The following is a 57,671-nucleotide window of genomic DNA, read 5'->3' on the forward strand; positions in this document are numbered from 1 at the left end:
GGTCTTCTCCGGTGCTCGGGTTTCGGCGGCTGCGGTGCCGATCAGTTCGGTGCCGGCAAAGGAAAAGATCGCCATCTGGAAGCCGGCGAAAAAACCGAACAGGCCATTGGGAAACGCCGCCTGTTTGTCCAGCAAGTGGCTCACGGAGGCCGTGACCCCGGTGGGCGAGACAAACGAACTGGCAATCAGCACCACGCTGACACCGATCAGGGTCAGCACCGCGATGATCTTGATGATCGCGAACCAGAATTCCACTTCACCGAACAGCCTGACCGTCAGCACGTTCAACGCGAACAGCGTCAACAGCATGCCCACCGCCGGTATCCACGCCGGCACATGGGGGAACCAGTACTGGAAAAACCCGCCGACCACCACGGCGTCCCCCACCACCGCCACGCTCCAGCTCAGCCAGTACGACCAGCCGAGAAAGAATGCCGCACGCGGGCCCAGGTACGCGCCGGCAAAGTCGGCAAAGCTCTTGAAGTTGAGGTTGGACAGCAGCAGCTCACCCATGGCGCGCATCACGAAGTACACGAACAGCCCGATGATCATGTAGATCAGGATGATCGAGGTGCCGGACAACGCGATGATCTTGCCGGAGCCCATGAACAGGCCGGTGCCGATCGCACCGCCCATGGCCATCAGCTGGATGTGGCGGTTGTTCAGGGTGCGTTGCAACGCAGGCTTTTCACACAGCCCGGACGTGGTTGTTTTCATCACAAAACCTCTTGTTATGTTTTTGAGTTTTGGCAGAAAAAAGAATCGAGCGAGTGTTGTTATTAGGTCAGGCAGTCTTGTTTTCGAAGCCGTGCAGGACGTTGACGGCGTTGATGCCGATCTCGTCGACCATGTAGCCGCCCTCCATCACGAACAGCGTCGGTACGCCCACCCCGGCGATGATCTCGCCCATGCTGAGGAAGTCCTGGCTGTCGAGGAGGAAGTGGCTGATGGGGTCGTCCTTGAAGGTGTCGACGCCGAGGGAGATCACCAGCACCTCGGGGGCGAAGTGTTTGAGTTGCTGGCAGGCGTGGTTCAGCGCGGTTTTGTACTGGCCCCACGTGGTGTTTTTCGGCAAGGGGTAGTTCAGGTTGAAGCCCTCCCCGGCACCTGCGCCGCGTTCGCTGTCGGCGCCGGAAAAATACGGATAGGACACCGACGGGTCGCCGTGCAGGGAGATGAACAGCACATCCGCGCGGTCATAGAAAATATTCTGCGTACCGTTACCGTGGTGGAAATCCACATCCAGTACCGCCACGCGCTTGGCACCTTGGGTGATGGCCTGTTGCGCGGCAATCGCGGCGTTGTTGAGGTAGCAATAACCGCCCATGTATTCGCGGGCCGCGTGGTGCCCCGGTGGGCGGCACAGGGCGAAGGCGCTGTGATGGCCCTCGTCGATCAGCGCCAGACCGGTGAGGGCGATGTCCGCGCTGGTCTTGACCGCCTGCCAGGTGGTGGCGGTGATCGGCGAGCCGGCGTCCATGGCGAAGAAACCCAGCTTGCCGTCGATGAAGTCCGGCACCTGCTCATTGGCCAGGTCGCGTACCGGCCATACCAGCGGCAGCGCATCATGGCGGCGGCCGATGGCGGTCCATTCGGCCCAGGCGGTTTCGAGGAAGCTGACGTAGCGCTCGCTGTGGGCGTTGACGTAGCAGGCGCGCTCGAAGCTGCGCGGCACGATGATATCGCCCAGCCCGACGTGCCGGACGCGGTCACGCACGGTGTCGGCGCGGCTGGGTTGTTCGAACGAGGGCTTGAGCACGCCGTCCTTGAGTTCGGTGCCGTGGTGCAAACGGTGGTCATCACTAAAAACAGTCAGCATTTGGATACATCCGCCAGAAAAAGACAGGGTCTATTTTGTTCTGGCTGCGTAGGGCTTTCTTTGCTTTTACTTCTGGTACTGATAGCTTTATCGGGTGTTTTTACCCTGGTTACAGCCAAATATGAAAAATAAAACCAAGCAGGTCGTTCTGGACGACACCGATCTCGCCATCCTCGCCCTGCTGCAGGAAGACGCGAGTATTTCCAACGCCCAACTGAGCGAGCGCCTGGCCCTGAGCCTTACCCCCTGCTGGCGTCGGCGCAAACGCCTGGAGGAAGAAGGCGTGATCAAGGACTACCAGGCCAACCTCGATCGCAAGCTGCTCGGCCTGGACATCATGGCGTTTGTGCATGTGCGTTTTGCGATCCACACCGACCACGCGCCGGATGCGTTCGAGGCGGTGATGAAGGAGCTTCCTCAGGTCCTGGCGTGCCACAAGATCACCGGCGATGCGGATTACCTGTTGCAGGTGCTGGCGGAGGATCTGGACAGCTACAGCGAGTTTGTGGAAAGCGTGCTGCGGCGGCAGTTGGGGATTGCGTCGATCCAGTCGAGCCTGGCGCTGCGCGAGGTGAAGGCGACGAGTCGGATGGCGATTCCGAAGCGCGATTGAACACGCAAAAAAATCACTCGCCGACGGCAGGTAATGGCCAAACGCCTGCCCTGCAGATGTGAAAAATTCGTTAACCAATTCTCCCCAAAGGCTTTTTTCGGCAGGTTTAATCTGCCAAACTAATGCGAATAATTATCAACAGATTTATTATTCGCCACGGACGGCACTTAGGGGAGAGTCCGTTCCATGTCTGTGCAACAACACGGCGGTAAAGGTTTTACACCCAGTCTGATCGCTTTGGCGGTGTGCCTCGCCACCTCGCACGCGGCCTTCGCCGCCGACGCAGAAACGCCGGCAACCACCTTGGAACTGGGTGCGACCCGGATCTCTGGCGAGCAACAACTGGGCGAAACCACCGAGGGCACGCAGTCCTACACCACCGGCGCGATGAAAACCGCGACCAAACTGCCCCTCACCCTGCGTGAAACCCCGCAGGCCGTCACCGTCATCACACGCCAGCGCATGGATGACCAGGGGATGACCAGCATCAACGACGTGGTCAATGCCACGCCTGGGTTGTTCCTCAACTATTCCAGCGGCCCGGGCCGGCAGTCCTACACCTCACGCGGCTTCGACATCGACAACCTGATGTACGACGGCATCCCCAGCGGCTACAACGGCGTTTCCGTAGGCGCCCAGCCGAACCTGGCGATGTTCGACCGTGTCGAGGTCGTGCGTGGCGCCACCGGCCTGGTGACAGGTGCGGGCAACCCGTCGGCGGCCATCAACCTGGTCCGCAAGCGGCCGCTGGACGAACAGAAAGTCACCCTCACCGGCGCCGCCGGCAGCTGGGACGACTACCGTGGCGAGCTCGACGCCTCCAGCCCGCTCAATGACAGCGGCACCTGGCGCGGCCGGGTGGTCACCTCCTACCGCGACGCCAACAGCTTCATCGACAACGCCGAGTCCTATCACGGCCTGTTCTATGCCGTCACCGAGGCCGACCTGAGCGAAGACACCACACTGACCCTCGGCTTCTCGAACCAGAAGGACAAGACTAACTACTTCTGGGGCTCGTCGATGATCGGCCAGGACGGCCATCACCTGGACCTGCCACGCTCCTACAATCCCGGTACCGACTGGGAGAACAAGGACCAGGAAATCAACACGGTCTTCGCCGAACTGCGCCAGCGCCTGGCCAATGACTGGAAGCTTCAGGTCAACGCCAACTACGCCGAACAGAACGCGTTGTTTTCCGGTTCCTACCAGTCGCGCTGGGTCAACAACACCCTGGCGCGCACGGTCTACCAGGCCGCCTACGATGAAAACCAGGCCGGTGTCGACGCCTTTGCCAGCGGCCCGTTCCAGGCATTCGGGCGCACCCATGAACTGGTGGTGGGCGCCAGCCGACGCATCTACGACATGACCACCCACAACTACAGCCCCTACAACACCAACTGGCCCCTCACCGCGGGCAAACCGGACTTCGTCCACACCACCAACGACCGTGAAGTCACCACCCAGGACGGTGTCTACGTGACCACGCGCCTGAGCCTGGCGGACCCGTTGAAGCTGATACTCGGCGGGCGCCTGGACTGGTATGACTACGATGCCCACGGCAGCAACGACGGCGACTATCACGTCACCCGCAACCTCACCCGCTATGCGGGGCTGATCTATGAGCTGGACGATCATCACTCGGTGTACGTCAGCTACAGCGACATCTTTACGCCGCAGAGCGCCAAGGACACCTCCGGCACTCCGGTCAAGCCGATTGTCGGCAAGAACTACGAGGTCGGCATCAAGGGCGAATACCTGGGTGGCGCGCTGAATGCGAGCGTGGCGCTGTTCCGTGTCGACCAGGAAAACCGCGCCACCCAGGTGACCGTGCAAAACTGCCCACAGACGGAGTGCTATGAGGCCTCGGGCGAGATTCGCAGCCAGGGGATCGACTTCGAACTGCAAGGCGCGCTGACCGAGAACTGGCAGGTCGGCGGTGGCTACACCTACGCGCGTACCCACACCATCAAGGATGAAGCCAACCCGCAGAAGGTCAACAAGCAGTACGACACGGACGTTCCGGAGCACCTGTTCAAGCTGACCACTCGCTACAACTTCCAGGGCCCCCTGGAGAAACTGCGCGTGGGCGGCAACATCTCCTGGCAAAGCCGCCTGTACAACGACGTCAAGCTGGCTGACGGCAGCACCTACCGCCTCCAACAGGGGGCCTACGCCGTCACCGACCTGATGGCCGGCTACAAGGTCAACGACCACCTCGACCTGCAGCTCAACGCCAACAACATCTTCGACCGCCGCTATTACTCCAGCATCGCCAACTCCGTGAGCTATGGCGGCGACGCCTACGGCACCCCACGCAACATGATGCTGACGGCCAAGTACAGCTTCTGATCCACCTGGCAAAAGGGGATCCTAATGTGGGAGAAGGCTTGCCCCCTCCCACATTGACCCGCTTGCCACCAGGAATGTGTTCTGCCCCCTCCGAACGCGTTCGCGCTTAAAGTCCCCTCCCCCAATGCCGATAAGCTTTTTGCTTCCCTGCACCTGCAAAGTGCCTGATACCGGCTTTGCTCTGTACCCGCGGGCCGTAGTGGCACGCCGCATGCTTTGATCCTTGCCAGACCACATGGAGTAAGAGTGAATGCCCGCACGCGCACGTTTCCTGGAGCACTACCGCAAGGCCGACCGCATCATGCTGGCATTGATCTGGCTGATGACGCTGTTCTCCGTCGGGCTTGCGTTCTGGCACGACACCCTGACCCAGGCGATTGTCGTGGGAGGAGGCACCAGCACGGTGCTCACCGCGCTCTACCGCGCCATCGGCGGCACACGGGTGATGCGTTGCGCACTGGGCGCGGGCTTGATGGTCATGGCGGCGCTGCACATCAACCAGGCCCAGGGTGTGATCGAAGCACACTTCGGGATTTTCGCGCTGCTGGCGGTGCTGACGTTCTATCGAGACTGGCTGCCGATCCTGGTGGCCGCCCTGACGATTGCCGTGCACCACGTGGTGTTCCATGCGTTGCAGCATCAAGGCTTCCCGGTGTTCGTGATGGCGCATCACGGCGGTTGGACCATGGTGTTTGTCCACGCCTTCTACGTCGTGATGGAAACCATCGCCCTACTCTACCTCGCGGTGAACAGCCAGGCCGAGGCGGTGGAAAGCGGGGAAATGCTGGAAAAAATGCTCGCCGTCACCACCCAATTCACCGTGGAAAGCGCCAAAGGTGAAGGCAAGGTGCACGTCTCCCTTGCCAAGCGCTTTGACCATTTCCTGCAACAAATCACCCACCTCATCGACGGCGTCGCCCGCGACTCCCACGGACTCGGCCAACTCGGCCAGGAACTGGCCCACGCCAGCGGTACCCTGGAAAAAGGCGCTCGCCACCAACTGGCCGAAATCGCGCAAATGACCGACTCCATGCAGCGCATGGAAGACGCCATGGGCCACATTACGGTGCACGTCGAAGAAGCGGTTGAACACGCGGGCGTCGCCAGCCAACAAATCCTGCGTGGCCAGGAAAGCGTCGGCCGCGCCCAACACGAAATCACCCAACTGGCCACACGCCTGGAAGGCACCCACCACACGGTCCAAGGCCTGGCGGTCCAGGCCGAACAAATCGGCTCGGTACTCGAAGTCATCAGCAGCATCGCCAACCAGACCAACCTCCTCGCCCTCAACGCCGCCATCGAAGCCGCCCGCGCCGGCGAACAAGGCCGCGGCTTCGCCGTCGTCGCCGACGAAGTGCGCAGCCTGGCGCAACGCACCGCCGTCTCCACCCAGGAAATCAAAACCATCATCGAAGGCCTGCAGCAAGGCAGCCGCCAGGCCGTGGAAGCCATGCACGACAGCCGCCAGGGCGTGGAACGGTGTGTGGAGGACAGTCAGCTGGCAGTGGAAATGCTGCGAGCGGTGGGCAATGACATTACCCAGATCGATGCGCTGAATGGGCGGATTGTCTCCACCACACGCGAACAGACCTCGGCGAATCAGGCGATTGTCGGGCGCTTGCAATCGGTGCAGAGCATTGCGCAAAACACCGCTGACGACGTGGAGATGCTGGCCAGGAGCAGCGAGCAGCTGCCGCCGATTGCGGTGCGGTTGGATGCGTTGGGGAGGCGGTTTCATCAATAGGGTCGCAGCAAATTACCCAAGCGTTTTATATGTCCACATTGCCGCGTTCGTTCACTTGAACGCGGCAACCAACCTCAGGTGTTTTTTAGAAAATCCGGTAGCAGGCTAAGCAGACCGCTCAGCTCGTAGAGGGCAAATCCGGCCCTCAGATTTTTTACACGCATTACTTGCTGAATGCCCTGCTCACTCTACACTCTGGCTGCAATCAAACTCTTCGAATCCGCAGCAAAAAATAAAAAACAGGGAGCAGCGATGAACATAAAAATCATAACCTTGATGTGGTTTGCTTTGCTGGCAGGATGTTCGACACAAAACCCCTATTTGAACGTCAATGGTGCTTACTGGCGTACAACTGAGGCATTTTCTGCTCCCATTTACTCTGTTGGGGTAATAAACACTCAAAGCAAGAATAAATTCGACCCAAAATCTCGTTTAGTCATTACGGATTTCCCCTTGGTTTTATCAACGTCTCTGTACTCCGAAGAAGCAAGAAAAGCGGCGCTTAACGCTAAGGCCTCAGCAAAAAAAGCGGGAAAAACCGAAATAAAAATTGAAACTGACAACTACTTGACCGGCACTTATTTAATTTACAGAAATATTGACACTTACGGACTTATAAAAAAAATAAATAGCCCTGAGAATGCTGAAACACTGGCCTCTTTAAAAAACGAGCACGAAACACAAGTAATCATCACGGGCGTGGCAATTGTTTATAACAACGATAGAACAGCTAAAATCAAGGTCGACGCAGACATAGCCGGTACCATAACCATCCCTAAAGTGCCAGCCGAGGAGCAAGCAGAAGTTAAAGCGAGTGTTTCCTTGGACAAAACTTTACATACAACCCTTTCGGACGGAACTGTATTTGCATACGAATACTCAGTCATTTACTGGGATGAGGCGGCCAAAGATCTAAAAGTAAAAGCGCTTACGGTGGACAGACCCAACAAATTTGTAGTGTGGTGGTTTTCAATCTGAACACCTCATTCAGATGGTTTCATCGCCGTAGCTAGGCTTTTAACGCTTCACACACACAAACAACGCATTGCCGGTCACGCCCGCCCAGGGCGTGATCCGCTCATAGTCATGCTCGAACACCTGCACCTCAAAATACGGCTGTAACAGCCTCTGCAACTCCGTGAAACTCAGCGCCACCATGGTGTGCTCATCCTGCCAGGCCTGGGTCACCCCCGCCGTGGTCTTCTCGATACTCAGGCGCAGTGCCTGCTGCTCCCCTTCTCCGCGGTAATGCCAGCCGGAGCCGAAGGTGAAATGACTGCCTTCAAACTCCACGCTATGGCGTACCAGCAAGCGGTTGTCGATATGCAGTTTGTCCACCGCGTTGAAGCAGAACACGCCGTTGTCGGCGAGTGCGTCGTGCACGCTGGCGAGGCAGGCGCGCAGTTGGGCGAGCCCGGGGTTGTAGTGGGTCGAGTACAGGAAGCAGGTGATCAGGTCTTGCGGTTCGTCCACCTGGAAACCGGCCATGTCCTGGCGGCTGAACTGTGCCTCGGGGCAGCGCAGTTGGGCGAGGTCCAGCATCGGTTGGCTGATGTCCAGGCCGGTGCTGCGGTAGCCGAAGTCGAGGAAGTGGCGCACATGGGGCCCGGTGCCGCAGGCAAGGTCCAGATGGCGGCGCCCGTCATTGCCGAACAACTGGTGCAGGCGACGCACGCTGTGGCTCTGCGCGCGGTAGTCGATGTCGGCGCACATCAGGTCGTAGTAGATGGACAGGTCGGTGTACAGCGCGTTGGAGGACATAAGTGGCCAGAGGGTTCGGCGGGAATTTCGCGTCGGCATGGTAACCCAGTCCCGGGTGTAAACCGCTACACTCGCCCCTCAACCATCCGCCAAGGAGGCAACCATGAGCGTTCGCGGTCAAGACCGACAGATCGACAATATCGAGTTCAACGTGGGCGATATCGCCCGCAGCAAAGCCTTCTACGGCGCAGTGTTCGGCTGGACATTCGTCGACTACGGCCCCACCTACACCGAGTTCAGCGATGGCAGGCTGACCGGCGGGTTCACTACCGCAGAGCCCGTTCGACCGGGTGGCCCGCTGGTGATCCTGTACGCGGATGATCTTGAAGGCACGCAGCAGCGGCTCAAATCCGCAGGCGCCGTGATCAGCCGCGAGACCTTTTCGTTCCCCGGTGGCAGCAGGTTTCACTTCATTGACCCGGATGGTTATGAACTGGCGGTGTGGACCGCTCAACCGTAGGTTACCCTCTGCCGCCATGGATTGATGAGCAGCACTCATAAACCCTTGCCGATTTACCCGTCTAGTGCTCATGCCAGCGCACGCCTACTGTTTCCCCAGCGGTTTCGCACCCGGTCCACCTTGCTGGGTGCGGCCTGACCATCACACGGGGAGATCGACATGCATAAGCGCACACTCGGAAACAGCTCACTTGAAGTATCCGCCCTGGGCCTGGGCTGCATGGGCCTGAGCCACGGCTACGGCCCGGCAACAGACACCCGTCAGGCCATTTCGCTGATCCGTGCGGCGGTTGACCGTGGCGTGACTTTTTTCGACACCGCCGAGGTCTACGGCCCTTACCTTAATGAGCAGGTGGTCGGCGAAGCACTGGCACCGGTGCGCCATAAAGTGGTGATCGCCACCAAGTTCGGCTTCACCTTCGGATCGGACAACAAACAACAGATTCTCAACAGCCGTCCGGAGCACATCCGTATCGCCGTCGAAGGTTCGTTGCGCCGGTTGAAGACCGACTACATCGACTTGCTTTACCAGCACCGGGTTGATCCCGACGTACCCATCGAAGAGGTTGCCGGCGTGGTCAAGGAGTTGATTTGGGAAGGCAAGGTCAAGCACTTCGGCCTCTCGGAAGCCGGCGCACAAACCATTCGGCGGGCCCATGCAGTGCAGCCGGTAACGGCGCTGCAAAGTGAATATTCGCTGTGGTGGCGCGAGCCTGAGCACGAGATTCTGCCGACGCTCAAAGAGCTGGGCATCGGCTTCGTGCCCTTCAGTCCCTTGGGCAAGGGGTTCCTGACCGGTGCGATGGCGGCAGACACCACGTTCGGCAGCGACGACTTCCGCAGCATCGTGCCGCGCTTCAGCCAGCAAGCCCTGCACGCCAACCAAGGGCTGGTGGTGCTGATCCGCGAGATTGCACAGGGTAAAGAGGCCACACCGGCGCAGGTCGCCCTCGCCTGGCTGCTCGCGCAGGCACCGTGGATCGTGCCGATTCCCGGTACCACCAAACTGCATCGCCTGGAAGAGAACCTCGGTGGCGCCAGCATCACGCTTACACCCGCCGAACTCACGGCGATTGATGCGGCACTTGTGCAAATCCCCATAGAAGGTGACCGCTACCCCGAGGCCCTCCAGGCCCGCGTGGGCCGATAGGGAATGAGCAACGCTCACCCCTCACTGCGTCTTACGGAGGAGCACTTTCAATGAATCGACTGATCGCCCCACTGGTTGCCTTTTCCCTTATGGCCGGCGAAACCTGCGCCCGCGAAATCCGCACTACCCCAGCCGGCTCCCAACCTTCAATCCAGGGAGCTGAAGAAAACTTCACCGGCACGGTATGGGTCGACGGCCTGTTCAAGGGCGAGCTTCCCGCCCGTGCCGGCGGCGGTACCGTCACCTTCGAACCCGGTGCACGCACGGCCTGGCATACCCATCCGCTGGGGCAGACACTGATCGTCACCCAAGGCGTCGGCTATGTGCAGCAAGACGGCGGCGTACGCGAAGAAATCCGTGCCGGTGACAGTGTCTGGATCCCGCCGCACACCCGACACTGGCATGGGGCGACGGCCACCACGACGATGACCCATATCGCCATCGCCGAAGCCGAGGACGGCAAGGCGGTCACCTGGGCGGAACAAGTCTCGGACGCGCAATACCAAGGGCAATTGCCTGCGGTGACCAGCGCCCTTCCCGCCTCAGACACCCTGTCGGCCAGGCAACAGGCGATTCCACCGATCGCCGCCGCCATGGCAACCAGCGACATGCCCAGGCTCAACAACGCCCTGAGCCAAGGTTTGGACGCGGGACTGACCATCAGCGAGACCCAGGAAATCCTGGTGCAGCTCTACGCCTACGTCGGTTTCCCGCGCAGCCTCAATGCATTGAATGAGTTGATGGGGGTGTTGCAAGCGCGCAGACAGCGTGGCATCCACGATGCGCCAGGGCGCGCACCGAGCCGGGCCATTCCAAGCGGTGAAGCACTGCTCAAGGTGGGGACGGCCAATCAAACCCGCCTCTCCGGTGGCCCGGTCAAAGGCCCGGTGTTCGAGTTTGCCCCGGTCATCAACCAGTTCCTGCAAACCCACCTGTTCGGCGACATTTTCGAGCGTGACAACCTCGACTGGCAAAGCCGTGAGCTGGCCACCGTAGCGGCACTGGCCGCAACGCCAGGCGTGGAAGCGCAGTTGCGTTCGCACATGCTGGCAAGCCTGCGGGTGGGGCTGAGTGCGGCACAACTGCGCCAGGTCATCGAGGGGCTGGAACCGTATGACGATACCCACGCGGCGCAACGTGCAAATACTGCACTTACGCAAGCACTTGCGGCTAAGGAAGGCTGACATGGCACCTGGAAAACACTTGCTCAGCCTCACCCTGCTGAGTGTGCTGGCCGGTTGTAGTACCCAACCGGCAGGCAACGCCGCCTTGATGATCCAGGAACAAGGCAGCTTCGCCGCCGGCGGCACGATGGCCAGCGCCCCCGGCACCTTCAACCCACGTTCGCCCATGAGCCCTGACGGCCAGACCTACCATGGCGACCACGCCTACACCTTCTACCAAATCCCGGTGAATGCGCGGCCACTGCCTATCGTCATGTGGCACGGCGCCGGCCAATTTTCCAAGACCTGGGAAACTACCGCCGACGGTCGCGAAGGCTTCCAGAACCTCTTCCTGCGCCGCCAGTTCGGTGTGTACCTGATCGACCAGCCGCGCCGTGGCAATGCCGGTCGCAGCATGGTCGAGAGCACACTCAAACCGACGCCGGACGAACAGCTCTGGTTCAACCAATTCCGCATCGGCCTGTGGCCCAACTATTTCGAGGGTGTGCAGGTTGCCCGAGATGCGCAGACCCGTGAACAGTTCTTCCGCGCGATGACGCCCAATACCGGGCCGTTCGACATGGAGGTGGTGTCTGACGGTGTGTCGGCGGTGTTTGACAAAATCGGCCCCGGCCTCCTGTTCACCCACTCGCAAGGTGGCGGGCCTGGCTGGTTGACGGCGATCAAGAACGACAAGGTCAAGGCCATCGTTGCGTTCGAGCCGGGCAGCAGCTTCATCTTTCCTCAAGGTGAAGTGCCCGCGCCGATTCCCAGCGCCTTCGACACGGTGCAAGGCACAGCGATGCCGCTGGACCAATTCGTAGCGCTCACGCGGATCCCGATCCTGATCGTCTACGGCGACAACATCCCGGAACAGCCGGTTGACCTGCCGGCCCAGGACAGCTGGCGCGCGCGCCTGAAAATGGCACGGCTGTGGCGCGATGCCGTCAACCGACACGGCGGCGACGTAACGCTGATCCACTTGCCGGAAATCGGCATCAAGGGCAATACCCACTTCCCCATGTCGGACTTGAACAACGTGCAGATCGCCGACCTGGTGTCGCAGTTCCTCAAGACCAGGCACCTGGATTGACCCACGCGCTCAGCCCTTGCGAGCAGCCGCTTTTAATGACTCAGGAGCATCATGTGAACATACTGAAAAACACCTTCATGGCCGCACTGGTCGGGCTTTCAGCCGGTGAAGCCCCGGCCGCAGACTACAAAAAAAACCCGTTCACCCTGGCTTACGACGGGGCCATCAGCCAAAACCAGCCCGGCCAGGTCAACATTCATCCGGTCACCTACAAGCTCAACGGGCTGGACATCGCGGCCAACGTTTACACACCGGCCCACTACGATGCCGGGAAGGCCTATCCGACGGTGGTGGTCGCGCACCCCAACGGCGGGGTAAAAGAACAAGTCGCCGGTTTGTATGCCCAGCGCCTGGCGGCACAGGGCTACATCACCATCGCCGCCGATGCGGCCTACCAGGGCGCCAGTGGCGGGCAGCCGCGCAGTGTGGACAAGCCGGCGAACCGCATCGAGGACATCCACGGCATGGCGGATTTCATCGCTCAGTTCGCCGGCGTCGATAGCACGCGCCTGGGCCTGCTCGGTATCTGTGGCGGCGGTGGCTATTCGTTGGCGGCCGCTGCAACCGACAGACGCTTCAAATCGGTAGCGACCGTGAGCCTGTTCAACTCCGGCCGGGTCCGTCGCAATGGCTACAACGACTCGCAACTGGACAGCGTCGAGCAACGCCTGCAACAAGCTTCTGCCGCGCGCGCCCAGGAAGCGGCCGGTGGCGCAGTGCTCTATTCCGGTGATGCCAACCTTACCGACGAGCAGATCGCCAAGCTGCCCTTCGCCTTGTATCGCCAGGGCTATGCGTACTATTGGAAGACCCACGCGCATCCGAACTCGACCTTCAGATACACCACCAGCAGCCTGCTGGACCTGATGCGCTTTGACGCGACCGACCGGATCGAGCTGATCCATCAACCGTTGCTGATGATCGCCGGCAGCCAGGCCGACAGCCTTTATATGACCCAGGATGCGTTCCCCAAGGCTACCGGCACCACGGACAAGGAGATGTTCATCATCGACGGCGCCACCCACATCGAGACCTACTGGGTGCCCACGTACGTCGACGCAGCACTTGGCAAGTTAACCTCGTTCTATGGGAGAACCCTGTGATCGCGCGCATAATCATGCCCTCCGCATGAGAGGCACTCATTAATGTCCCGCGCCAATCTCAACGACCTGCAAGCCTTCGTGGTCATCGCCCGCGAAGGCAGTTTCACCCGCGCCGCCGCACAGTTGGGTGTTTCACAGTCGGCCCTCAGCCACACCATGCGCGCGCTGGAAGCACGCCTAGGCGTGCGCCTGCTGACCCGCACCACCCGCAGCGTATCGCCCACCGCGGCGGGCCAGCGGTTGTACCTGACCATGGCACCGCGCTTCGAGGAAATCGAGCTGGAATTGACGGCGGTCAGCGCGTTTCGCGACACCCCGGCGGGCACCGTGCGGATCTCCGCCTCCGAACATGCGGCGAACAATATCCTGTGGCCGAAGTTGCTGAAGGTGCTGCCCGACTATCCGGATGTCAACGTCGAAATCACCGTTGACTACGCGCTTTCCGACATCGTCGCGCAGCGCTACGACGCCGGCGTGCGCCTGGGCGATCAAGTGGCCAAGGACATGATTGCCGTACCGATCGGGCCCGCGTTACGCATGGCGGTCGTGGGCGCCGCGACGTATTTCAGGCAACGGCCCACGCCGACAGTGCCCCGCGACCTGGCCGAGCACAACTGCATCAACCTGCGCCTGCCCACCCACGGCAACCTGCTGCAATGGGACTTTGAAAAAGACGGTCATGAACTCAAGGCCCGGGTCGAAGGCCAATGGACCTTCAACAGCAGTTTGCCCATCCTGCGTGCCGCAATTGCAGGCTGCGGGTTGGCGTTCCTGCCGGAAGACATGGTGTTGAACGAGGTGGCCGACGGCAGCCTGGTGCGGGTGCTGGAGGACTGGTGCCAACCCTTTGCGGGTTACCACCTTTACTATCCTAACCGCCGTGAGCAATCGTCGGCGTTGGGGGTGGTGATCGATGCGCTGCGCTATACGGCTTGAGCCCCATGGCATCCGCCGCGATGCTTGGCGGCGGTAAAGCGCCGCTACTGCAACGGCACATAAATATCGGTCTGCCATTGATCCTGCGGTGTCTCGGGGAAAATGCTCAGGTATTCGAAAAACAACGGCTGGTCCCGAAGCTCCTCGCCGCTGCCAGGCAGCCAGTCGCGGTAGATCGGATAGATCGACTCTGCGATGTGATCCGGCGAACCCACGTGACGCACCACCACACAGCGCCCGCCGGGGATGACGCGTTCAGTGACGCCGAACTCATTCGCGGCCAGCGCCTGGTGAATCTCGCCGCAAATGGCAAACCGGAACTCGTCGGCCGGGGTCGTATCAGGGTTGTCGAAAGGAATACCGAAGCTGCGACTTGAAGCCACCGGCGACTGCCCGCTGTGCATGCGCCACGCAATGAATGTCTGCACGCTTTCATTCACGCGCCCTGGGGCCCCGCGGTGCTCGAATGCGGCCACCTTGACCGCAGGAAACTCCACAATTCGTACCTGCATAATGATGCTCCTGGAAAAGTAAGGGACGCTGAATACCCCGCGCCAGAGCTGCCAATCCGGTCGTTTCCGGAATGTGCTCGGCGCCATGCCGAACGCTCGCCTGAACGCCCTGGCAAAGGCTTCAGGACTTTCGAAGCCGGCCCCCAGCGCCGCCTCCAGCACCGAATAATCAGCGCGGGAAGACAAGTCATGTGCCGCGCGGCGCAGGCGCATCAGTTGCACATAGCGCGCAACCGGCATGCCCACGAACGCGGTGAATTGCCGATGGAAGTGAAACACCGAAAAATGCGCCACCTCGCTCAGCGTCTTCACCGACAAGTCACCTTCAAGATTCGCGTCGATATAAGCGAGTACGGCGTCGAAGCGCTGTGTGTAGGCGGCGTTTCCTGGCAAGTCAGACACGGGTTGCAAGCTCCGGGATAGGCGTTGGACGATAGGATCAACTATACCGACAGCCTGCGCCTAGCCGTGCTTGCTGAGGTGGATGTGCCAGCACGGATTCACAAAGGAAGCCTGGCAATCACCTTGATCTCGAACTGGTACCCATACAGCCACGTAACCCCCACGCCAGTCAGCGTCGGGTGCGGCGCCTCGCCCCAGAACTCCGGCACCACCTTCCAGATCGTCTCGAACCTGGATTCGGGATCGACGATAAACACCGTCACGTCGATCACATCGTCAAAGGTGCAGCCGGCAGACCCCAGGATCGCATTCAGGTTGTTGAACGCCAGGCGGACCTGATCCTCCAGATCGGGCTCGGGCGAGCCGTCTGCATGGCTGCCGACCTGCCCCGACACGAATAAAAAGCCATTGGACTTGATGGCCGGTGAATAGCGATTGCGCTCATACAGCGCCTGGCGTCCAGGCGGAAAAACCACATTACGCTGCGTCATGGAAACCTCCATCAAAGGGTCGAGATTGACCCGCAATTAACGATGGGCAGACTCTAGGGGCTTGTGCCAGGACGATAAACCAGCAACATTGGCCAGCACTGTTTGTGAAACCCAAACAATCGATCGCCGAGGCCGTCATGGACCGTTTTGATGCAATGCAGGCATTTGCTCGCGTGGTGGAAGCCGGCAGCTTCACCAAGGCCGCGGAGACCCTGCACATGAGCAAGACCACCGTGACGCAACTGGTGCAGCAGTTGGAGGCACGCCTGCGGGTCAAATTGCTTAACCGCACCACGCGCAAAGTCAACGTCACGGCCGACGGCGCCGTGTACTACGAACGCGTGCTGCAACTGCTGGCCGACATGGACGACGCCGAGACCAGCCTGTCCAGTGCGGCAACCCTGCCCAGGGGCCGCCTGCGCGTGGATGTGCCGAGCCCGCTGGCCAGCATGATCCTCGTCCCCGCGTTGCCTGGGTTTTACGCGCGCTACCCGGACATCCAGATCGACATGGGCGTCAGCGACCGTATCGTCGACATGATCGATGAGAACGTCGATTGCGTCGTGCGCGGCGGTGAACTCACCGACCAATCCCTGATGGCCCGGCGGGTAGGCGACCTGGCGCTCGGCGTGTTTGCCGCGCCGAGCTACCTGGCACGCGTAGGTACGCCCGCCCACCCACGGGAACTGGAAGACGCCAACCATCGTATCGTCGGTTTCCTGTGGGCACGCACCGGCAAACCCTTGCCCTATGCCATGCGCAAGCACCAGGAAAGTCTCCAGATCAAGGGCCGCTACGCCCTGGCGGTCGATGATGGCAATGCCTACCTCGCCGCCGGCCTGGCGGGCCTTGGCGTGCTGTGGTTGCCCAGCTACATGTCAAAAGCCTTCGAGGACCGGGGCGAATTAGTACCCTTGTTCAAGGACTGGCACCTTGATCCGATGCCGCTTTACGTGGCCTTTCCGCCAAACCGGCATATCAGCCTGAAGCTGCGCGTGTTTATCGAATGGGTGGCTGAGTTGCTGGCCGTGCATGCGCCTGTCAGTGGGCGACAGGATGGGTGCTGATGGACGCGTGTATGGGTTCGCTGATCGACCGGAACAAGCAACCTCTACTGCCTTTCAAGGCTTCTCTTCAATCGGCGCAGATGACTACTGACGATCACTTTATGGGCGAGCCCTACCGGTAACATGTAGATGCGTCCATAGAGGTTATGCGTGACGACCGATGATGTGATGGTGAGCACACGATCTGTTATCGAAAGGCAGATCATGACATCCAGATGCCTGTCACGCTCGGTAAGAACCAGGATATCGGAGGCGCTATGCTCCACTAGAAAGAAATCCAGGTGTTCGCCTGCGTGTACCGTTTTTCGCGCAACGCCGGAGAACCCGCCGATTCGCTTCACACCGAATAACGAAGAAATTGCGTCCCTTATTCGGAAAGCCAGCCGCATGGCCAGCCCCGGCTCAGCCGTTGTGATGTTCCACGCGTCAAGCATGGTGATTCCAACGGGGAGCTGAACCGACCTAATGTGGTAGTAATCGAGCTCCGACAGTGCACGCAACGTGTGAGCTGGTGATGTGATAGGCAATTTTCATCCCGTCCAGTGGGCCAATTTTCATTCCCGATAACATCCGAGGCTGAGTGCTATGCGGCTATGTTACGTCAATGTACAGCCGCCATGAACGTCCCCTCCCTGTCCCTTCCCCGTGTATCGCAAGTGGGCGAACATATCCCCGCCATAGTATGGTTGCTGCCTCCAACCCTCACAGGATCTGAAGGTTACCCATGCGTTTACTGTTTCCCCTGACCGTCAGCTTGACGCTGATCGGCTGCGCCACCACCAAGACCGACGTTCGCTCAGCACGTTCAAGGCCGGCTGCGTGATTACCGTCCGCCAGCTCTCCACCCAGGCCGACACCACCGTTGAAACACCGCTGAGACCGCAGGTGTGTGCCAAAACGCCGTCGGGCTGGTACACCGTGACTCCAGCGTCCTTGCCTTGATCGTCCCGGGACAGTTGTTGAACGGCAGTTTCACTTGACTCATGGTGTTGCTCAAAGGCCTGGAGAAAACAGCCCGTGCATCGTCCAGCCTCCCGCACCTCTGCCTCGGCACCACCGGCCCAAGAGGCATTCAGCGTGACGGTTCGAGTCAGTACCGGATACCCAGTCAAGGGTTGTTTTTCTCCGATGCAGAACGGGCTGATGCCCTCTGGCTTCGCCACTGCTTGACGAGCCCGCGACGGTTGCGCGAGTAGCAATCGCGCAAGACCTCTACCTTGACGATGCGGTCTATGCGGAATAAACGAAAATCTTCGCGCAGCTCACACCAGGCGGCGATAAAGCGTCGTGACTCCACGAAGCCCAACATGATTGGCCAAATCGTTCGTTCTGATGGCGCACCGGCCTCGGCTGCGTACAGGATGCGCATCTTGCGTTGTTCACCCATGGCTTGGCGAACAATGTGCAGGTCCAGTTCAACTGCATCCTTGTTTTGGTGCCCGATATAAAACGCATCATCGTCCAGTGCGTTTTGCATGGAGGGCGGCAGCACGGCGCCAATCTTGGCTAATGCGTTCTGGGCGGCACGCGCAAGGGCCTCGTCCGTCTGGCGGCTGACCCACTGGGCGCCTGCCGCGAGCGCATGAATTTCCTCCTCGGTGAAGGACATGGGCGGCAAGAGAAAACCGGGACGCAGGACATAACCCACTCCGGCTTCGCCCTCAATGTCAGCCCCCATCTCCTGGAGTGTCGCTATGTCACGGTAGATAGTGCGTAGAGAAACACCCGCTTCACGCGCAAGTTCTGAACCAGACACCACCCCACGGTGGCGACGAAGTACCTGCATAAGCTCAATCAATCGATGGCTGCGTGACATGTTCAATCCATAACAACGAGGCCTTTGCCGTTGAGCTTGAGGCCGGCTTCAAGCTCAGCGATCAAGCCGGCTGCGTCAGACAGTGAAACCACCCGTGCAACCGGCAGTCCAACTTTCCCCTCTTTCGCCGCCTGGGCAAGGCCTTCAAGGATGTCGGATCGTGGGGTGCACACAATGGGCTTCAGTCTTCGATTGAGGATAGAACGGATCAACTGACCTGGCGTCGGGTTGATATCCAGAAAAACGCCGTTTTTGCGCAATAGTGCAAGCCCGACTGCGGTCGACATGGTTCCGGCGGTATCGTAGACAACGTCGAAGCGCTGGTCGATCCTGGACAGGTCGGTTGCACGATAGTCGAATAAGGACTGCATGCCTGTCGCTCGCGCCCTCGCCATTGCCATTGAGCTGCAACTACCCGACACCACAGCACCCAGCATATGTGCGAGCTGCACGCTCAGCGCCCCCACGGCCCCTGTGCAGCCATTGATGAATACATGCGCGCCGGGCCCTACCCGCGCTTTGTCTACGAGACCATTCCAGGCGGTGACACCTGGCGTTCCGAGGCATGCGGCGTCCTCGAAGGGAATGGCGTCCGGCTTTTTGGCAAGGAAGGTTTCGTTGGTCACCACGGCACTGCCAAATGCGCCACTTTCCTTGAGCCTTGCAAGCCCGAACACCGCATCACCGGCCTTGAAACGCGTTACACCTGGGCCGACACCGATTACGGTGCCGGAGAAATCGCTTCCCATTGCGCGGGGGAAAGACTTCCCCGTCACCCACTTCAGGTGGCCGTTACGTACCTTCCAATCAATGGGGTTGATGGACGCACACTTGACCTTGACCGCGACCTGTCCTTTTCCGGGCGCCAGCAACTCGAAGTGTTCGAGTTGCATCGTTTCCGGGCCGCCATACGCGTGATACTGAATACGTTTCATAAAACACTCGCTTGAATGTGGCCCACCTGTTTCCTGTCAGCGTTGGCGCCGCCGCGCTGGAGGCACGGCAGCAATAGCCAGGAAGTATCAGTGAGGCCGCACCGTGGACATATAGCTGGCAAACGGCGTGGCGTCGTAAATCACATGGGTGCCTGCAAGCTTGCCGTCCTTGACCTTGATCAGCTCGGCAATCACCGAGTGCGGCACCGGATGAGTTTGCGCGTCATAGACCACGACGGCCTGGTCGTCATCACCATAGACGGCGAGCAGCGTAAAACCGGTGATCATGCGGGCAAAGCCGTCGTGGAATGCGCGAAACCGCTCAAGCCCTTTCGTCTGGCCGATCGGTGAGGTACAGACAACCTCTTCGGCCGAGATCGAAAGAATGGTCTCGACATCTTTCCTGGCGATTGCATCAACGTAAACACGCGCGATATCAAGGGCGTTACCGTTGGTGGTGTTCATGATTGGCTTCCTGTTGAGTGGGACGCCAATGTATCCCGCCGTAGTGACAGATTCTGTCAGCATTGTGTGGGTCAACCCGGCCGATACAGGAAGGCTCACCTCGACACCGATTTCGAATCCCGGTTGAGTGAATTCACGATAACGACCAGCCTGGGAGCGCTCTTACTCGATCAGGCTTTCCCTTTCCCGATCATTGCGGCCTTGGACCTCGAGCCCTGATCCCCCCGCGTACGTTCAGCCTGCTGTTTTTGCTCCTGCTTGAATTGCTGCTGCCAGCGCGCCAGCGCCTCAGCCCCGTCCGATGCCTGCACGGCCCATGGCGTCGACGCGATCATGCCGAAAAGCGTCCAGATAAGGAGTTGCTTCATTTCATCTCACCTTGGTTGTTTGAACTGGAATGGATGCGGATATCCGCGTTGGTAATGCTTGAATAGGTGTCGAGCAGCCCGGCTAACTCCTGGTAGCCCGCCGCCAGAGCGTGAGCCCCCAGCCGGGTCAATGATCTCGACGTCCGACGTGCCTGAGCCGCGCTGATCGCGGGAGTGGAGGCATACCGTGAAATACGCCGCTCGCCCCTTTGCGCACACGTGGCGATTGCCGAGTCAGGTTCCAGCTCCCGTGTCTGGCGTTGCAAAGTCAGCAGCCGGCGACTCAATTGAAGGGACACAGAGCCGGCCCGGGCCGCCGGTTGGTGACCTGCGCCCAAGAGGGTCTGCAAGGCGACCAAGCGGTGCTGTTGCCGGGCCTGCCACTTGAGCAGGTCCATGCGGCGTCCGTGCCGGAGTAAGCGCCGGGTGTCCCTGTGCAGCGCCTGGGTCAGGACGTGTACATGGCGGGCGGATTGCCCCGGCAGTAGCTGGAAGGCCAGCAGGCAGATGGCAAGCGCTACCAGCCAGGCGAGCGCTTGATTGGCGAAGTCCGTTAAGTCGTACTGGGCCGTGCCGCCGGTGCCGACGAGGGTGTTGAACGCGATCAGGTAGGCAATGCCCTGCAAGGCGTGGCGCGGCCGGGTGGTGGCATGAATGCCGACGGTCCAGAAGGCAATCAGCACGATGCTGAGCAACGCGAACCCGCTGATGTGCGGCAACACCAGGAACTTGCACGCCGCTGCCGTTACGATGCCGTAGAGCGTCCCCTCGAAGAAGCGGCCGATGCCTTGAGCGGGCGCCGGGCTGGTGGCCAGCAAGGTGCAGCACGGGCCCAACACTGCCAGCAAGGTTGGCCCCTGGTCCCAGGCGCTCAGGTACCAGACCGCAGCGGTTGCAAGCGTGGCCACCAGGGCGCGTAGACCGTTACGCAGCGCGGCGCCGTAATGGCGGTGGAAACCCACGGCGCGGGCCGGCGTCCGGGGCGCGCGCTCAAGGCAGGCAAAGCTCAGCAAGGCGCTGGACAGGTCTGCCAATTGTTCACTCAAGCACTGCTGGCTTTGACGGTTTTCATGGGCCTGGGCGAGGCGGTGCTGCATCTCCCGGACATGCTCGGCTGCCACGGAAAAACCCGGCTTTGCGTCGGCCAGCTGTTGCAGTTGCGCGCCCATTCGAACGAGGGAAGGCAAGCCACCGTGGTTGAGCGGTGACTCGTCCAGGATCACCCCGTGCACATACGCAAGCCCTGCCTGCAGGGTCGCGAGCCTGGAACGGATCAGGCGCGACTCGCCTCGGCCGATCCCGAGAAGCTCGTCCACCTTACCCACATCGATGGCGAGCTGGCCCTGCACACTAGCCAGTTGCGCGCCCTGCTCGCCCTCAATTCGCAAGGCCAGCAATCCCAAGGTACGGGCGGCGATGTCCTCAAGTGCCTTGTTCAGTTTGGACTCGACGGTCTTGCGGCTGAACAACGTCGCTACCAGACTCAGGCTCAACACCCCGAGAACCACGGCTGTGCCCCGCGCCACGATATGCTCGAAACCTTGCTGCGGGGCGACAATGGCCGGGCCCAGGGCAAGGCAAACCGTATAGCCTGCGACCACTGCCGCCGTGGCCTGGTAGTGCCGAAGCACGGTCATGGCTCCGACACAAAGGCCGAGCCACACCCCGACCCCGAGGATGAACAGCAGCATTTTTTGCGCGAACAGGCCGGTCAGGGCCAGGGCGGCGAGCAACCCCACCAAGGTTCCCAGTACGCGATTGAAGCCCTTGCCGACCACCGCGCCCTGCAGCGGATGGATCAGCAGCAACACGGTCGAAGCCGCCGAGAACGGCGCCTCCAGGTCCAATTGGAAGCCCAGCCACAGGGCCAATGTGGCCGCCGCAAGACTGCGCAGCACATACCCCGAGGTCTCGGGCGACCATGCCCCGAGCATTCGCAGTGCGCGGGCCATCACATGAAATCCTGCAGCCACTGGGTAAGCCGCCAATGGGGGTCGGCCCCCGCCTCGGCGACTTCGATACTCGCGGTCATTCCCGCCGCCAGCTCCACGCCCGGTGGCACCTTGTCCAGCTCAATCCGAACCGGCACACGCTGGGCCAGGCGTATCCAGCTGAACGTCGGAGCCACCTGGGGCAAGCCGCTGTTACTGCGCAACTCGTTGCCGTCGGCAATGCCTCTGCCGAGACTCGCCACATGCCCTTCAAGCAGCGGTGCAAAGCCCATGAGCTTGATGGACGCCGCGGCCCCCACGCGAACACCGGGCAGCTTGGTCTCCTCGAAGTAAGCGGTGACCCAGAAGCTATGGCTGTCGACCACAAAGATATTGGTATCGCCCGCCGCCGCGTAGTCACCCGGCTGCAAACGCAGCTGGGTCACATATCCGTCGACCGGTGAACGAACCGTCGTGCGCTGCAGATCCAGCTGCGCGTGGTCCAACTGGCTCTGGGCCGCGTCCACCCGCGCCCTGGCCACCGCCAGGTCCCGGGCCGCATTGTCGGTCTCCTCCCGCGCAATGGCATCGCCGAGTTGCTGGCGACGGCTGAGCTGTGAGCGGCGCTGTTCGAGCACGCTGCGCGCCTCGGCAAGCTCGGCCGTTCGCTGTTGCCGGGCCAGCAGATAGGCGCTGCGGTCGATCTGGTACAGCAACGCGCCCTTGGCGACCCACTGGTTGTCCTCGACCAGCAGTTGTTCAACCTGGCCGGACACTTCGGGGGCAATACGGATGACTTGCGCGCTGACCCGCCCGTCCCGTGTCCAGGGGGCCAACTCATAGGCGCGCCACAGCTGCGTACACAACAACAGCGCGGTCAAGCCGAGCATCAGGGTGACGAGGGTCTTGAGCAGGTGTTTGATCGTCATCGCCCGCGCCTCAAAACTTCAGCACAAGGATCGAGAGAACGATCAACGACATGCAGAAACGCGCCATGCTCGGGTGCCAGGCCCAGTCCAGCCAGGGCCGCACGATCCGTTCCAGCAGTGCGTAAACCACGGCGGTAACGCTCAGGTAGAGCAAGAAAGGCGGCAGGTAGAGGTGGGCAATCGTGATTTCGCTCAGCATCGTTGAATCTCGCAGTCGGCAAAGGCCTTGCTGACGATGGTAGGGACTGCAAGGCCGTGCCGATATTGAGTATGCTGCCAAGATATAATCAAATTCAGACAATCGAGGTGGCGCGACATGGACGAGACACGTCTCTACGGGGTTGATCAATTCGAACTGGACAGTTTCGACCAGCCCGCAGTGGCGTTGATGCTGGGGAGCCAGGGAAACGACACCGAGTTCCCCGTCCATACGCACCGCAAAGGCCAACTGGTAGTGGCGTATCACGGCGGCATCGTGTGCACCGTAGAGGATGGCGTGTGGATGGTGCCGTCGGGGTTCGGCGTATGGATTCCGGGCGGTATTGCCCACAGCAACCGGGTGACCGCCAACGGCATGATCGGCTATCTGTTCGTCGAGCCCGGTGCGGCCGCGCTACCGCACACATGCTGCACGCTGGTGCTGTCACCGCTGGTCCTGGAATTGATCCTGCACCTGAGCGCCCAAGCCCAGGACTATCCGCCGGCGTCTGCCAATGCACGCGTGGCGAGTGTGCTCCTCGAACAGTTGGAACTGGCCCCCTCGGAACAGCTGTACCTGCCGCTTCCGGCCACAACGCAGCTGCGTTTCATCGCACGGGGGTTGGCCCAGGACCCGTCAAATCGCTGCACCATGGCCCAATGGGCACGCCAGGTCGCCATGAGCGAGCGTTCCCTGGCGCGCTTGGTTAAAAGCGAAACTGGGCTAACCTTTGGCCAATGGCGCAAGCAATGGCAAATCATCGTGGCCTTGCAGAGCCTGGCCGAGGGCGAATCCGTGCAACGCACCGCCGAAGCCCTCGGGTACGAGTCGGTCAGTTCGTTCATCAGCATGTTTCGCAAGACACTGGGCTCGCCGCCGGCGCGGTACATGCGGCGGACCGCAACACATCAGCGGGGATCCCGGTTGGCTGATGAAGCTTTACCCGTCGAACGGTCTAAATTTGCAGAATGACGTGCCGATAGGCTGGATGTAACCCAAGGAGGCGGTTTCCCATGTTCAATACAAAAGCCAAGAACCAGCTTCACGCCCAGGCAGCCGAGCTGTTGGAACTGCGCCAACTGCGCGATGGCCTGAACCGTGAAATGCTGACGTTGAGCATCGACTCGACATTCAAGATCACCGCATGCAACGACAACTTTGCCAAGTCGTTGGGCTACACCCCGGAGCAACTTCGAGGCCGTGCCATGGCCGAGATCGTCCCGCAGTACGTCTCCAAGCTGCCCTGCTTTCATAATTTTCGAGCGGCGGTAGCCGCTGGCAAGTCCATTACCGACGATTACCGCTACCTGCATGCCGACGGCTCATTGATATGGCTGCATGCACATTGGCAGCCGATCACGGATGCGAGCGGCCAGTTGAGTCATGTCACCTGCTATGCAACGAACATTACCGCCCGGGTAGAAAAAGCCTCGGAAAACACCTCTTTCATCCAGGCGTTGCTGCGCTCGACGGCGGTGATCGAGTTCGACCTCTCCGGGCATGTCATCACCGCCAATGAACAGTTCCTGCACGCCATGGGCTACAGCCTGGAACAAGCCAAAGGCAGCCACCACCGGATTTTCTGCAGACCAGAGGAAACCTCGTCGCAGCACTACAAGGATTTCTGGGCAACCCTGAACAGGGGCGAGTTTGTAGCCGGCCGATTTGAACGCGTTGACAGTCGCGGCCAGACCGTGTGGCTGGAGGCAACCTACAACCCGGTGTATGACACTGAAGGCACACTGTGCAAGGTGGTCAAGTTCGCCACGGTGGTCTCCGACCAGGTTGCCCGGGAACAGGAAGTCAGTGGCGCGGCGCAAACCGCGTTTGAAATTTCCCGGCAGACCGATGTCAGTGCCGAGCGCGGAGCCGTGGTAGTCAACGATACGATGCATACCATGCATAAAATCGCCGCTGATATGCAGGCGGCGGCCGGCGGAGTCGAAGCCCTCGGAAAACAGTCACTGCTGATCAGTTCGATCATTCAGACCATCAGCAGCATTGCCCAGCAAACCAACCTGCTGGCATTGAATGCCGCGATTGAAGCCGCCCGTGCAGGCGAGCAAGGTCGCGGTTTTGCGGTGGTGGCTGATGAAGTGCGGCAACTGGCCGGGCGCACCAGCACGGCGACGGAGGAAATCGCCTCGGTGGTGCTGCAGAACCAGAAACTGGTGGATGAGACCGTCGCCGAAATGGCCAACAGCAAATCCCAGGCAGAGCAAGGTCTTGAACTCGCCACGCAGGCAGGCCAGGTCATTGTGGAAATTCAGGACGGCGCCAAGCGGGTGGTCGACGCGGTGGGCAGGTTTGCCAATCAGGTGGCTTAGCTCGCCCGCAGTGGCGCAGGCGAATTCGAGAGCGATGACATAGCAATCGACGGTAGCCACTGTGAAGCTGTCTTTTGAGGGTCGGATGCAAATGAACTATTTGCTGTACGCCTGCCCCAGATTCAACGCCTGGGATGCCTGCAAAAACCAGTGACTAAAGGGGTGGACTACCCCCGCCAGTCCTAAAATCGAGACGGCGGTTCATCTCCAGCTTTGATCTGTGAAAAGACATGGTCTGGATCTGCCTGGCACCAATATCTGAACAGAAGGCGAGGTTCGGTATCCCCAAAATACTGACTCAGGGAGCTCTCGGCGGGGATTAACAATTTAGTTTCTGGCCATTGCTGAGCTAAAACACCTATATGTTTGCCAGACGAACAAATAATCCACGTCGCCTTGCCTCCACTGATGCCAGGCAGGTAACCCATACCTTGGATCGCTTCGAACAAAGCGCGCAGTGTTACTGCTGGATCAAGCCTGATTGATGTCCTACGACTTTCCAGATCATCCCCTGCATGCACGCTATCCCGATCAATTTGAATGACCAACATGAATGTTCCTTTTTAGCGTTGTGTGATTACTAGAATGCCAGCGTAGGAATGCCAGCAGCTATCTGTCTACAGTCCGCTTTTGGCCGAAAGCGTTCCGTCCAAGCATAGAGGTATCAAGCCAGACTCAAGCAAATGGAAAACTACATCCCCCTGACCGGAATCGATCTGGTACCCGCTTCTCTTTAAATCCAACCTGCTCAACGCGCACTGGCATCTTTTCGCCGCCAACGCGCACATTGTCCAACCACCTCCACTCCCCTTATCCTCGACGCTCCCCGTCCGTCCAAAACCGGAGCCGCCATGGACCTCGCCACCCTCGCCCTGTTCCTCCCCGCCTGCTTCGCCCTGAACATGGCGCCCGGCCCGAACAACCTGCTGTCCGTCAGCAACGCCACGCGCTACGGCTACCGCACCTCGTGCCTGGCCGGTGTCGGCCGTCTGCTGGCGTTCGCCGGGATGATCGCCCTCGCCTCCGCAGGCTTGGCGGTGGTGCTGCAGACGTCGGAGTTGTTGTTCTACGCGATCAAGATCCTGGGCGCGGCGTATCTGTTGTATCTGGCGTTTCAACTGTGGCGCGCAAATCCCCAGGCGGAGGCGGAATCGGTAACCGCCAAGGTGAGCCTATGGGCACTGGCGCGACAGGAGTTTCTGGTGGCGGCAGGCAACCCCAAGGCGATCCTGATCTTCACCGCGTTCCTGCCGCAGTTCGTGGTGCCAGGCCAGCCGATCACGCCGCAATTCGCCGTGTTGGGCGCGCTGTTCCTGGTGTTGGAATGGATCGCCATCAGCCTCTACGCCTATATGGGCCTGCACATGCGCCGCTGGTTTGCCGAGCCGCGTGGCAAGCGGATATTCAATCGCTGCTGTGCGGGGTTGTTGTCGGCGGCGGCGACGGTGTTGTTGACCGCGCGCAGGGCTTGAGGAAAAAACATGACCCGCAACCAACTTGCCGACCTGTACCTCGGCTACATCGACTGCCTCAACCGGCAGGATTGGAACCGCCTGGGCGACTTCGTCCACCCTGAGGTGGCCTATAACGCCAAGGTGGTCGGCCTGGAGGGCTACCGCGCGATGCTGGAGCGCGACTTTCGCGAGATCCCCGACCTGGTGTTCCACATCCAGTTGCTGATCGCCGATCCGCCCACCGTCGCCAGCCGGCTGAACTTCAATGTCACTCCCCCGGGCGAGTTTTTCGGGCTGGCGATCAATGGTCGCCAGGTGGCGTTCTCGGAGAACGTTTTCTACACATTCGTCGACGGCAAAATCGCCCAGGTCTGGTCGGTGATCGACAAGGCGGCGATCGAACGCCAGTTGGCCGTCTAAACTCCATGAACCCATTGTCCGTGGAGACCGATCATGAAACCCAAGAACACCCTCTGCCTCTGGTACAACGGCACCGCCGAGGAGGCTGCGCGCTTCTACGCCAGCACCTTCCCCGACAGCACGGTCGACGCCGTGCACCTGGCCCCCGGTGACTACCCGTCCGGCAAACAGGGCGATGTGCTCACGGTGGAATTCACCGTGATGGGCATCCCGTGCATCGGCCTCAATGGCGGCCCGATATTCCCCCACAGCGAAGCGTTTTCCTTCCAGGTCGCCACCGATGACCAGGGCGAAACCGATCGCTACTGGAACGCTATTATTGACAACGGCGGCCAGGCCAGCGCCTGCGGTTGGTGCAAGGATAAGTGGGGATTGTCGTGGCAGATCACGCCTCGGGTGTTGACCGATGCGGTGGCCCATCCTGACCCGACAATAGCCAAACGTGCTTTCGACGCGATGATGACCATGACCAAAATCGACATTGCGGCGATTGAAGCCGCGATAAAAGGCTGAGCCACCTGCACCGATGCATTCAAGCCACGGGGAAGTTGACACACCTCGTAATATTCCATGAAGATAGCCCCAGTCTTCATGGGTGTGTCAGCTTATGTCCGCAACCTCAGTGGTTAACCTTTCCGTCATTGGCTTGATTGCCAAGGCGCAAGGTTGCGTGGCGCACGCCCTCAAATCGAAGAAACAGTCGCTCATGTGACCGGGGCGCGCTGTCCCGTCAGATGAGCTGACAGGACATTGAGCGCGGACTCCCTCCCACTTGCACAATTGCCCATGCCTTTCTGACGGTGACTCAAACGGTCAATCATCAGGAGTAAGTACATGTCATCGTTTCAAGGTATCTGGGTTCCCGTAGTCACGCCGTTCCAGGACGGCGCCATCGATTTTGTCGGCCTGCATCGCCTGGTCAGCCATCTGCTGGACAAACACGTGGCCGGGATCATGGTGTGCACCACCACCGGCGAAGCCGCATCGCTCAGCCGCCAGGAGCAACTGGCCGTGCTGGATGCGGTATTGCAACAGGTGCCCGCCCACCGTGTGGTGATGGGCCTGGCGGGCAATAACCAGATTGAATTGCTGCAGTTCCAGACCGAGGTGCTCAAGCGCCCGCTGGCGGGCTTGCTGGTGCCGGCGCCGAGTTACATCCGCCCTTCCCAGGCCGGCCTTGAAGCGTTCTTTCGCACGGTGGCCGATGCGTCCAGCGTGCCGATCATTCTCTACGACATTCCCTACCGTACCGGCGTGACCTTCGAGCAGGCGACCTTGCTGAACATCGTCGCGCACCCGCAGATCGTGGCGATCAAGGACTGCGGCGGCAACCTGGGCAACACCCTGGCGGTGTTGGCCAGCGGTGAGGTCGATGTGTTGTGTGGCGAGGACCTGCAGATCTTCAATGCGCTGTGCCTGGGCGCCAGCGGTGCGATTGCCGCGTCGGCCCATGTGTGCACCGAACAGTTTGTAGCGCTGTGGCAACAGGTACGGGATAACCAGTTGGCTGAGGCGCGGGCGACGTTCCTTGGCTTGGTGCCGTTGATCAACACACTGTTCATGGAGCCCAACCCGGCGCCGGTGAAAGCCGCACTGGCGCTGGAGGGCTTGATCGAGAGTGAGTTGCGGGCGCCGATGCAGCGGGCAACCGAGGCGGTCATCGCAAAGCTGCAAAGGCTTTCACGCCAGGCCCAGTAACCCGTGGTGAGCGGGCTTGCCCCGCTCACCACAACAAGCCCGCTCACCACATAAGCTCAGGGCATCAGGAAATCTGTCCCTCCACCTGCCGGGCCGTATGCAACCGGTGCAACGTGATCTCGCGCACCGCCTGCTTGCTCAGTTCGATGTGCCGTTTCAGCAGGTGCTGCGCCTGGTCAGCCTGGCGTTGCACGATGGCCGCAAGTATTTGCCCATGCTCTTCGTACGTCGCCGCAATGCGGGGCGCCTGGGTAAAGTCGAGCCGCCGGATGATGCGGATCTGCTCCGTGATGGCGTAGTGCATGCGCGCCATTTCACGGTTGCCGGTGGCTTCCACCAACGCGCAATGAAAACGCTCATCCAGCGCCGATACGGCCTGGGCGTCCTCCAGGCGCTCGTCCTCTTGCACCTGCCAGGTGGCCTGCAACGCCTGCAGCATCGGGTTCGGTTCGTCCATCGCACATAACCGGCCGACAGCCGCCAGTTCCAATACGATGCGCACGTCGTAGAGCTCTTCGAAGTAGGCGAAATCGAACGGTTTCACCTGCCAGCCACTGCGAAAATACACCTCCACATACCCTTCCCGCTCCAAGCGATACAGCGCCTGACGCACCGGCGTGCGGCTGGCGTGCATGCGTTCGGCCACCTCGCCTTCGCTGAAACGATCGCCCGGCAGCAGGCGGAAGTCGAAGATATCCGCCTTGAGCTGCGCGTAGATCTGCTCGGCCAGGCTGTCGGGGCGTGTCTTGGCCCGCATGCTTAACCGCGACTCGCAATAAAGGCGCGCCAGCCACCGAACTCGGTGATGTCGAGGGCATCGGCCAGGGCCCAAGGCTCGCAGATGAAGCCTTTGACGCTGCGCCCATCCGCCAGCAGCAGGTTGCCGATCCCCAGCGGCGCGGGAATCTCGGCGACGAACTCGCCGAAGCGTGCGAGGGGCATGTCCCACAGCTCGACGATGATCGCCCGACCGCTGTCCGCCTTGGCCAGCCCGGGCTTGGGCGGCACCGTGCCCGGCAGCGCGTACAGGCGGTAAGTGTCGGCCGTCAGGGTTTGCTCCACCAGCACTGCGTTACGCGTCGTCAGCTGGACATTCAGCGGCATGCCGGTGAGATGTGCACCCACCACCGCCACGCGCACGCAGCCGGGGGCTTGGGCGGGTGCGGACGGTGCCGGCAGATAGCGCTGGGTGGCACCTAAAGGCAGCTCCAGGCTGGCTTGCCAGCGCTTGCCCAGGTGCGCCAGCGCCGTGTCATGCCAGGCCGGTGCGAGCAAGGTAATGCCGCTGGGCAAGCCATCGGCGCGCAAACCGGCCGGCAGCGCCAGGGCCGAGAGGTCAGCCAGGTTGGTGAAGTTGGTGTAGTAGCCGAACTGCGAGTTGTAGCGCACCGGTTCTTCCGCCATCTCGGCCATGGTGCGCAGGGTTGGCGAAGTCGGCACCAGCAAGGCATCGAAACCGGCCAGGCTGTCATTGATGCGGCGGCTCAGTTCGGCGCGCAGGTATTCAGCTTTGAAGGTGTCGCTGGCGCTGTACTGGCGGCCATTCTCGACAATGCCGCGCACCACCGGGTTGATTGCCTCGGGCCGGTTTTCCAGCATGCTTTCCAGCGCCACGGTGCGTTCGGCAACCCAAGGGCCGAAGTACAGCTGGTCCGCCAGTTCCTTGAACGCAGTGAAATCCACCGGGGTGATCAGCGCCCCCAGCGCCTTGAAGCGCTCGACCGCCTGTTCGAACACGGCCTGGTTCTGGGTATCGCCGAAAAACTCCAGGGCCGCCGGGATGGCCAGCTTGATCGAAGCGCCCACCGCCACTGGCGCCGTGTTGGGGTTGGCGCGGGAATAGGCATCGCTGGCGTCGTATCCCGCCGCAACGTGCGCGACGGTCTCGGCATCTTCCACGGTCAACGCAAACACCGAGACGCAATCCACCGTGCGGCAAGCCGGCACCAGGCCGGTATTGGACAAACGCCCCTTGGTCGGCTTCAAGCCGACGATATTGTTGAACCCCGCCGGTACACGCCCGGAGCCCGCCGTGTCGGTGCCCAGGGAAAACGCCACCAGGCCACGGGCGACCACCGACGCAGAACCGGAGCTGGAGCCGCCGCTGACGTAATCCCCATTGAAACTGTTGCCCACCGCGCCATACGGCGAGCGGGTGCCCACCAGGCCGGTGGCGAACTGATCGAGGTTGGTCTTGCCCATCAGGATTGCGCCGGCGGCGCGCAGCTTCTGCACGACCGAGGCATCCTGCGTCGCGCGGTGGGCAAATTCTGGGCAGGCGGCAGTGGTGTCCCAGCCGGCCGCGTCGATGTTGTCCTTGATCGCAAACGGCACGCCATACAACGGCAGCCGGGTCATATCGCCGCCCTGGGCTGCCAATCGTTCGCTCAACTGCGCCAGTTGCTCGGCCAATGCCTGCGGTTGAGCGCGGGCGATCCAGGCGCTGTCCTCGGCGGGGTATTGCGCGGCCAGGGTGAGCAAAATGTCCGGCGTGATCGTGCCGCTGCGGTAAGCGGCCTGCCATTCACCGAGGGTCCAGCCAACAACGTTGTGCATGGGAAACTCCATCTTGTATCCAAGTTTGGATTTATCTAAAGCAAAGCCCACGCCAGGTCACTCTGCCAATGAATACAAGGGTATCGCCGCGCAACGTGCGCTTAGATAGCGCACCCGGGCATCGTCCATGCGCCAAAAAAAGACATTCAATCGACCCCTCGGTTGCGACCGACCCGATACCGACCTACTGTTCCAGACCATGCTCTGCCATTTGCTGTCCCCCACCCTAAGCCTTCAGGTGACGACATGCCCACACTACCCCGCCCTGCCGTACTCGAGCTGATCGGCAACACGCCGCTGGTTCGGGTCAGCCGTTTCGATACCGGCCCCTGCACGCTGTTCCTCAAGCTTGAATCCCAAAACCCCGGCGGCTCCATCAAGGACCGCATCGGCCTGGCCATGATCGACGCCGCCGAACGCGACGGCCGCCTGCGCCCCGGCGGCACCCTCATTGAAGCCACCGCCGGCAACACCGGCCTGGGCCTGGCGCTGGTGGGCCGGGCGAAAGGTTATCGGGTGGTGCTGGTGGTACCCGACAAGATGTCCACGGAAAAAGTGCTGCACCTCAAGGCCATGGGCGCCGAGGTACATATCACCCGCTCCGATGTGGGCAAGGGCCATCCCGAGTATTACCAGGACATGGCCGCGCGGCTGGCCAAGGAGATTGACGGCTGTTTCTTCGCCGACCAATTCAACAACCCCGCCAACCCCCTGGCCCACGAGACCAGCACCGCGCCGGAGATCTGGGCACAGACCCAACACGACGTGGACGCGATCGTGGTGGGCGTCGGCTCGGCCGGCACCCTCACCGGCCTGACGCGCTTCTTCAAACGGGTGCAGCCCGAGCTGGAAATGGTCCTCGCCGACCCGGTGGGTTCGGTGATGGCCGAATACAGCCGCAGCGGCAAGCTGGAAACACCCGGCTCGTGGGCGGTGGAAGGCATCGGCGAGGACTTCATCCCGTCGATTGCCGACCTGTCCAGCGTGCGCCACGCCTACTCCATCAGCGATGAAGACAGCTTCGACCACGCCCGCCAGCTGCTCAAGGCCGAGGGCATTCTCGGCGGTTCCTCCACCGGCACCCTGTTCGCGGCCGCGCTGCGTTATTGCCGCGAGCAGACCGTGCCCAAGCGCGTGGTCACCTTTGTTTGCGACACCGGCACCCGCTACCTCTCGAAGGTCTACAACGACCAATGGATGACCGATGCAGGCTTACTGCACTACAAGCACTACGGCGACCTGCGCGACTTGATCGCGCGGCGCTTCGAGGACGGCCGCGTGATCAGCGTAAGCCCCGACGACACTCTGCTCACCGCCTTCCAGCGCATGCGCCTGGCGGACGTGTCGCAACTGCCGGTGCTGGTGGACGGCCGCGAACTGGTGGGGGTGATCGATGAGTCCGACATCCTGCTGGGCCTGCACCATGATGCGGCGGACTTCTCCATGATGGTCGCCAGCGCCATGAGCGACAAAGTCCACACCCTGGCCCCCGGCGCCAGCCTGGCCGAATTGCAGGCTGAACTGGATCGCGGCCTGGTCGCCATCATTGCCGATGCGGCGGGCTTTCACGGCCTGATCACCCGCGTCGACCTGCTCAACCACCTGCGGAGATCCCTTGCATGAGCCAGCCCGATAAAAGCGCGTTTGCCACCCGTGTGATCCACGCCGGGCAGTCACCCGACCCGACTACGGGCGCGCTGATGCCGCCGATCTACGCCAACTCCACCTACCTGCAAGACAGCCCCGGCGTACACAAGGGCTTCGACTACGGCCGCTCCCACAACCCCACGCGGTTCGCCCTGGAGCGCTGCGTGGCCGACCTCGAAGGCGGCAGCCAGGCGTTTGCCTTCGCGTCCGGGCTGGCAGCAATCTCCACAGTGCTGGAGTTGCTGGATGCCGGCGCCCATATCGTGTCCGGCAACGACCTCTACGGCGGCACCTTCCGCCTGTTCGACAAGGTGCGCCAGCGCAGTGCCGGGCACCGTTTCAGCTTTGTCGACCTGAGTGATGTGGCGGCGTTCGAAGCGTCCTTGCAGGACGACACGCGCATGGTCTGGGTCGAAACCCCGAGCAACCCGCTGCTGAGCCTCACCGACCTCGGCGCCATCGCCCGGATCTGCCGCAGCCGCGGCATTCTCTGCGTGGCCGACAACACCTTCGCCAGCCCGTGGATCCAGCGCCCGCTGGAGTTGGGTGTCGACATCGTGGTGCACTCCAGCACCAAGTACCTCAATGGTCACTCCGATGTGATCGGCGGCATCGCCATCGTCGGCGACAACCCCGAGTTGGCCGAGCGCGTGGGCTTTTTGCAAAACTCGGTTGGCGCCATCGCCGGCCCGTTCGATGCCTTCCTCACCCTGCGCGGCGTGAAAACCCTGGCCCTGCGCATGGAGCGCCATTGCAGCAACGCCCTCGACCTGGCCACCTGGCTGGAGCAGCAACCGCAGGTATCACGGGTCTATTACCCAGGCCTGGCGTCCCACCCGCAGCACGAACTGGCGCGCAGGCAGATGCGCGGGTTTGGCGGGATGATCTCGGTGGACTTGAACAGCGACCTGAACGGCGCCACGCGCTTCCTGGAAAACGTCAAGCTCTTCGCCCTGGCCGAGAGCCTGGGCGGCGTGGAAAGCCTGATCGAACACCCGGCGATCATGACCCACGCCAGCATCCCGGCGGCGACCCGTGCGCAGTTGGGGATTGGCGACGGGCTGGTACGGTTGTCGGTGGGGGTTGAGGACGTGGAGGATCTACGGGCAGACCTCGCCCAGGCCTTGGCCCGGATATAAATCCCCCCAGAAAACAAAGATCAACTGTGGGAGGGGGCTTGCCCTCTCCCACATTGAGTATGCGTCACCCCTGGACGATGTTGGCACGCGCCGAATGCAGCTTCTTGTAGCTCTCGATCAAGCGCAAATGCCGGTCCAGCCCTTCCAGCTTCATGCTGGTCGGCGTCAGCCCATGGAAGCGCACACTGCCGTTGACCGAGCCGATCACCGCGTCCATCCGCTCATTGCCGAACATGCGGCGGAAGTTGGCTTCGTAGTCCGCCAGTTCCAGGTCGTCGTCCAGTTCCATCTCCAGCACCGCATTCAACGCCTGGTAGAACAGGCCACGCTCGGCGGTGTTGTCGTTGTACTGCAGGAACATCTCCACGCACTCCTTGGCCTCTTCGTACTGTTGCAAGGCGAGGAAGATCAGAAGCTTCAATTCGAGGATGGTCAGTTGGCCCCAGGCCGTGTTGTCGTCGAACTCGATGCCGATCAGGGTGGTGATGTCGGTGTAGTCGTCCAGCTCGCTTTCGATCAGGCGCTCGACCAACGCCTGCAATTGCGCTTCGTCCAGGCGGTGCAGGTTGAGGATGTCCTCGCGGAAAAACAGCGCCTTGTTGGTGTTGTCCCAAATCAGGTCGTCCACCGGGTAGATTTCCGAGTAATCCGGCACCAGGATGCGGCAGGCGGTTGCGCCGAGGTGTTCGTACACCGCCATATAGACTTCCTTGCCCATGCCTTCGAGGATGCCGAACAAGGTGGCGGCCTCTTGGGCGTTGGAGTCTTCACCCTGGCCGGAGAAGTCCCACTCGACAAATTCGTAGTCCGATTGGGCGCTGAAGAAGCGCCACGACACCACACCGCTGGAGTCGATAAAGTGCTCGACGAAGTTGTTCGGCTCGGTCACCGCCTGGCCTTCGAAGGTCGGCTGCGGCAGGTCGTTCAAGCCTTCGAAGCTGCGGCCTTGCAGCAGTTCGGTAAGGCTGCGTTCCAGCGCCACTTCCAGGCTTGGGTGGGCACCGAACGAGGCGAACACACCGCCGGTGCGCGGGTTCATCAAGGTCACGCACATCACCGGGAATTCGCCGCCCAGGGACGCGTCCTTGACCAGCACCGGGAAACCCTGGGCTTCCAGGCCTGCAATACCCGCCAGGATGCTCGGATACTTCGCGAGTACTTCAGCCGGGACGTCCGGCAGGGCAAATTCGCCCTCGATGATTTCACGCTTCACCGCCCGTTCGAAAATCTCCGACAGGCACTGCACCTGGGCCTCGGCCAAGGTATTGCCCGCGCTCATACCGTTGCTGAGGTAGAGGTTCTCGATCAGGTTGGACGGGAAATACACCACCTCGCCATCCGACTGGCGCACGAACGGCAGCGAAACGATGCCGCGCGCTTCATTGCCGGAGTTGGTGTCGAACAGGTGCGAACCGCGCAACTCGCCGTCGCGGTTGTAGACCTTCAGGCAGTAGGCATCGAGGATTTCGTCGGGCAGTTCGTCATTCGGGCCCGGCTGGAACCAGCGTTCGTCCGGGTAATGCACGAACGGCGCGTTGGCCAGTTCCTCACCCCAGAACTGGTCGTTGTAGAAGAAGTTGCAGTTGAGCCGCTCGATGAACTCGCCCAACGCCGACGCCAGGGCGCCCTCCTTGGTCGCGCCCTTGCCGTTGGTAAAGCACATCGGTGAATGGGCATCGCGGATATGCAGCGACCACACGTTCGGCACGATATTGCGCCACGAGGCGATCTCGATCTTCATGCCCAGGCCGGCAAGGATCCCGGACATGTTGGCGATAGTCTGCTCCAGCGGCAGGTCCTTGCCGGCAATATAAGTGCCCGCCTCGCTGCCCGCGCTCGGCATCAACAGGGCCTGGGCATCGGCGTCGAGGTTGTCCACTTCTTCGATCACGAACTGCGGTCCGGCCTGCACCACTTTCTTCACGGTGCAACGGTCGATGGAACGCAGGATGCCCTGGCGGTCCTTATCGGAAATATCGGCCGGCAACTCGACCTGGATCTTGAAGATCTGGTTATAGCGGTTTTCCGGATCGACAATATTGTTCTGCGACAGGCGAATATTGTCCGTGGGGATGTTGCGCGTGCTGCAGTACAACTTGACGAAGTACGCTGCGCACAACGCCGACGAGGCCAGGAAATAATCGAACGGCCCCGGTGCCGAGCCATCGCCTTTATAGCGAATAGGCTGGTCGGCAATCACCGTGAAGTCATCGAACTTGGCTTCAAGCCGGAGGTTGTCGAGAAAGTTGACCTTGATTTCCATGGGGGCACACCAGAATAACGGGCTAAACAAAAATGGCCGCCATTATGAGGTTTTTCACCGACAAGTTTCAGGCTTTTGACCAATGGCTGGCGAAATGCCGCTGCGCATTAATCTTCTGCCCAATCCCGCCGATGGACTGTGTGCAACCAGGGAGTAGTCGGAATGCGCAACAACCAGCCTGTAACACAGCGCGAGATTTCACTCGCGCCGCAGCAAAAACTTATCTCCGCCACGGATGTTCACGGTGGCATCACTTACTGCAACGACGCCTTTGTTGACATCAGCGGCTTTAAACGCGCCGACCTGATCGGCGCGCCCCAGAACATCGTGCGTCACCCCGACGTGCCACCCGCCGTTTTCGCGCACATGTGGAGTGCGCTCAAGCAAGGCCTGCCGTGGATGGGCATCGTCAAGAACCGCTCGAAAAACGGCGATCACTATTGGGTCAATGCCTACGTCACGCCGATCTTCGACGGCAGCCGAGTCGTTGGTTTCGAGTCGGTGCGGGTCAAGCCCACGGCCGATGAAATCCGCCGCGCCCAGGCCCTCTACCGGCGTCTGAGCCAAGGCAAGCCGGGCGTGCCGCGCCAGGATGCCTGGCTGCCGGCGGCACTGAGTTGCGTGCCGTACATGGCCACCGGTGTGGCTGGCAGCGTCGCCGGGCTGTTCCTCAGTGCACCGGTGGCCGTCGCAGTGGCCGTGGCGGTCGCGCTGCCGGTGGGCCTGCTGTGCTCACACTGGCGCCAGGGCAGTACCCTGCGTTTGTTGGAGGGGGTCGAACCCTCGACGTCGGATGCCTTGATCGCGCAGATGTACAGTGACGCACGCGGCCCACAGTCGCGTTTGGAAACCGCGTTTCTCAGCCAGACCGCGCGCCTGAAAACCTGCCTTACCCGCCTGCAGGACAGCGCCGAACAACTGAGTACCCTGGCGGGGCAATCCGATCAGTTGGCGGCCGCCAGCGCCAAAGGCCTGAACCGCCAGCGCGTGGAAACCGAACAGGTCTCGGCGGCCGTCAATCAGATGGCCGCGACCACCCAGGAAGTCGCCAGCCATGTACAACGCACCGCCGACGCCACCCAACAGGCCAACGTGCTGACCGGGCGCGGCCGCGAAGTTGCGCGCGATACCCGTGAAGCCATCGAGCGTCTGTCCACCATGGTCGGCGAGACCGGGGTGACCGTGGCGCAACTGGCCAGGGACAGCGACGAAATCGGCAGCGTGGTGGATGTGATCAAAGGCATCGCCGACCAAACCAACCTGCTCGCCCTCAACGCCGCAATCGAAGCGGCGCGGGCCGGCGAACAAGGCCGAGGCTTTGCCGTGGTAGCCGACGAAGTGCGCCAACTGGCCCAGCGCACGTCACAATCGACCACCCAGATCCATGGGCTGATCACCAAGCTCCAGGCATCCTCCAGCAATGCGGTGCAAAGCATGGAAAACGGCCAACGCCAGGCCCAGGAAGGCGTGACCTGGGTGCTGGAAGCGGACCAGGCCCTGGTGGGGATCAGCGAAGCGGTGTCGCATATCACCGACATGACCACCCAGATCGCCGCCGCCACCGAAGAACAAAGCGCCGTCGCCGAGGAGATCAGCCGCAACATCACCACCATCGCCGAACTGGCCGACCAGACCTCGATACAAGCCCATCAATCCACGGAACTGAGCAAGGAACTGACCAATACCGCGGCCACCCAATACGCGTTGGTTGAGCGCTTCAATCGCTAAAGGCTGACATGCCTCTCTTGTAATGAGCCCGCTTACTCTGGCGCGCGGGCTTGTTGTGGTGAGCAGGCTTGTTGTGGTGAGCGGGCTTGCCCCGCGCTGGGCTGCGAAGCGGCCCCAAAACCAGGCACTGCGGTTTGTCTGATGGAACACAGTGATCTTGATTGGGGCTGCTTCGCAGCCCAGCGCGGGGCAAGCCCGCTCACCACACCAAGCCCCGCTCGCCACACGATAACCACTCAAACGAAATACCTCCTTGCCCCTTCGACACAAACACGCTACAAATCCCACCAGCAAGTTGTACGACAACCTAAAAACAAATCCCCATCCCCGACGATGGTGGCAACTGCCCGAGCCCTTCATGACTGCCCCTGCCTCCCTGCAAAGCACGCCCGCCCTGTTCTCCCGCCCCATTGCCGTGTTGATTCTGCTCTGCATGGGCTGTGCCTTCGCCGGCAATCACATCGCCGCTCGCGTCGCCGTCGATGACGGCGCCGGTATGCTGTTGGCCATTCTGCTGCGTTCAGGCGGCACCTTGCTGGTGCTGACGGTGCTGGTGGTGTGGCAACGCCAAAGCCTGCGCCTGCCGGCGGGTGCATGGCGTTGGCAAGTGCTGCTGGGCCTGCTTATCGCCACCCAGAGCCTGTGCCTCTACTCCGCCGTCGCCCGTGTGCCGGTGGCGCTGGCGCTGCTGGTGGGTAACGTGTTCCCGATTCTGCTTGCCCTGCTCACCTGGGCATTCGGCGGCCCACGTCCGACGGCGCGCACCGCCTTGCTGATGGGCTTGATCCTGGTGGGCCTGGTGTTTGTGCTGGACGTACCCGGCCGCCTCTCGAGCAGTGCCGATATCGGCCCGCAATGGCTGCTCGGCGTCAGCCTGGCCTTTTGCGCCGCCTTCGTGTTCGCCTGCGCGCTGTGGATCACCGACCATAAGTTGTCCCAGGTACGCGGCTCCGTGCGCAGCCTGCTGACGATCTTCATCGTGTTCAGCAGCGTCAACCTCGCCGGCCTCAGCGGCGCCCTTCCCGGCGGCCTGAACCCGCCGGCCACGGGTACCGGCTGGCTGGCACTCGCAACGTTGGTGGTGCTGTATGGCACCGGTTTTATCGTGCTGTTCATGTCGGTCCCGCGCCTGGACATGCCGCGCAATGCGCCGGTCATGAATATTGAGCCGCTGGCCACGCTGTTGATGGGCTGGGTCGTGCTCGATCAAATGCTCAGCGCCGGCCAGATAGTCGGCGGCGTCATCGTGGTGACCGGGATTGTGCTGCTGACCTATCGCAAGTCTGCCCGGTAACGATAAATCCCCGCCTGACCTGGCCCAATTCCTGCCTCCCCCATTCCACCCGGTCGCTACTGACTACGCGGACGACTCTTTTGAGCCCGGCCGCCCAACACCCTCCCCGGATAATCCAGCATCCCCGACCCCTTCCGAGGCCTTCCCCATGACGAGCCCCTCCACCGAACAGGTAAGCCCCCAAACCCTGCGCAAGGTCATCATCGCCGCCGGCATCGGTAATTTCGTCGAATGGTTTGACTTCGCCGTGTACGGTTTCCTCGCTACCACCATCGCCCAACAGTTCTTCCCCAGCGGCGACGCCAGCGCGGCCTTGCTCAAAACCTTCGCGGTGTTCGCCGTCGCCTTCGCCTTCCGGCCCCTGGGCGGGATTTTCTTCGGCATGCTCGGCGACCGTATCGGGCGTAAGCGCACCCTGGCCATGACCATCCTGCTGATGGCCGGCGCCACCACCTTGATCGGCCTGCTGCCCACCTACGCCGCCATCGGCGTCACGGCGCCGATCCTGTTATCGCTGATCCGCTGTGCCCAGGGCTTCTCCGCCGGCGGCGAATACGCCGGTGCCTGTGCCTACCTGATGGAGCACGCGCCCCGGGACAAACGCGCCTGGTACGGCAGCTTCGTGCCGGTGTCGACGTTCTCCGCCTTCGCCGCCGCAGCCGTGGTGGCGTACGCACTCGAAGCGTCATTGTCCGCCGAGGCCATGGGCAGCTGGGGCTGGCGCCTGCCGTTCCTGATCGCCGCGCCGCTGGGGCTGGTGGGCCTTTACCTGCGCTGGAAACTGGATGAGACGCCGGCCTTCCAGGCCGTGAAGCAGGAGCATGCGGTGGCCCACTCGCCGCTCAAGGAAACCTTGCGCAACCATGGTGCGGCCATCTGCTGCCTGGGCGCTTTTGTGTCACTGACGGCGCTGTCGTTTTATATGTTCACCACCTACTTCGCGACGTACCTGCAAGTGGCCGGCGGGCTGAGTCGCGCGATGGCGTTGCTGGTGTCGCTGATCGCGCTGATCTTCGCCGCGGCGATCTGCCCGCTGGCGGGGCTGTATTCAGACCGGGTGGGGCGTCGGGTCACGGTGATGACGGCGTGCGTGCTGTTGATGGTGGTGGTGTACCCGTCGTTCCTGATGGCCAGTTCCGGTTCGTTCGCGGCGTCCATTGTCGGCGTGATGTTGCTGGCGGTGGGCGCAGTATTGTGCGGTGTGGTGACGGCGGCGTTGCTGTCGGAGACCTTTCCGACCCGCACGCGCTATACCGCTTCGGCGATTACCTACAACATGGCGTATACGATCTTCGGCGGCACCGCGCCGTTGATGGCCACCTGGTTGATCAGCACCACCGGCAGCAACCTGTCACCGGCGTTCTACCTGATTGCCGTGGCGTTGCTGGCGTTGGCCGGCGGGCTGGCATTGCCGGAGACGTCGAGGATTTCCCTGCATGACGTGGGCACCGAGGAAAAAAGCGCAGCACCGCTGCTCTCGCGTTAAACACGTTCGAGTCGTGGCCTGCGCAGCCATGCTGGGGCTACAGCTGCGCAGGGGGTGGGCTAACAGGTCCAGGAGGCATCGCGATCCGCCAGCAAGCCATACCGTTCAATGGCCTGCTGGCATACCTGGCGCTCAAGACTGCCCTGCTCCACCAACGCGGTAAGCGCCGCCAGCACGATGTGATGCCGATCCACCTCAAAGAAATCCCGCAGCGCCGCCCGTGTATCACTGCGGCCGAACCCATCGGTGCCGAGCACGGTGTAGCTGGAGTCCAGATAGGACGCGATCATCTGCGGGACCGCCCGAACGTAGTCGGACACGGCAATCACCGGTGCACCTGCCGGCAAGCAATCATTCAGGTGACTGACGCGCTTGCCGGCCTGCGGATGCAGGCGGTTCCAGCGCTCCACTTCCCGCGCCTCCCGTGCCAGTTCGCTGAAACTGGTCACGCTGTACACCTCGCTCGCCACGTGCCAATCCTCAGCCAGTAACCGCGCGGCGGCCTGGGCTTCACGCAGCAGGGTACCCGAACCGAGCAGGCGCACCCTGGCCTCGGCGGCGCCTTCCAGGCGATACAGGCCCTTGATGATCGCTGCCTCCACGCCTGCGGGCAGGCTTGGCTGCGGGTAGTTTTCGTTCATCAGGGTCACGTAGTAGAACTCGTCCACATCCTGCTCCAGCATCTGGCGCATGCCGTGGTCGAGGATCACCGCCAACTCGCCGGCAAACGCCGGATCGTAGGCGCGGCAGTTGGGTACGGTGGCGGCGGTGAGGTGGCTGCTGCCGTCCTGGTGCTGCAAGCCCTCGCCACCGAGGGTGGTGCGCCCGGCCGTGGCACCGAGCAGGAAGCCACGGGCGCGCTGGTCGGCGGCGGCCCAGATCAGGTCGCCGACGCGCTGGAAGCCGAACATCGAGTAATAGATGTAGAACGGCAGCATGCGCAGGCCATGCACCGAGTAGCTGGTGGCCGCCGCGACCCAGGAACTGATGGCACTGGCCTCGCTGATGCCTTCTTCAAGAATCTGCCCGTCGGTGGCTTCGCGGTAGCTGAGGATCGAACCAATGTCTTCCGGCTCATAGCGCTGGCCGACGCTGGAATAGATGCCGATCTGCTTGAACAGGTTGGCCATGCCGAAGGTGCGCGCCTCATCCGCCACGATGGGCACGATGCGCGGCCCGAGCGCCTTGTCCTTGAGCAGGTTGCTCAGCATGCGCACGAAGGCCATGGTGGTGGACATTTCCTTGCCGTCGGCCGCCGTGGCGAAACCGGCATAACCGCTCATGGGCGGTACGCTCACTGGCGCTGCGGCCTGGCTACGGCTGGGCACGTAGCCGCCCAGGGCCCTGCGCCGTTGATGCAGGTAGCGCAACTCGAGGCTGTCATCCGCGGGTTTGAAGAAGCTCAGCGACTCGGCCTGCTCATCGCTCAGCGGCAACTGGAAGCGGTTGCGGAACGCGAGCAGCGCCTCGCGATCGAGCTTCTTCTGCTGGTGGGTGGTCATCTTGCCCTGCCCGGCCTCGCCCATGCCGAAGCCTTTTTTGGTTTGGGCCAGGATCACCGTGGGCTTGCCCTTGACCCGGCGCGCCGCGTGATAGGCGGCGTGGATCTTGACCATGTCGTGGCCGCCACGCTTGAGGCGGTCGATCTGCTCATCGCTCATGCCCTCGACCAGGCTGGCCAGCGCCGCGCTCTGGCCGAAGAAGTGTTCGCGGTTGTAGGCCCCGTCCTTGGCGGCGAAGGTCTGGAATTGACCGTCCACGGTGCTCGACAACGTGTTGACCAGGGAGCCGTCGGCGTCCTTGGCGAGCAAGGCGTCCCAGTCCGAACCCCAGACCAGCTTGATCACGTTCCACCCCGCCCCCGCGAACAACGCCTCCAGCTCGTCGATGATCCGCCCGTTGCCACGCACCGGGCCGTCGAGGCGTTGCAAGTTGCAGTTAACCACCCAGGTCAGGTTGTCGAGGCCTTCGCGCGCTGCCAGGGTCAGGGCCGACATGCTTTCCGGCTCGTCCATTTCGCCGTCGCCGAAGACACCCCACACATGGCGCTCGGCGGTGTCCTGCAGGCCACGATGCTGCAGATAGCGCATGAAGCGCGCCTGGAAAATCGAACTGATGGGGCCAATGCCCATGGAACCGGTGGGGAACTGCCAGAAGTCCGGCATCAACCACGGGTGCGGGTAGCTGCACAGCCCACGCGCCCCGGCCTTGGCGCCACCGAGTTCCTGGCGATAGTGGGCCAGGTCGTCCGCGCTCAAGCGCCCTTCGAGGAAGGCGCGCGCATAAATGCCGGGGGCCGAATGGGGTTGGTAGAACACCAGGTCGCCGCCAAAGCCGTGGTTGCGGGCGCGGAAAAAGTGATTGAAACCCACCTCGAACAAATCCGCCGCACTGGTGTAACTGGCAATGTGGCCACCGAGTTCGCCATAGGCCTGGTTGGCCCGCACCACCATGGCCAGGGCGTTCCAGCGTACCAGCGAGGCCAGGCGCTCTTCGGTGGCCAGGTCGCCGGGAAACGCCGGTTGCTGCTCGACGCTGATGCTATTGATGTAGGGCGTGCCGTGGCGGGGTTTCCAGTCGATGTGCGGGGCGCTGGCGTCGCGGGCCAGCAGGTCGAGGATCTGCCGTGCGCGCTCAGGGCCGGCATTGGCTACCAGCGAAGCCAGCGCGTCACGCCATTCGTCGAGCTCTGGTTGATCCAGGGCTGTGTGATTCACTGCACTCGCGAAACCGTTCATGGGCACCTCCGGGCTTTTTTTTCCAGTTTATGTCGGCGCCTGAGGATTTTTTGCCTGTTATCAGGCGCGGTTTATAGAATTTTGAGCATGAATCACTGCCCATGGGCTTTTTCCCAGCACGTTGTGCTCAAACAACCCGAAACCTCACCAGTGTGTTTAAAATGCCGCCCGCTCAATGACCGACGCTCAACGATGAACCCAGACGCACTCGCTACCCTGCACGCCCACCTGCTCACCGCCCTGGCCAGCCCGCCGGCTGAAACCCGGCGCCTGTTCCATGGCCGTGGCCGCTGCTGGCCGGGCCTGGAGCAATTGACCGTGGACTGGCTGCAAGGCGTGGTGCTGGTCGCGCTGTTCAAAGAGCCCGAAGCGCCCCACCTGGAGGGGTTGAAACAGCTGTTGATCGACTTCGACTGGGCCCAATCCGGCGCCCACAGCGTGGCGCTGCAACACCGCTACCTGCCGCAAAGCACCACGGAATGGCTGGTGGGCGCAGCCATCGACGAGCTGACCATCACCGAAGGCGGCCTGCGTTACCTGATCGACCTGGGCAAAAAGCAGAACAGCGGGCTGTTCCTCGACATGCGCTACGGCCGCAACTGGGTGCGCGAACAAGCCAAAGGCCAGCGCGTACTCAACCTGTTTGCCTACACCTGCGGCTTCTCGGTCGCGGCCATCGAGGGCGGCGCCAGCCACGTGGTGAACCTGGACATGGCCCGTGGCGCCCTGAGCCGTGGCCGCGATAATCACCGCCTCAACGGTCATGACCTGAGCAAGGTCACCTTCCTCGGCCACGACCTGTTCAAATCCTGGGCCAAGGTCACCCACAGCGGCCCCTACGACCTGGTGATCATCGACCCGCCGTCCTTTCAGAAAGGCAGCTTCCTGCTCACCAAGGACTACCAGCGCGTACTGCGTCGCCTGCCGGATTTGCTCACGGCCCAGGGCACTGTCCTGGCGTGCATGAACGACCCGGCCTTCGGCGAAGACTTCCTGATCGACGGCGTCACCCGCGAAGCCCCGGGCCTGCGCTTTATTGAACGGCTGGAAAACCCGCCGGAATTTCCGGATATCGACGCGCAAAGTGGCCTCAAGGCGCTGGTGTTTCGCCAAGGCTGATGCCGAAACGTCCTACGCTTGCTACGCTATGTGATGCGCCGGGCGGTGAACCTTATGACCCCCTTCCCGGTCGATACCTGCATTCCCCGGCCAGACTCGACAGCGTCACGTTGTCGGCTGCCCCGTTTCACCTTTTGGAGAACCGCCCGTGATATCGACCCTGCATGTAGCCAGAATCAAAGCCTGGGGCGCCCACGGCTTTACCGCCACCGGTGTGGTATTGGCCTTCCTGGCCACCCTGGCGCTGCTGGAAAACTCACCCAAGGCCTGCCTGCTCTGGCTGGGCCTGGCCCTGGTGGTAGACGGCGTGGATGGTTCCCTGGCGCGACGGGTGAATGTCAGCACGGTATTGCCCAGCTTTGACGGCTCGGTACTGGACCTGGTGATCGATTACCTCACCTATGTGTTTATTCCGGCCCTGTTTATCTACCGCTATATCGACCTGCCGGACTTTACCCACCTGTTCACCGTGTCGGTGATCCTGGTGTCATCGCTGTTCTGCTTCTGCAACGTGAACATGAAGAGCAAAGACAACTACTTCGTCGGCTTCCCCGCCGCCTGGAACGTGGTGGCCTTGTGCGTATACATCATCCAGCCGGATGCCTGGGTCACCTTGCTGACCGTGATCGGCCTGGCCCTGCTGACCGTGACGCCGATGAAGTTCCTGCACCCGTTCCGGGTCAAGCGCTTCATGCCGATCAATATCGCAGTGACCACCATCTGGTTGCTGTGCAGCTTCTTGATGGTGGTGGATTACCCCAACACCAACCCGTGGACGTTTGGGTTGTGGTCGGTGATGTCCGCGTATTTCCTCGGGATTTGCGTGTGGCGCACGGCGCTGGAGTGGATGGGAACCCACAAATAGCCAGATGAACACCGTTCAACTGTGGGAGGGGGCTTGCTCCCGATTGCGGTGTGTCAGTCAGCTTATCTGTCACTGATACACCGCAATCGGGAGCAAGCCCCCACATTGGCCTTGTGGCCGACCTTTAATCCTGCATCCGCCCAAAACGACCCGATTGGAAATCCGCAAACGCCTGGTGAATCTCCTGCTCGGTATTCATCACAAACGGTCCATGCCCAACGATAGGCTCGTCAATCGGTTCGCCGCTGAGCAGCAGGACCTTGGCGTCGTCGTTGGCCTCCAGGGTGAGTTGGCGGCCATCGCGTTCGAATAACGCCAGTTGGCCTTGGCGTGCGACTTCTTCGCCATTGACCAGCACCGTGCCGCGCAGGATCACCAGGGCGGTGTTGCGCCCGGCGTACAGGTCGAGGGTGACGGGCTTGCCGGCGTTGAGACGCAGGTCCCACACATCGATCGGCGTAAAGGTGCGCGCCGGGCCCTGGGTGCCGGCGAATTCACCGGCGATCAGCCGCAGGTGGCCGGCGTCGTTGGCCAGGGGCAGCACGGGGATGTCGCCGTCGACGATGGTCTGGTAGCCCGCGTCGGCCATTTTGTCCTTGGCGGGCAGGTTGACCCACAGTTGCACCATCTCCAACGCACCGCCGCTGCGGGCGAAGGCGGCGGAGTGGAATTCCTCGTGGAGGATGCCCTTGGCGGCGGTCATCCATTGCACATCGCCCGGGCCGATTTTGCCGCCGGCGCCGGTGGAGTCGCGGTGTTCGACTTCGCCGTCGTAGACGATGGTCACGGTTTCAAAGCCGCGATGGGGGTGCTGGCCGACGCCGCGGCGCTGGTCTGTCGGGGTGAAATCGGCCGGCCCGGCGTGGTCCAGGAGCAGGAAGGGGCTGATGTGCTTGCCCATCGAGTCGTAGGAAAACAGCGTACGCACGGGAAAGCCGTCGCCGACCCAATGGGCGCGAGGGCTGGTGTAGATGCCGATGAGTTTTTTCATGGTAGTCCTCCAAAGTGCATACACCTTAAAACTCGCAGCAATTCAGCGCTAGACGGTAAAAACAACCTTGATCGTCCTACCGGCAGGACGACCTACGGCTGCAGACTCACAAAAACAGCGTTAATGATAATGACTCGTAGTAATATCCGCCCTCTCCCGCTCAACCCTCGAGGGCTGCAATGCCGTTTGCCCCTGCGCCTGTCGCACCGCGCGTGCTGGTGGTGGATGACCACCGCAAGATTCGCGAACCACTGGCCACGTACCTGCGACGTCACACCTTTGAGGTGCGCACCGCTGAAGACGCGGCCGGCATGTGGCAATTGCTCAAGACCCAGGCGTTCGATGTGGTGGTGCTCGACGTGCTGCTGCCGGATGGCGATGGCTTTGAGTTGTGCAACCAGTTGCATCGGCGCAGCAACACCCCGGTGATCCTGCTGACCGCCCGCGACACTGCCGCCGACCGCATACGCGGCCTGGACCTGGGTGCCGACGATTACGTCACCAAGCCGTTCGAGCCCCGGGAGCTGGTGGCGCGTATCAACAGCGTGCTGCGCCGTCAGGGCCGCGCGACCGGCCCCACCGCGCCCGGCGCCGGCGCACGGGCCTATGAGTTCGCCGGCTGGCACTTCAGTGTGACCAGCGCCACCTTGCGCCGCGACGGCAGCCCGGCCATCCGGCTCAGCACTGCCGAAAGCCGGCTGTTGCAAGTGTTCCTCGCCCACCCCAACACCCTGCTGCCCCGCGAACGCCTGATCGACCTCACCGCCGCCGCCGACAGCGATGTCAGCGACCGCGCCATCGACCGGCAAGTCAGCCGCCTGCGCCGCAAGCTGGCCCAGGGCGATGCCACCCCGGAACTGTTGCGCACCATCTGGGGCGGCGGCTATCTATTGGCGTCCGAGGTCAGCGAATGCACACCTTGAGCCGGCTGTGGCCGCGCACCCTGGCACGGCAGTTGAGCCTGTTGTTGTTGCTGGCACTGCTGGCGTCGAACGCCATTGCGATGTTGTTTTTGCAACGCACCGGCAGCCTGATCCACCCGCTGTCGCGCAGTTTCAGCCTGGAACGCCTGGGGATTGCCCATCACACGGCAATCGACCTGACCCCAAGTGAAACCGCGCACCTGCTGGCCGGCATGAGCACCGACGACACGCGCTTCTGGATCGGCCCCACGCCGGAGGTGGCGCCGTTTGCGCAACGCCCGGAAGAACAACGCCTGGCCAACGAGCTGCGGCGCCAATTACAGCTGGATAACGCCGCCGCCATCGGCATGCAGTTGGAACGCATCAGCGGCGCCGACGCCCGTACCCATGTGTTCAGCCCCGCCGGGTGGGCGCCGTTGCGCCTGCGCAGCAGCGTGCCGCTGCCCAACGGTACCTACCTGAATGCCGTGCAATACCCCGCCGGCGCCTATGAATGGGGCCGCGTCCTGGCCTACAGCCTCCCGGTGACGACCCTGCCGGTGCTGCTGATCGTGATGTTTTTCATTGCCCGCGTGGTGCGCCCGATCAAGACCCTGGCCCAAGCCACCGAGCGCGTCAGCCGCGGTGAATGGATCGCCCCGCTGGCGGAAACCGGCCCACAGGAAGCCCGCGACCTCACTGCCGCCTTCAACACCATGCAGGTCAACCTCGCCCGGCATGTCGAAGGCCGCACGCGGATGCTCGCAGCAGTCAGCCATGACTTGAATACGCCGATCACCGAACTGCGCCTGCAAGTGGAGTTGCTGGAGCCCGGCGCAGCCCGCAATGACATGCTCGAAAGCCTCGGGGAACTGAGTGCAATGGTGCGTGAAACCCTGGATTTCGTGCGCGATGACGCGGTGCAGGAAGCTACCACCACGCTGTCGTTGAGCGACTTGCTGGATGACCTGGCCAAGCGTTACCAACGCCTGCAACAGCCCGTCACCTGGGCCGGCGCACCCGCGTTGCTGCTGACCTGCCGCCCGCTGGCGCTCAAGCGCGCACTGACCAACCTGATCGACAACGCCCTGCGCCACGCCGGCGATGCCGACCTGAGCCTGGTGCGCGAGGACAACGGTTGGCTGCGCATCGAGATTCTCGACCACGGCCAAGGCTTGCCCGAAGCGTGGTTGAGCAAAGTCTTCGAGCCCTTCGTACAACGGGGTGTCAGTGACGGCGGCGTGGGGCTGGGCCTGGCGATCGCACGCTCGTGCATCCAGGCCCATGGCGGTGAGCTGGTGCTGGAGAATCGCCCACCGGCCGGCCTGTGCGCGGTGGTGCGATTGCCCACCGCGCTCTAGAAGTTGAGCGTGGCGCCCATCCACAGGGTGCGGCCGTAATTCACCGTGCCGTAGGTTTCATCGTCCAGGCGCTTGTCGGTGAGGTTGTTCAGGGAGGCGTTGAGGGTCAACGAATCGCTCACGTCGTAGGAGCCGCCCAGGTCAGCGGTGGTGTAGCCCGGCGCCGGTTCGTCGGTGGTGATGGTGTTGCCGGTTTCCTCGCCGTAGTAGCTCAGCGAAGCCCAGGCCTGGGTGCGGTCGTTAATGGTCCATTCCGTGCGCACATTGGCTTTTTGCTCAGGGGTGAGGGCCAGGGGCGCACCTTTGTTGGCACCGCTTTTCTGCTCGGAGTCGGTGTAGGTGTAGTTGGCCTTGAGCAATACGCTGGGGTTGATGTCCCATTGGCCGTTGAGCTCAACGCCCTGGATGATCGCCTTGTCGACGTTGACCCGCTCCATGATGGTGTAGCCGTTCCAGCGCCGGTCGGTGGTGACGGTGGAAAGCTTGTCCTGGAAGTCGTTGTAGAACAGCGTCACACCGCCGGACAGGTTGTCGCGGTTGCTCCACAGCGCCGAGACTTCGTAGTTGGTGCTGGTCTCGGGCTTGAGGTCCGGGTTACCGAACATCACGAAGCGGTTGCGGCGCAGGTAGGCGTAATCCTCGACGACCGCACGCAGCTCGGGGGCCTTAAAGCCACGTGCAACACCGCCCTTGAACGTCCACTGCTCGGTGGCGCGCCACACCCCGTAGACCCGTGGGCTGACGTGGGCGCCGTACTCTTCGTGCTCATCCAGGCGCAGGCCGGTGGTCAGCGCGAAGCTGTCGGTCATCGACCACTCGTTTTCCGCGAACAGGGCTTTTTGCACCACCGAGAATTTATAGTCGACGCGGTCACCGAGGCCCTGGTTCCAGTCGGTCAGCTCGCTTTTATTCCATTGCACGCCCACGGTGCTGACGTTGTGGGCGGTGGGCACCACCAGCTTGGCGTCAAACACGCTGTTCTTGATCTCGGGTTTACGCCCGTAGATGTCAGTCTGCGCCGGTGTCGCCTTGCCTTCACGGCTGGAGGTTTCCTGGGACAAGGCAATGTCCGAGGTGGCCCAGCCCCAGCGGCCCTGATGGGACAGCGACCAGTGATCGCGGTTGTTTTCCTGTTCGCGGGTGGCCCAGTTGGCGCTCATGCCGTCGCCATTCTTCAAGCGCGTGGCGCCGGCTTCCAGCAGGATGTCGTGGTCGATAGTGGGGGTGAAGGCCAGGCGCGCGGTGAGGTCGCGGTGGTCAGCCTTGCTGAAGCCATTGGTCTGCTCGATGTCGTCATCGGCCTGGCGATCCAGGTAGCGGCCCCACACCTGCAAACCGAGGAAATCTTCCTTGAGCGGGCCACTGAGGTAGAACTGGGTCTGGCGTGCATTACCCTGGTCGCTGTGCTGGCGCGCCGAGTAGTCATACCCGACGGAGCCGCCCCAGGTCGGTGAGACCTTGCGCGTGATCACGTTGATCACCCCGCCGATGGCATCCGAGCCGTACAGCGACGACATCGGCCCGCGCACCACTTCAATCCGCTCGATGGCCGCAGCGGGTGGCACGAAGCTCTGTTCATAGCCACTGTTGCCGTTGACCCGCGATTCCCGCGCACTCTGGCGCTTGCCGTCGACCATGATCAGGGTGTAGTCGGCCGGCATGCCACGGATGGAGATGTCGGTTTCATTCGCACCGCCGTTGACGGTCACGCCTTCCACGTCTTTAACCGCGTCGCCGAGGTCGCGGTAGGACTTGCGACGCAGCCCCTCGCCATCGATCACGGTGACCGAGGCCGGCGCGTCTTCCACGCTTTGCGCAAAACCGGATGCAGTCACCACTACATCATTGAGTTCCAGTGCAACAGGCTCATCGGCGTGTGCATGAAGACTGGCGGCAACCAGCAGGGCCAGGGGCGAGAAACGAAAAGCAGGCAGCATGGGCGAAGACCTTCGGATTAGACTCAAAAGAGAATCGTAATCATCCAGCCCCGAATAACTTGGACAAAGTGTGACAGCTCAAGCCGCCGCGACCTCCGCGGTACGGCGCTCACGCAACAGATGGAAGGCCACGAAGGCCGTCACGGCAAAACACGCCTGGATCACGATCATCGGTGTGGCACTGCCGTCGCGCAGGTGGCTCAGTAACAGGCCACTGCAGGTCGCGCCGAACATCTGCGCAAAGCCCATCAAGCCCGCCGCCAAACCGGCGCGGTGAGCGTTGGGCATGACCCCTCCGGTCACAGACCCAGGCAATACCAGGCCGCCGCCGAGGGTCGCCAGCGCAATGGGAATATCCAGGCCCAGTACCGACAGGCCAACCAGCGCATAAATCACCAGTGCGGCAATCCCGCCCATGGCCACCAGCGCCACGCCCATCGCCACAATCCGTTGCGGCCCCAGGCGCTGGATGTTGCGCCGGGTGTACGTGGAACCGATGATCAGCATCGACACGATCAAGCCGAAATTGATGCCGTACTCCAGGCTGCTCAAGCCCAGCAGGTTGATGAACACCGCCGAGGAACCGGCGATCACCGCGAACATGGCGCCATAGGTACACGCCAGCGCCACGGCGAACGCGCGGTACTGGCGGCCCTTGAGCAGGTCCAGGTATTGCCCGCCGAGGGTGCGCCAGTGGCCGGCCTTGGGGTCTAGGTAGTGGTTGCTCTCGCGGAAGAACAGCAGCGCCAGCAGCAACACCCCACTGCCAATCACCAGCGCCAGCAGGATCGGCGCACGCCAGCCCAGCAGCTTGATCAGCAGGCCGCCGACCATCGGTGCGACGACGATGGCGTACAGCATGCCGATCATGGTCAGCGCCAACGCCGGCCCCGCTTCGGCCTTCCACACGTCACGCACCACGGTGCGCGCCAGTACCAGCGCAGCGCAGGCGCCGAGGCCTTGCACGACGCGAGCGGCGATAAATTGCTGGATGTCATTGACCAGCAGCATCGACAAGGTCGCCAGCACATACAGCAACAGCCCGCCGAGCAGCACCGGACGGCGGCCGATGCGGTCCGACAGCGGGCCGAACAGCAGTTGCCCCAGGCCAAAGGCGGCGACAAACGCCGACAGAGCCATCAGCGCCGAACCCGGTGGCACCAACAGGGCGTGCTCGATCAGGCCCAAGCCTGGAATGATCAATTGGGTCGAGACTTCACCCAGCGCCGTCAAGGCCACCAGTAAAAACAACAAGCTTCGCGATGGGGCCGGGGCGTTCGACATGGGGATTATCCGAGGCTGGATTTATTTATATTTCGACCATAATATGCGTAAAAAATTATGCCCATAATTTTTTGCCCAATGGTAATCCCCGGAGCCCGACATGATCCTTCTCCCCTCGCGCCTTCTCACGCCCCTGGCCGTGCTGATCGTCCTCAGCGGCTGCAACAGCCAGGCCGACACCGCCGCCCAAGCGCCCCAACCACGCCCGGTACTCGCCGCCAAGGTCGAAGCCGCCGGCACTCAGCAAAGCGCCTACACCGGCGTGGTGGCTGCGCGTACGGAAAGCGACCTGGGCTTCCGGGTCAGCGGCAAGGTCATCGAACGCAAGGTCGACCCCGGCCAGCACGTTTCCCGTGGCGACACCCTGCTGGTGCTCGACATCGGCGACTTCGAGCTGGCCCTGCGTTCGGCGAAAAACCGCGTCAACGCCGCCCAGGCCCAACTGCGCCAACGCCGCGACGATGAAAACCGCTACCAGCGCCTGGCCAGTACCGGTGCGGTGTCACGGCAGATCTTCGACCAGTCGGCCACCAACCTGCGCGTGGCCGAAGCCGAGTTGGCCGCGGCGCAATCCGACGCCAGCCAGATCGAGAACCGCCGCACTTATTCGGTGCTCAAGGCCGATGGCGACGGCATCATCACCGACGTGCGGGTGGACCGCGGCCAAGTGGTCGCCGAAGGGCAAATCGTCGCGCGCCTGGCCCATGACGGTGCCCGCGAAGCCATCGTCAACCTGCCGGAAAACCAGCGCGACCAGGCCGCGCAAAAAGCCCTGGCCTTCCCCTTCGGCGCCCCGGACCAGGCGGTGACGGCGACCTTGCGCGAACTGTCGGCCAGCGCCGATCCCACCACCCGCACCTACCGCGCCCGTTATGTGCTGCACGGTAACGTCGAGCGCTTCGCCCTCGGCTCGACCATCACCGTGCGCCTGCAAGGCAATGGCCACGCACAACAAACCCGCGTACCGATCGGCGCCTTGCACGATGCAGGGCAAGGCACCGGGGTGTGGTTGATCGGCGCGGATGACAAGGTCAGCTTCGCCGCCGTCAAGGTCGCCAGCCTCGGCCAGGAAGACGCCCTGCTCGACAGCGGCGTGAACCCCGGCCAGGTCGTCGTCGCCCTCGGTGCGCACCTGTTGCACAGCGGCGACGCGGTGCGCCTGCTGCCCGCCCAGGTGCTGGCCCTCAACCGCAAACAGGACCAATGAGCATGCGCGGCATCAACCTCTCGGAACTGGCGGTCAAGCACCGCGCAGTCACGCTGTTTTTGATCATTGCGATCCTCGCCGCCGGGATCTTCTCGTTCGGCAAACTGGGGCGCGCCGAAGACCCGTCGTTTACCGTCAAGGTCATGACCATTACCGCCGCCTGGCCCGGCGCCACTGCCCAGGAGATGCAGGAGCAGGTGGCCGACCGCCTGGAGAAGCGCCTGCAGGAACTGGACTACTACGACCGCGTCGAGACCATCGCCCAGCCGGGCTTTGTGTCGATGCGCATGACCTACAAGGAGTCCACGCGCCCCAGCGAAATCCAGGAGCTGTTCTACCAGACGCGCAAAAAACTCAGCGATGAAGCCGCGAGGCTGCCCAACGGGGTGATCGGGCCGTTCTTCAACGATGAATATTCCGATGTGTACTTCGCCCTGTACGCCCTGGAGGCCGAGCACTTGCCCCATCGGCAACAGGTGCAGATGGCCGAGGAATTGCGCCAGGGCCTGCTCAACCTGCCGGGGGTGAAGAAGGTCAATATCCTCGGCGAGCAGGCGCAGCGGATTTTTGTCGAGTTCTCCTATGAGCGCCTGGCGACCCTCGGGATCAAGCCGGAGCAGATCTTCGCCGCCCTCGCCGCACAGAACGCCGTGGCCCCGTCAGGTTTTGTCGAAACCGCAGGCGCACGCGCCTATATCCGTATCGACGGTGCCTTCGACAGCCTGGCGCTGATCGAAAACGTGCCCCTGGAAGTCAACGGTCGCGTGCTGCGCATTGCCGATGTGGCCAGCGTCAGCCGCGGTTATGAAGACCCGCCGAGCTACCGCATCCGTCACCAGGGCGACCCGGCGCTGATGCTCGGCGTGATCATGGAAAAGCACTGGAACGGTCTGGAGCTGGACAAAAGCCTCAAGGCCGAGGAAGCCCGGATCCAGACGGACCTACCATTGGGCGTGAACTTCGCCAAAGTCTCCGACCAGGCGAAAAACATCAGCCTGGCGGTGAATGAATTCATGCTCAAATTCTTCGTCGCCCTGGCGGTGGTGATGGTTATCAGCCTGCTGGCCCTGGGCTTTCGCGTCGGCCTGGTGGTGGCGGCGGCGGTGCCGCTGACCTTGTCGGTGGTGTTTGTGATCATGCTGCTCACCGGGCGTGAGTTCGACCGCATTACCCTGGGCGCGCTGATCATTTCCCTGGGCCTGCTGGTGGATGACGCAATCATCGCCATTGAAATGATGGTGGTGAAACTGGAGGAAGGTTTTGACCGGATTCATGCGGCCACCTTCGCCTGGAGTTCCACGGCGGCACCGATGCTCACCGGTACGCTGGTGACGATCATCGGCTTTCTGCCGGTGGGGTTTGCACGGTCCGGTGCGGGGGAATACGCCGGCAATATCTTCTGGATCGTCGGCTTCGCGCTGATCTCGTCCTGGCTGGTGGCGGTGGTGTTCACGCCGTACCTGGGTGTGAAGTTGCTGCCGCAGATCAAACCGGTGCCCGGTGGCCACGACGCGATTTATGCCGGGCGCTATTACCAGAAGCTGCGTGATTTGGTCGAAGCCTGCGTACGCAGGCGTTGGCTGGTGACCGGGTTGGTGATCGCTGCCTTTGTACTGTGCGTACTGGGCATGGCCGTGGTGAAGAAACAATTCTTCCCCAACTCCGACCGTTCCGAGCTGATTCTTGAGGTGTATATGCCGCCCGGCAGTGCCTTCAAGAGCACCGAGGCGGTGGCGGCGCAGCTGGAAAAGGCGCTGCTGCAAGAGCCGCAGACCAGCATGGTCGACACCTATGTGGGCGGTGGTGCACCGCGTTTCTTCCTGTCGCTGAATCCCGAAATGCCGGACCCGGCGTTTGCCAAGCTGATCGTGCAGACGCCGGACTCTCACGCCCGCGACGCCTTGAAGCTGCGCATGCGTGAGCGAATTGCGGCCGGTGAGTTTCCGGCGGCGCGGGTGCGGGTCACCCAGTTGCTGTTCGGCCCGCCGGTGCCCTTCCCGGTGGTGTTCCGTGTGTCCGGCCCGAATGTGGAGGTGCTGCGCGGCGTGTCCGAGGACGTGCGCAAGGTCGTCGCCGCCAACACGCTGACCAAGGATGCCTTTCTCGATTGGGGCGAGCGCACCAGCGGTTATCGCCTGGTGCTGGATCAAGACCGCCTGCGCCTGCTGGGCTTTACCCCCAACGAGGTCAAATCCCAGCTCAACGCCTTGCTCAGCGGCAACCCGATCACCGAAGTGCGTGAGGGCAACCGCACCGTGTCCGTGGTCGCCCGCGCCCAGGGCAACCAGCGCGAGAACCTCGGTAACCTCAACAACATGACCCTGACCAACAGCGCCGGCACGTCGGTGCCCCTGGCCCAGGTCGGGCAGTTCCAGGCGGTGATGGAAGAGCCGATCCTCAAGCGCCGCAACCGCGCGAGCACCGTGGAAGTGCGTGCCGACATCATCGACGGCGTGCAACCGCCCGACGTGGAAATGGCCGTGTACAAAGACCTGCAACCGCTGATCGCCCGGCTGCCGGCCGGTTACCGGATCGACATCGGCGGCCCGGTGGAAGAAAGCGCCAAGGCCAACGTGGCGCTGGCGGCGCTGTTCCCGATCATGATCCTGCTGACCCTCACGGTGATCATGTTCCAGGTGCGTTCCTTCGGCGTGATGTTCATGGTCTTCGCCACCGCGCCGCTGGGCTTGATTGGCGCGGTGCCGACCTTGCTGCTGTTCAACCAGCCGTTCGGGTTCAACGCGATCCTGGGCTTGATCGGGATCGGCGGGATCCTGATGCGCAACACGTTGATCTTTACCGACCAGATCCGCCAGAACCAGGAGCAGGGCATGGCGATCCACGCGGCGATTGTCGAGGCCACGGTGCGGCGCGCGCGGCCGGTGATATTGACCGCGCTGGCGGCAGCGCTGGCGTTTATTCCGCTGACGTTGTCGGTGTTCTGGTCGTCCCTGGCATTCGTGCTGATTGGCGGGGTGCTGGTGGGCACGGTGTTGACGCTGTTGTTTCTGCCGGCGCTGTGCAGCCTGGTGCTGGGGCGGGAGAAGACAAAAATTGTCGAAACGCCCCACGTAAGCGCCGGATAAGCACTACTCCCCTGCCCTGAAAACCGCTGCAAAGTCCCTCGCCTGAATACACAGTGCGAGGGATTGCAGATGGTGGTTTTCGTTAAAGCCCCGGCTGAAGGGGCTGTTTCATGATCGAGGTGACGCGCCAAGCCATTGGCTACCTGGTGCTGGCCGCCATGGATTCAAAGACGCGGGACGTCGAATCCGTTCTCAGCGACTTCGGGCGCTGCCTCAATACCTACGAGACCTGGGCGGAAAGCTTCTTTAGCTTTTCGGCCCTGGATGTCGAACAGGTCTTCAAAGTCGGGGATGACGTGGCGCTCGTCGCGCCGATCAACCGCGCCATCCTTCCCAGCAGCACGACCGCAACGTGCCAGGCAAACGGCACGTTGACCCTGGTGCATATGTTCCAGAGCGCTCGGTTCGTGCCCATTGGCAATACGCCCGTGAGGGTGCAACGCATCGATCCAGAGGGCGGTCCCCTGGGCGAGCCGATCCACAAGACCATCGGCCCCAGCGGCATCCTCGAAATCACCGAGTGTGATCGCAACCAGCAGTACCGGGTCAGCTTCTACCCCAACGTATCCAAAGACCATTTCAAGGCGCTGTATGCCTCTTATCAGTCGGTTATCGCCCCGCTGGACGGTTGGTTGCGCAGTGAATGGGAGACCACCTTCGAACCGTTGTGGAAGGGTTACTCCGAAGCCAGCTTCCCCAAGCGCTACCTCGCCCTGCATCAAGCCTATGCCCGCGGCTTCGGCGAAGCGCTTTATTCGCTCTGGGACACTGTCAAGCAGTTGTTTCAGTGGCTTGGCGATCCGTTGGCCTATGCCGAACAACTGCTGCATTACCTGTCAGCGGACGAACTTGAAAAGCTGCTGA

At 62.0% G+C, this 57,671-nt stretch carries 49 protein-coding genes and 3 pseudogenes (2 of these 52 cut by a window edge); 31 read left to right on the forward strand and 21 right to left on the reverse strand.

All coding sequences use genetic code 11. The features are described 5' to 3' along the window. Both AC07OT_RS02915 and AC07OT_RS02920 read right to left on the reverse strand, forming a co-directional pair. A protein-coding gene (locus AC07OT_RS02915) for an amino acid permease (RefSeq protein WP_141157620.1) crosses the window boundary here: on the reverse strand, positions 1–717 show its 5' portion. The gene continues 690 nt to the left of window position 1, outside the view; the window shows 717 of its 1,407 coding nt (coding positions 1–717); the start codon lies at positions 715–717; the stop codon falls past the left edge of the window. Positions 718–784: 67 nt separating this feature from the next. Then, entirely contained in the window at positions 785–1,819 is a 1,035-nt protein-coding gene (locus tag AC07OT_RS02920; RefSeq protein WP_495107408.1) for a histone deacetylase family protein, read from the reverse strand. Between the two features lie 121 nt (positions 1,820–1,940). On the opposite strand from AC07OT_RS02920, the gene AC07OT_RS02925 reads away from it, so the two are divergent. From AC07OT_RS02925 to AC07OT_RS02940, 4 genes are all read left to right on the forward strand, one after another. After that, positions 1,941–2,432, forward strand: a complete 492-nt coding sequence (locus AC07OT_RS02925; protein WP_495107409.1) for an Lrp/AsnC family transcriptional regulator — start codon at positions 1,941–1,943, stop codon at positions 2,430–2,432. A gap of 186 nt (positions 2,433–2,618) precedes the next feature. Next, positions 2,619–4,781: a TonB-dependent siderophore receptor gene (locus tag AC07OT_RS02930; protein WP_495107410.1), complete on the forward strand. Its 2,163-nt coding sequence runs from the start codon at positions 2,619–2,621 to the stop codon at positions 4,779–4,781. A 1,051-nt stretch (positions 4,782–5,832) separates the two neighbouring features. Next, a complete protein-coding gene (locus tag AC07OT_RS02935; RefSeq protein WP_495107520.1) occupies positions 5,833–6,525 on the forward strand; it encodes a methyl-accepting chemotaxis protein in 693 nt (230 codons plus the stop codon). A gap of 252 nt (positions 6,526–6,777) precedes the next feature. Further along, positions 6,778–7,503, forward strand: coding sequence for a hypothetical protein (locus AC07OT_RS02940; RefSeq protein WP_495107411.1), 726 nt, complete (start codon positions 6,778–6,780; stop codon positions 7,501–7,503). A 39-nt stretch (positions 7,504–7,542) separates the two neighbouring features. On the opposite strand, the gene AC07OT_RS02945 is transcribed toward AC07OT_RS02940, so the two are convergent. Beyond that, positions 7,543–8,286, reverse strand: a complete 744-nt coding sequence (locus AC07OT_RS02945; protein ID WP_495107412.1) for a class I SAM-dependent DNA methyltransferase — start codon at positions 8,284–8,286, stop codon at positions 7,543–7,545. 103 nt (positions 8,287–8,389) lie between these two features. On the opposite strand from AC07OT_RS02945, the gene AC07OT_RS02950 reads away from it, so the two are divergent. From AC07OT_RS02950 to AC07OT_RS02975, 6 genes are all read left to right on the forward strand, one after another. Next, positions 8,390–8,746: a VOC family protein gene (locus AC07OT_RS02950; protein WP_098479378.1), complete on the forward strand. Its 357-nt coding sequence runs from the start codon at positions 8,390–8,392 to the stop codon at positions 8,744–8,746. Between the two features lie 159 nt (positions 8,747–8,905). Then, positions 8,906–9,895: an aldo/keto reductase gene (locus AC07OT_RS02955; protein WP_495107413.1), complete on the forward strand. Its 990-nt coding sequence runs from the start codon at positions 8,906–8,908 to the stop codon at positions 9,893–9,895. Positions 9,896–9,984: 89 nt separating this feature from the next. Next, positions 9,985–11,079 carry a (R)-mandelonitrile lyase gene (locus AC07OT_RS02960; RefSeq protein ID WP_495107521.1) on the forward strand — a complete coding sequence of 365 codons (1,095 nt, stop codon included), beginning with the start codon at positions 9,985–9,987 and terminating at the stop codon, positions 11,077–11,079. A 1-nt stretch (position 11,080) separates the two neighbouring features. Continuing rightward, a complete protein-coding gene (locus AC07OT_RS02965; RefSeq protein ID WP_495107414.1) occupies positions 11,081–12,151 on the forward strand; it encodes an alpha/beta hydrolase in 1,071 nt (356 codons plus the stop codon). A gap of 77 nt (positions 12,152–12,228) precedes the next feature. Beyond that, the gene (locus tag AC07OT_RS02970; protein ID WP_495107522.1) at positions 12,229–13,254 is read left to right on the forward strand and encodes an alpha/beta hydrolase; all 1,026 of its coding nucleotides are present in this window, start codon (positions 12,229–12,231) and stop codon (positions 13,252–13,254) included. A gap of 42 nt (positions 13,255–13,296) precedes the next feature. After that, a complete protein-coding gene (locus AC07OT_RS02975) occupies positions 13,297–14,190 on the forward strand; it encodes a LysR family transcriptional regulator (RefSeq protein WP_495101526.1) in 894 nt (297 codons plus the stop codon). Between the two features lie 44 nt (positions 14,191–14,234). Here AC07OT_RS02975 and AC07OT_RS02980 read toward each other — a convergent pair whose 3' ends face one another. After that, entirely contained in the window at positions 14,235–15,104 is an 870-nt protein-coding gene (locus AC07OT_RS02980; RefSeq protein ID WP_141157612.1) for an AraC family transcriptional regulator, read from the reverse strand. A 98-nt stretch (positions 15,105–15,202) separates the two neighbouring features. Further along, positions 15,203–15,595 carry a RidA family protein gene (locus tag AC07OT_RS02985; RefSeq protein WP_065941717.1) on the reverse strand — a complete coding sequence of 131 codons (393 nt, stop codon included), beginning with the start codon at positions 15,593–15,595 and terminating at the stop codon, positions 15,203–15,205. Positions 15,596–15,732: 137 nt separating this feature from the next. Between AC07OT_RS02985 and AC07OT_RS02990 the strand changes: the two genes are divergently transcribed. Further along, positions 15,733–16,662 (forward strand): LysR family transcriptional regulator, encoded by a 930-nt coding sequence (locus AC07OT_RS02990; RefSeq protein WP_495107415.1) that lies wholly within the window; start codon positions 15,733–15,735, stop codon positions 16,660–16,662. Between the two features lie 44 nt (positions 16,663–16,706). On the opposite strand, the gene AC07OT_RS02995 is transcribed toward AC07OT_RS02990, so the two are convergent. From AC07OT_RS02995 to AC07OT_RS03030, 8 genes are all read right to left on the reverse strand, one after another. Then, on the reverse strand, positions 16,707–17,189 hold the full coding sequence (locus tag AC07OT_RS02995) for a DUF2867 domain-containing protein (protein ID WP_495107416.1): 483 nt from the start codon (positions 17,187–17,189) through the stop codon (positions 16,707–16,709). 581 nt (positions 17,190–17,770) lie between these two features. Beyond that, positions 17,771–18,478: a helix-turn-helix transcriptional regulator gene (locus AC07OT_RS03000; protein WP_495107417.1), complete on the reverse strand. Its 708-nt coding sequence runs from the start codon at positions 18,476–18,478 to the stop codon at positions 17,771–17,773. 2 nt (positions 18,479–18,480) lie between these two features. Next, a complete protein-coding gene (locus AC07OT_RS03005) occupies positions 18,481–19,413 on the reverse strand; it encodes an NAD(P)-dependent alcohol dehydrogenase (RefSeq protein WP_495107418.1) in 933 nt (310 codons plus the stop codon). Between the two features lie 87 nt (positions 19,414–19,500). Then, positions 19,501–19,878 (reverse strand): nuclear transport factor 2 family protein, encoded by a 378-nt coding sequence (locus AC07OT_RS03010; protein ID WP_495107419.1) that lies wholly within the window; start codon positions 19,876–19,878, stop codon positions 19,501–19,503. A gap of 170 nt (positions 19,879–20,048) precedes the next feature. Next, positions 20,049–20,246 (reverse strand): hypothetical protein, encoded by a 198-nt coding sequence (locus AC07OT_RS03015; RefSeq protein ID WP_495107420.1) that lies wholly within the window; start codon positions 20,244–20,246, stop codon positions 20,049–20,051. Beyond that, on the reverse strand, positions 20,243–22,198 hold the full coding sequence (locus AC07OT_RS03020; protein ID WP_495107421.1) for an FUSC family protein: 1,956 nt from the start codon (positions 22,196–22,198) through the stop codon (positions 20,243–20,245). The genes AC07OT_RS03015 and AC07OT_RS03020 overlap by 4 nt, the downstream gene beginning before the upstream one ends. Next, entirely contained in the window at positions 22,198–23,106 is a 909-nt protein-coding gene (locus AC07OT_RS03025) for an efflux RND transporter periplasmic adaptor subunit (protein WP_495107422.1), read from the reverse strand. Before AC07OT_RS03025 ends, AC07OT_RS03020 begins: the two co-directional genes overlap by 1 nt. Before the next feature lie 10 nt (positions 23,107–23,116). Beyond that, a complete protein-coding gene (locus AC07OT_RS03030; protein WP_495107423.1) occupies positions 23,117–23,305 on the reverse strand; it encodes a DUF1656 domain-containing protein in 189 nt (62 codons plus the stop codon). 117 nt (positions 23,306–23,422) lie between these two features. Here AC07OT_RS03030 and AC07OT_RS03035 point away from each other — a divergent pair, with 117 nt between their 5' ends. From AC07OT_RS03035 to AC07OT_RS03045, 3 genes and pseudogenes are all read left to right on the forward strand, one after another. Further along, positions 23,423–24,277, forward strand: coding sequence for an AraC family transcriptional regulator (locus AC07OT_RS03035; protein ID WP_495107424.1), 855 nt, complete (start codon positions 23,423–23,425; stop codon positions 24,275–24,277). Positions 24,278–24,408: 131 nt separating this feature from the next. Beyond that, positions 24,409–25,095 (forward strand): annotated as a pseudogene (locus AC07OT_RS03040) (PAS domain-containing protein); the annotation flags it as partial. 102 nt (positions 25,096–25,197) lie between these two features. Continuing rightward, positions 25,198–25,632, forward strand: a pseudogene (locus tag AC07OT_RS03045) (methyl-accepting chemotaxis protein); the annotation flags it as partial. 182 nt (positions 25,633–25,814) lie between these two features. On the opposite strand, the gene AC07OT_RS03050 reads toward AC07OT_RS03045, so the two are convergent. Further along, on the reverse strand, positions 25,815–26,183 hold the full coding sequence (locus AC07OT_RS03050) for a hypothetical protein (RefSeq protein ID WP_141157603.1): 369 nt from the start codon (positions 26,181–26,183) through the stop codon (positions 25,815–25,817). Positions 26,184–26,483: 300 nt separating this feature from the next. Between AC07OT_RS03050 and AC07OT_RS03055 the strand changes: the two genes are divergently transcribed. From AC07OT_RS03055 to dapA, 4 genes are all read left to right on the forward strand, one after another. After that, a complete protein-coding gene (locus AC07OT_RS03055; protein WP_141606513.1) occupies positions 26,484–27,104 on the forward strand; it encodes a LysE family translocator in 621 nt (206 codons plus the stop codon). Positions 27,105–27,113: 9 nt separating this feature from the next. Next, a complete protein-coding gene (locus AC07OT_RS03060) occupies positions 27,114–27,506 on the forward strand; it encodes an ester cyclase (RefSeq protein ID WP_495107425.1) in 393 nt (130 codons plus the stop codon). A 33-nt stretch (positions 27,507–27,539) separates the two neighbouring features. Beyond that, a complete protein-coding gene (locus AC07OT_RS03065) occupies positions 27,540–28,019 on the forward strand; it encodes a VOC family protein (RefSeq protein ID WP_495107426.1) in 480 nt (159 codons plus the stop codon). Between the two features lie 321 nt (positions 28,020–28,340). Then, positions 28,341–29,204 (forward strand): 4-hydroxy-tetrahydrodipicolinate synthase, encoded by an 864-nt coding sequence (dapA, locus tag AC07OT_RS03070; RefSeq protein ID WP_495107427.1) that lies wholly within the window; start codon positions 28,341–28,343, stop codon positions 29,202–29,204. Between the two features lie 64 nt (positions 29,205–29,268). Here the strand turns inward: dapA and AC07OT_RS03075 are convergent, their stop codons facing one another. Next, positions 29,269–29,961: a GntR family transcriptional regulator gene (locus AC07OT_RS03075; RefSeq protein WP_495107428.1), complete on the reverse strand. Its 693-nt coding sequence runs from the start codon at positions 29,959–29,961 to the stop codon at positions 29,269–29,271. Positions 29,962–29,963: 2 nt separating this feature from the next. Then, entirely contained in the window at positions 29,964–31,760 is a 1,797-nt protein-coding gene (gene atzF, locus AC07OT_RS03080; RefSeq protein ID WP_495107429.1) for an allophanate hydrolase, read from the reverse strand. Between the two features lie 246 nt (positions 31,761–32,006). Between atzF and AC07OT_RS03085 the strand changes: the two genes are divergently transcribed. Together AC07OT_RS03085 and AC07OT_RS03090 are read left to right on the forward strand one after the other, a co-directional pair. Beyond that, positions 32,007–33,383, forward strand: a complete 1,377-nt coding sequence (locus AC07OT_RS03085; protein ID WP_495107430.1) for a pyridoxal-phosphate dependent enzyme — start codon at positions 32,007–32,009, stop codon at positions 33,381–33,383. Then, positions 33,380–34,546: a cystathionine gamma-synthase gene (locus tag AC07OT_RS03090; protein WP_495107431.1), complete on the forward strand. Its 1,167-nt coding sequence runs from the start codon at positions 33,380–33,382 to the stop codon at positions 34,544–34,546. Before AC07OT_RS03085 ends, AC07OT_RS03090 begins: the two co-directional genes overlap by 4 nt. A 64-nt stretch (positions 34,547–34,610) precedes the next feature. Here AC07OT_RS03090 and AC07OT_RS03095 read toward each other — a convergent pair whose 3' ends face one another. Continuing rightward, positions 34,611–36,809 carry an OsmC domain/YcaO domain-containing protein gene (locus AC07OT_RS03095; RefSeq protein ID WP_495107432.1) on the reverse strand — a complete coding sequence of 733 codons (2,199 nt, stop codon included), beginning with the start codon at positions 36,807–36,809 and terminating at the stop codon, positions 34,611–34,613. A 162-nt stretch (positions 36,810–36,971) separates the two neighbouring features. On the opposite strand from AC07OT_RS03095, the pseudogene AC07OT_RS03100 reads away from it, so the two are divergent. The 4 genes and pseudogenes from AC07OT_RS03100 to AC07OT_RS03115 form a co-directional block, all read left to right on the forward strand. Continuing rightward, a pseudogene (locus AC07OT_RS03100) lies at positions 36,972–37,244 on the forward strand (PAS domain-containing protein); the annotation flags it as partial. A 195-nt stretch (positions 37,245–37,439) separates the two neighbouring features. After that, the gene (locus AC07OT_RS03105) at positions 37,440–38,537 is read left to right on the forward strand and encodes a methyl-accepting chemotaxis protein (RefSeq protein ID WP_495107523.1); all 1,098 of its coding nucleotides are present in this window, start codon (positions 37,440–37,442) and stop codon (positions 38,535–38,537) included. Positions 38,538–38,895: 358 nt separating this feature from the next. Further along, entirely contained in the window at positions 38,896–39,831 is a 936-nt protein-coding gene (locus AC07OT_RS03110) for an EamA family transporter (protein WP_495107433.1), read from the forward strand. A 148-nt stretch (positions 39,832–39,979) separates the two neighbouring features. Beyond that, on the forward strand, positions 39,980–41,317 hold the full coding sequence (locus AC07OT_RS03115) for an MFS transporter (protein ID WP_495107434.1): 1,338 nt from the start codon (positions 39,980–39,982) through the stop codon (positions 41,315–41,317). Positions 41,318–41,376: 59 nt separating this feature from the next. Here the strand turns inward: AC07OT_RS03115 and mdeB are convergent, their stop codons facing one another. Next, positions 41,377–44,055, reverse strand: coding sequence for an alpha-ketoglutarate dehydrogenase (gene mdeB / locus AC07OT_RS03120; protein WP_495107435.1), 2,679 nt, complete (start codon positions 44,053–44,055; stop codon positions 41,377–41,379). Positions 44,056–44,247: 192 nt separating this feature from the next. Between mdeB and AC07OT_RS03125 the strand changes: the two genes are divergently transcribed. Then, positions 44,248–45,174 carry a class I SAM-dependent methyltransferase gene (locus AC07OT_RS03125; protein ID WP_495107436.1) on the forward strand — a complete coding sequence of 309 codons (927 nt, stop codon included), beginning with the start codon at positions 44,248–44,250 and terminating at the stop codon, positions 45,172–45,174. Between the two features lie 148 nt (positions 45,175–45,322). Next, a complete protein-coding gene (pcsA, locus tag AC07OT_RS03130; RefSeq protein WP_027606368.1) occupies positions 45,323–46,039 on the forward strand; it encodes a phosphatidylcholine synthase in 717 nt (238 codons plus the stop codon). Positions 46,040–46,163: 124 nt separating this feature from the next. Here the strand turns inward: pcsA and AC07OT_RS03135 are convergent, their stop codons facing one another. Continuing rightward, positions 46,164–47,030: a pirin family protein gene (locus AC07OT_RS03135; RefSeq protein WP_495107437.1), complete on the reverse strand. Its 867-nt coding sequence runs from the start codon at positions 47,028–47,030 to the stop codon at positions 46,164–46,166. 179 nt (positions 47,031–47,209) lie between these two features. Here AC07OT_RS03135 and AC07OT_RS03140 point away from each other — a divergent pair, with 179 nt between their 5' ends. Then, positions 47,210–47,953, forward strand: coding sequence for a response regulator (locus AC07OT_RS03140; RefSeq protein WP_495107438.1), 744 nt, complete (start codon positions 47,210–47,212; stop codon positions 47,951–47,953). Positions 47,954–47,973: 20 nt separating this feature from the next. After that, positions 47,974–49,293, forward strand: a complete 1,320-nt coding sequence (locus tag AC07OT_RS03145) for a sensor histidine kinase (protein WP_193603612.1) — start codon at positions 47,974–47,976, stop codon at positions 49,291–49,293. On the opposite strand, the gene AC07OT_RS03150 is transcribed toward AC07OT_RS03145, so the two are convergent. Together AC07OT_RS03150 and AC07OT_RS03155 are read right to left on the reverse strand one after the other, a co-directional pair. Next, positions 49,290–51,230 carry a TonB-dependent receptor domain-containing protein gene (locus AC07OT_RS03150; RefSeq protein WP_495107439.1) on the reverse strand — a complete coding sequence of 647 codons (1,941 nt, stop codon included), beginning with the start codon at positions 51,228–51,230 and terminating at the stop codon, positions 49,290–49,292. The genes AC07OT_RS03145 and AC07OT_RS03150 overlap by 4 nt on opposite strands. A gap of 78 nt (positions 51,231–51,308) precedes the next feature. Then, on the reverse strand, positions 51,309–52,514 hold the full coding sequence (locus AC07OT_RS03155; protein ID WP_495107440.1) for a Bcr/CflA family efflux MFS transporter: 1,206 nt from the start codon (positions 52,512–52,514) through the stop codon (positions 51,309–51,311). Between the two features lie 100 nt (positions 52,515–52,614). On the opposite strand from AC07OT_RS03155, the gene AC07OT_RS03160 reads away from it, so the two are divergent. The 3 genes from AC07OT_RS03160 to AC07OT_RS03170 all read left to right on the forward strand — a co-directional run. Then, complete coding sequence (locus tag AC07OT_RS03160) at positions 52,615–53,721, forward strand: efflux RND transporter periplasmic adaptor subunit (protein WP_495107441.1); 1,107 nt, start codon at positions 52,615–52,617, stop codon at positions 53,719–53,721. A 2-nt stretch (positions 53,722–53,723) separates the two neighbouring features. After that, positions 53,724–56,807 carry an efflux RND transporter permease subunit gene (locus AC07OT_RS03165; protein ID WP_495107442.1) on the forward strand — a complete coding sequence of 1,028 codons (3,084 nt, stop codon included), beginning with the start codon at positions 53,724–53,726 and terminating at the stop codon, positions 56,805–56,807. Between the two features lie 110 nt (positions 56,808–56,917). Continuing rightward, positions 56,918–57,671, forward strand: the beginning of a protein-coding gene (locus AC07OT_RS03170; protein WP_495107443.1) for an RHS repeat-associated core domain-containing protein. Its footprint extends 3,968 nt past the window's final position; only the first 754 of its 4,722 coding nucleotides appear in the window; it begins with the start codon at positions 56,918–56,920; its stop codon lies beyond the right edge, outside the window.

It is taken from the genome of Pseudomonas sp. GW821-FHT09C10 (genome assembly GCF_059418085.1).

What these genes read in the sequence shown, in the direction of transcription:
- AC07OT_RS02920 (WP_495107408.1), bottom strand. Translation starts at nt 1,819, where the DNA reads ATGCTGACTGTTTTTAGTGATGACCACCGTTTGCACCACGGCACCGAA.
- AC07OT_RS02925 (WP_495107409.1), top strand. Translation starts at nt 1,941, where the DNA reads ATGAAAAATAAAACCAAGCAGGTCGTTCTGGACGACACCGATCTCGCC.
- AC07OT_RS02930 (WP_495107410.1), top strand. Translation starts at nt 2,619, where the DNA reads ATGTCTGTGCAACAACACGGCGGTAAAGGTTTTACACCCAGTCTGATC.
- AC07OT_RS02935 (WP_495107520.1), top strand. Translation starts at nt 5,833, where the DNA reads ATGGGCCACATTACGGTGCACGTCGAAGAAGCGGTTGAACACGCGGGC.
- AC07OT_RS02940 (WP_495107411.1), top strand. Translation starts at nt 6,778, where the DNA reads ATGAACATAAAAATCATAACCTTGATGTGGTTTGCTTTGCTGGCAGGA.
- AC07OT_RS02945 (WP_495107412.1), bottom strand. Translation starts at nt 8,286, where the DNA reads ATGTCCTCCAACGCGCTGTACACCGACCTGTCCATCTACTACGACCTG.
- AC07OT_RS02950 (WP_098479378.1), top strand. Translation starts at nt 8,390, where the DNA reads ATGAGCGTTCGCGGTCAAGACCGACAGATCGACAATATCGAGTTCAAC.
- AC07OT_RS02955 (WP_495107413.1), top strand. Translation starts at nt 8,906, where the DNA reads ATGCATAAGCGCACACTCGGAAACAGCTCACTTGAAGTATCCGCCCTG.
- AC07OT_RS02960 (WP_495107521.1), top strand. Translation starts at nt 9,985, where the DNA reads ATGGCCGGCGAAACCTGCGCCCGCGAAATCCGCACTACCCCAGCCGGC.
- AC07OT_RS02965 (WP_495107414.1), top strand. Translation starts at nt 11,081, where the DNA reads ATGGCACCTGGAAAACACTTGCTCAGCCTCACCCTGCTGAGTGTGCTG.
- AC07OT_RS02970 (WP_495107522.1), top strand. Translation starts at nt 12,229, where the DNA reads ATGGCCGCACTGGTCGGGCTTTCAGCCGGTGAAGCCCCGGCCGCAGAC.
- AC07OT_RS02975 (WP_495101526.1), top strand. Translation starts at nt 13,297, where the DNA reads ATGTCCCGCGCCAATCTCAACGACCTGCAAGCCTTCGTGGTCATCGCC.
- AC07OT_RS02985 (WP_065941717.1), bottom strand. Translation starts at nt 15,595, where the DNA reads ATGACGCAGCGTAATGTGGTTTTTCCGCCTGGACGCCAGGCGCTGTAT.
- AC07OT_RS02990 (WP_495107415.1), top strand. Translation starts at nt 15,733, where the DNA reads ATGGACCGTTTTGATGCAATGCAGGCATTTGCTCGCGTGGTGGAAGCC.
- AC07OT_RS03000 (WP_495107417.1), bottom strand. Translation starts at nt 18,478, where the DNA reads ATGTCACGCAGCCATCGATTGATTGAGCTTATGCAGGTACTTCGTCGC.
- AC07OT_RS03005 (WP_495107418.1), bottom strand. Translation starts at nt 19,413, where the DNA reads ATGAAACGTATTCAGTATCACGCGTATGGCGGCCCGGAAACGATGCAA.
- AC07OT_RS03010 (WP_495107419.1), bottom strand. Translation starts at nt 19,878, where the DNA reads ATGAACACCACCAACGGTAACGCCCTTGATATCGCGCGTGTTTACGTT.
- AC07OT_RS03015 (WP_495107420.1), bottom strand. Translation starts at nt 20,246, where the DNA reads ATGAAGCAACTCCTTATCTGGACGCTTTTCGGCATGATCGCGTCGACG.
- AC07OT_RS03020 (WP_495107421.1), bottom strand. Translation starts at nt 22,198, where the DNA reads ATGGCCCGCGCACTGCGAATGCTCGGGGCATGGTCGCCCGAGACCTCG.
- AC07OT_RS03025 (WP_495107422.1), bottom strand. Translation starts at nt 23,106, where the DNA reads ATGACGATCAAACACCTGCTCAAGACCCTCGTCACCCTGATGCTCGGC.
- AC07OT_RS03030 (WP_495107423.1), bottom strand. Translation starts at nt 23,305, where the DNA reads ATGCTGAGCGAAATCACGATTGCCCACCTCTACCTGCCGCCTTTCTTG.
- AC07OT_RS03035 (WP_495107424.1), top strand. Translation starts at nt 23,423, where the DNA reads ATGGACGAGACACGTCTCTACGGGGTTGATCAATTCGAACTGGACAGT.
- AC07OT_RS03050 (WP_141157603.1), bottom strand. Translation starts at nt 26,183, where the DNA reads ATGTTGGTCATTCAAATTGATCGGGATAGCGTGCATGCAGGGGATGAT.
- AC07OT_RS03055 (WP_141606513.1), top strand. Translation starts at nt 26,484, where the DNA reads ATGGACCTCGCCACCCTCGCCCTGTTCCTCCCCGCCTGCTTCGCCCTG.
- AC07OT_RS03060 (WP_495107425.1), top strand. Translation starts at nt 27,114, where the DNA reads ATGACCCGCAACCAACTTGCCGACCTGTACCTCGGCTACATCGACTGC.
- AC07OT_RS03065 (WP_495107426.1), top strand. Translation starts at nt 27,540, where the DNA reads ATGAAACCCAAGAACACCCTCTGCCTCTGGTACAACGGCACCGCCGAG.
- dapA (WP_495107427.1), top strand. Translation starts at nt 28,341, where the DNA reads ATGTCATCGTTTCAAGGTATCTGGGTTCCCGTAGTCACGCCGTTCCAG.
- AC07OT_RS03075 (WP_495107428.1), bottom strand. Translation starts at nt 29,961, where the DNA reads ATGCGGGCCAAGACACGCCCCGACAGCCTGGCCGAGCAGATCTACGCG.
- atzF (WP_495107429.1), bottom strand. Translation starts at nt 31,760, where the DNA reads ATGCACAACGTTGTTGGCTGGACCCTCGGTGAATGGCAGGCCGCTTAC.
- AC07OT_RS03085 (WP_495107430.1), top strand. Translation starts at nt 32,007, where the DNA reads ATGCCCACACTACCCCGCCCTGCCGTACTCGAGCTGATCGGCAACACG.
- AC07OT_RS03090 (WP_495107431.1), top strand. Translation starts at nt 33,380, where the DNA reads ATGAGCCAGCCCGATAAAAGCGCGTTTGCCACCCGTGTGATCCACGCC.
- AC07OT_RS03095 (WP_495107432.1), bottom strand. Translation starts at nt 36,809, where the DNA reads ATGGAAATCAAGGTCAACTTTCTCGACAACCTCCGGCTTGAAGCCAAG.
- AC07OT_RS03105 (WP_495107523.1), top strand. Translation starts at nt 37,440, where the DNA reads ATGGCCACCGGTGTGGCTGGCAGCGTCGCCGGGCTGTTCCTCAGTGCA.
- AC07OT_RS03110 (WP_495107433.1), top strand. Translation starts at nt 38,896, where the DNA reads ATGACTGCCCCTGCCTCCCTGCAAAGCACGCCCGCCCTGTTCTCCCGC.
- AC07OT_RS03115 (WP_495107434.1), top strand. Translation starts at nt 39,980, where the DNA reads ATGACGAGCCCCTCCACCGAACAGGTAAGCCCCCAAACCCTGCGCAAG.
- mdeB (WP_495107435.1), bottom strand. Translation starts at nt 44,055, where the DNA reads ATGAACGGTTTCGCGAGTGCAGTGAATCACACAGCCCTGGATCAACCA.
- AC07OT_RS03125 (WP_495107436.1), top strand. Translation starts at nt 44,248, where the DNA reads ATGAACCCAGACGCACTCGCTACCCTGCACGCCCACCTGCTCACCGCC.
- AC07OT_RS03135 (WP_495107437.1), bottom strand. Translation starts at nt 47,030, where the DNA reads ATGAAAAAACTCATCGGCATCTACACCAGCCCTCGCGCCCATTGGGTC.
- AC07OT_RS03140 (WP_495107438.1), top strand. Translation starts at nt 47,210, where the DNA reads ATGCCGTTTGCCCCTGCGCCTGTCGCACCGCGCGTGCTGGTGGTGGAT.
- AC07OT_RS03150 (WP_495107439.1), bottom strand. Translation starts at nt 51,230, where the DNA reads ATGCTGCCTGCTTTTCGTTTCTCGCCCCTGGCCCTGCTGGTTGCCGCC.
- AC07OT_RS03155 (WP_495107440.1), bottom strand. Translation starts at nt 52,514, where the DNA reads ATGTCGAACGCCCCGGCCCCATCGCGAAGCTTGTTGTTTTTACTGGTG.
- AC07OT_RS03160 (WP_495107441.1), top strand. Translation starts at nt 52,615, where the DNA reads ATGATCCTTCTCCCCTCGCGCCTTCTCACGCCCCTGGCCGTGCTGATC.
- AC07OT_RS03165 (WP_495107442.1), top strand. Translation starts at nt 53,724, where the DNA reads ATGCGCGGCATCAACCTCTCGGAACTGGCGGTCAAGCACCGCGCAGTC.